53 protein-coding genes and 1 tRNA gene (1 of these 54 only partly in view) are annotated in these 57,671 nt (G+C 36.6%); 26 read left to right on the top strand and 28 right to left on the bottom strand.

Annotation, left to right across the window (positions count from 1 at the left end; genetic code table 11):
* Nucleotides 1-32: 32 nt before the first annotated feature.
* Nucleotides 33-347, top strand: coding sequence for a rhodanese-like domain-containing protein (locus tag HCX49_RS20075; protein ID WP_021189171.1), 315 nt, complete (start codon nt 33-35; stop codon nt 345-347).
* 371 nt (nt 348-718) lie between these two features.
* Nucleotides 719-940 carry a DUF6358 family protein gene (locus tag HCX49_RS20065; protein ID WP_132771725.1) on the top strand — a complete coding sequence of 74 codons (222 nt, stop codon included), beginning with the start codon at nt 719-721 and terminating at the stop codon, nt 938-940.
* A 38-nt stretch (nt 941-978) separates the two neighbouring features.
* Here the strand turns inward: HCX49_RS20065 and gcvT are convergent, their stop codons facing one another.
* The 6 genes from gcvT to HCX49_RS20035 form a co-directional block, all read right to left on the bottom strand.
* Nucleotides 979-2,058 carry a glycine cleavage system aminomethyltransferase GcvT gene (gene gcvT, locus HCX49_RS20060; RefSeq protein ID WP_183918386.1) on the bottom strand — a complete coding sequence of 360 codons (1,080 nt, stop codon included), beginning with the start codon at nt 2,056-2,058 and terminating at the stop codon, nt 979-981.
* An 84-nt stretch (nt 2,059-2,142) separates the two neighbouring features.
* The gene (locus tag HCX49_RS20055) at nt 2,143-2,961 is read right to left on the bottom strand and encodes a DUF6929 family protein (RefSeq protein ID WP_132771723.1); all 819 of its coding nucleotides are present in this window, start codon (nt 2,959-2,961) and stop codon (nt 2,143-2,145) included.
* Complete coding sequence (locus tag HCX49_RS20050; RefSeq protein ID WP_132844920.1) at nt 2,958-3,647, bottom strand: pseudouridine synthase; 690 nt, start codon at nt 3,645-3,647, stop codon at nt 2,958-2,960. Before HCX49_RS20050 ends, HCX49_RS20055 begins: the two co-directional genes overlap by 4 nt.
* Before the next feature lie 6 nt (nt 3,648-3,653).
* Nucleotides 3,654-4,022 carry a DUF4359 domain-containing protein gene (locus HCX49_RS20045; RefSeq protein ID WP_021189168.1) on the bottom strand — a complete coding sequence of 123 codons (369 nt, stop codon included), beginning with the start codon at nt 4,020-4,022 and terminating at the stop codon, nt 3,654-3,656.
* A gap of 77 nt (nt 4,023-4,099) precedes the next feature.
* Nucleotides 4,100-4,585 carry a DUF4112 domain-containing protein gene (locus HCX49_RS20040; RefSeq protein WP_021189167.1) on the bottom strand — a complete coding sequence of 162 codons (486 nt, stop codon included), beginning with the start codon at nt 4,583-4,585 and terminating at the stop codon, nt 4,100-4,102.
* Complete coding sequence (locus tag HCX49_RS20035) at nt 4,585-5,289, bottom strand: SIMPL domain-containing protein (protein WP_021189166.1); 705 nt, start codon at nt 5,287-5,289, stop codon at nt 4,585-4,587. Before HCX49_RS20035 ends, HCX49_RS20040 begins: the two co-directional genes overlap by 1 nt.
* Nucleotides 5,290-5,450: 161 nt before the next feature.
* Between HCX49_RS20035 and HCX49_RS20030 the strand changes: the two genes are divergently transcribed.
* The 3 genes from HCX49_RS20030 to HCX49_RS20020 all read left to right on the top strand — a co-directional run bounded on the left by HCX49_RS20030 (nt 5,451) and on the right by HCX49_RS20020 (nt 6,278).
* Complete coding sequence (locus HCX49_RS20030; RefSeq protein WP_038695072.1) at nt 5,451-5,642, top strand: cold-shock protein; 192 nt, start codon at nt 5,451-5,453, stop codon at nt 5,640-5,642.
* Between the two features lie 76 nt (nt 5,643-5,718).
* The gene (locus HCX49_RS25855; protein WP_132771721.1) at nt 5,719-6,033 is read left to right on the top strand and encodes a DUF2752 domain-containing protein; all 315 of its coding nucleotides are present in this window, start codon (nt 5,719-5,721) and stop codon (nt 6,031-6,033) included.
* Nucleotides 6,030-6,278, top strand: a complete 249-nt coding sequence (locus tag HCX49_RS20020; protein ID WP_132771720.1) for a hypothetical protein — start codon at nt 6,030-6,032, stop codon at nt 6,276-6,278. Before HCX49_RS25855 ends, HCX49_RS20020 begins: the two co-directional genes overlap by 4 nt.
* An 80-nt stretch (nt 6,279-6,358) precedes the next feature.
* Here HCX49_RS20020 and HCX49_RS20015 read toward each other — a convergent pair whose 3' ends face one another.
* Both HCX49_RS20015 and recO read right to left on the bottom strand, forming a co-directional pair.
* The gene (locus tag HCX49_RS20015; protein WP_168127979.1) at nt 6,359-6,808 is read right to left on the bottom strand and encodes a DUF805 domain-containing protein; all 450 of its coding nucleotides are present in this window, start codon (nt 6,806-6,808) and stop codon (nt 6,359-6,361) included.
* 73 nt (nt 6,809-6,881) lie between these two features.
* On the bottom strand, nt 6,882-7,604 hold the full coding sequence (recO, locus tag HCX49_RS20010; protein ID WP_168127978.1) for a DNA repair protein RecO: 723 nt from the start codon (nt 7,602-7,604) through the stop codon (nt 6,882-6,884).
* Nucleotides 7,605-8,047: 443 nt separating this feature from the next.
* On the opposite strand from recO, the gene rpmB reads away from it, so the two are divergent.
* The 9 genes from rpmB (at nt 8,048) to HCX49_RS19965 (ending at nt 20,807) form a co-directional block, all read left to right on the top strand.
* Nucleotides 8,048-8,281: a 50S ribosomal protein L28 gene (gene rpmB / locus HCX49_RS20005; RefSeq protein ID WP_021189160.1), complete on the top strand. Its 234-nt coding sequence runs from the start codon at nt 8,048-8,050 to the stop codon at nt 8,279-8,281.
* An 81-nt stretch (nt 8,282-8,362) separates the two neighbouring features.
* On the top strand, nt 8,363-8,545 hold the full coding sequence (gene rpmG / locus HCX49_RS20000) for a 50S ribosomal protein L33 (RefSeq protein WP_002998409.1): 183 nt from the start codon (nt 8,363-8,365) through the stop codon (nt 8,543-8,545).
* Between the two features lie 47 nt (nt 8,546-8,592).
* A complete protein-coding gene (locus tag HCX49_RS19995) occupies nt 8,593-8,760 on the top strand; it encodes a DUF4295 domain-containing protein (protein ID WP_021189159.1) in 168 nt (55 codons plus the stop codon).
* 170 nt (nt 8,761-8,930) lie between these two features.
* The gene (gene ftsY, locus HCX49_RS19990) at nt 8,931-9,893 is read left to right on the top strand and encodes a signal recognition particle-docking protein FtsY (protein ID WP_021189158.1); all 963 of its coding nucleotides are present in this window, start codon (nt 8,931-8,933) and stop codon (nt 9,891-9,893) included.
* A 14-nt stretch (nt 9,894-9,907) separates the two neighbouring features.
* Nucleotides 9,908-11,242 carry a 30S ribosomal protein S12 methylthiotransferase RimO gene (gene rimO, locus HCX49_RS19985; RefSeq protein ID WP_021189157.1) on the top strand — a complete coding sequence of 445 codons (1,335 nt, stop codon included), beginning with the start codon at nt 9,908-9,910 and terminating at the stop codon, nt 11,240-11,242.
* Between the two features lie 122 nt (nt 11,243-11,364).
* Nucleotides 11,365-12,954, top strand: coding sequence for a bacillithiol biosynthesis cysteine-adding enzyme BshC (bshC, locus tag HCX49_RS19980; RefSeq protein WP_168127977.1), 1,590 nt, complete (start codon nt 11,365-11,367; stop codon nt 12,952-12,954).
* A 110-nt stretch (nt 12,955-13,064) separates the two neighbouring features.
* On the top strand, nt 13,065-16,247 hold the full coding sequence (locus tag HCX49_RS19975) for a TonB-dependent receptor (RefSeq protein WP_168127976.1): 3,183 nt from the start codon (nt 13,065-13,067) through the stop codon (nt 16,245-16,247).
* 365 nt (nt 16,248-16,612) lie between these two features.
* Complete coding sequence (gene gcvP, locus HCX49_RS19970) at nt 16,613-19,486, top strand: aminomethyl-transferring glycine dehydrogenase (RefSeq protein ID WP_168127975.1); 2,874 nt, start codon at nt 16,613-16,615, stop codon at nt 19,484-19,486.
* A gap of 490 nt (nt 19,487-19,976) precedes the next feature.
* Nucleotides 19,977-20,807, top strand: a complete 831-nt coding sequence (locus tag HCX49_RS19965) for an N-acetylmuramoyl-L-alanine amidase (protein ID WP_132844912.1) — start codon at nt 19,977-19,979, stop codon at nt 20,805-20,807.
* Between the two features lie 47 nt (nt 20,808-20,854).
* Here the strand turns inward: HCX49_RS19965 and HCX49_RS19960 are convergent, their stop codons facing one another.
* The 6 genes from HCX49_RS19960 to HCX49_RS19935 all read right to left on the bottom strand — a co-directional run bounded on the left by HCX49_RS19960 (nt 20,855) and on the right by HCX49_RS19935 (nt 28,964).
* Nucleotides 20,855-22,168, bottom strand: coding sequence for a hypothetical protein (locus tag HCX49_RS19960; protein WP_021189151.1), 1,314 nt, complete (start codon nt 22,166-22,168; stop codon nt 20,855-20,857).
* Nucleotides 22,169-22,312: 144 nt separating this feature from the next.
* Nucleotides 22,313-22,855 carry an NUDIX hydrolase gene (locus HCX49_RS19955; RefSeq protein WP_021189368.1) on the bottom strand — a complete coding sequence of 181 codons (543 nt, stop codon included), beginning with the start codon at nt 22,853-22,855 and terminating at the stop codon, nt 22,313-22,315.
* Nucleotides 22,856-22,863: 8 nt separating this feature from the next.
* The gene (locus HCX49_RS19950) at nt 22,864-24,597 is read right to left on the bottom strand and encodes a phospho-sugar mutase (protein ID WP_132771714.1); all 1,734 of its coding nucleotides are present in this window, start codon (nt 24,595-24,597) and stop codon (nt 22,864-22,866) included.
* Between the two features lie 78 nt (nt 24,598-24,675).
* Complete coding sequence (locus HCX49_RS19945; RefSeq protein ID WP_168127974.1) at nt 24,676-25,359, bottom strand: hypothetical protein; 684 nt, start codon at nt 25,357-25,359, stop codon at nt 24,676-24,678.
* A gap of 110 nt (nt 25,360-25,469) precedes the next feature.
* Complete coding sequence (locus HCX49_RS19940) at nt 25,470-26,237, bottom strand: enoyl-CoA hydratase/isomerase family protein (RefSeq protein WP_132771712.1); 768 nt, start codon at nt 26,235-26,237, stop codon at nt 25,470-25,472.
* A 111-nt stretch (nt 26,238-26,348) separates the two neighbouring features.
* Nucleotides 26,349-28,964, bottom strand: coding sequence for a carboxypeptidase-like regulatory domain-containing protein (locus HCX49_RS19935; protein ID WP_168127973.1), 2,616 nt, complete (start codon nt 28,962-28,964; stop codon nt 26,349-26,351).
* Nucleotides 28,965-29,138: 174 nt separating this feature from the next.
* On the opposite strand from HCX49_RS19935, the gene purD reads away from it, so the two are divergent.
* The 6 genes from purD (at nt 29,139) to HCX49_RS19905 (ending at nt 34,583) form a co-directional block, all read left to right on the top strand.
* Nucleotides 29,139-30,413: a phosphoribosylamine--glycine ligase gene (purD, locus tag HCX49_RS19930; RefSeq protein WP_132771710.1), complete on the top strand. Its 1,275-nt coding sequence runs from the start codon at nt 29,139-29,141 to the stop codon at nt 30,411-30,413.
* An 89-nt stretch (nt 30,414-30,502) separates the two neighbouring features.
* Nucleotides 30,503-30,574 (top strand) — tRNA-Glu (locus HCX49_RS19925).
* A gap of 140 nt (nt 30,575-30,714) precedes the next feature.
* The gene (locus HCX49_RS19920) at nt 30,715-31,890 is read left to right on the top strand and encodes a P1 family peptidase (RefSeq protein WP_168127972.1); all 1,176 of its coding nucleotides are present in this window, start codon (nt 30,715-30,717) and stop codon (nt 31,888-31,890) included.
* A complete protein-coding gene (locus HCX49_RS19915; protein ID WP_168127971.1) occupies nt 31,859-32,962 on the top strand; it encodes a serine hydrolase domain-containing protein in 1,104 nt (367 codons plus the stop codon). Before HCX49_RS19920 ends, HCX49_RS19915 begins: the two co-directional genes overlap by 32 nt.
* Nucleotides 32,963-32,975: 13 nt before the next feature.
* Nucleotides 32,976-33,716 (top strand): aspartate/glutamate racemase family protein, encoded by a 741-nt coding sequence (locus tag HCX49_RS19910; RefSeq protein WP_168127970.1) that lies wholly within the window; start codon nt 32,976-32,978, stop codon nt 33,714-33,716.
* Nucleotides 33,717-33,869: 153 nt separating this feature from the next.
* On the top strand, nt 33,870-34,583 hold the full coding sequence (locus HCX49_RS19905; protein ID WP_168127969.1) for a pirin family protein: 714 nt from the start codon (nt 33,870-33,872) through the stop codon (nt 34,581-34,583).
* A 74-nt stretch (nt 34,584-34,657) separates the two neighbouring features.
* Here the strand turns inward: HCX49_RS19905 and HCX49_RS19900 are convergent, their stop codons facing one another.
* Genes HCX49_RS19900 through HCX49_RS19870 form a run of 7 tightly spaced genes read right to left on the bottom strand, consistent with a single transcriptional unit; the run spans nt 34,658 to nt 44,319 of the window.
* Nucleotides 34,658-35,815, bottom strand: a complete 1,158-nt coding sequence (locus HCX49_RS19900) for a sialidase family protein (protein WP_021189375.1) — start codon at nt 35,813-35,815, stop codon at nt 34,658-34,660.
* 18 nt (nt 35,816-35,833) lie between these two features.
* Nucleotides 35,834-37,783 (bottom strand): family 20 glycosylhydrolase, encoded by a 1,950-nt coding sequence (locus HCX49_RS19895; RefSeq protein ID WP_168127968.1) that lies wholly within the window; start codon nt 37,781-37,783, stop codon nt 35,834-35,836.
* Nucleotides 37,773-38,966 (bottom strand): AGE family epimerase/isomerase, encoded by a 1,194-nt coding sequence (locus HCX49_RS19890; protein WP_168127967.1) that lies wholly within the window; start codon nt 38,964-38,966, stop codon nt 37,773-37,775. Before HCX49_RS19890 ends, HCX49_RS19895 begins: the two co-directional genes overlap by 11 nt.
* A 5-nt stretch (nt 38,967-38,971) precedes the next feature.
* Nucleotides 38,972-41,002: a GDSL-type esterase/lipase family protein gene (locus HCX49_RS19885; protein WP_168127966.1), complete on the bottom strand. Its 2,031-nt coding sequence runs from the start codon at nt 41,000-41,002 to the stop codon at nt 38,972-38,974.
* A 25-nt stretch (nt 41,003-41,027) separates the two neighbouring features.
* Nucleotides 41,028-42,257 carry an MFS transporter gene (locus HCX49_RS19880; protein WP_021190829.1) on the bottom strand — a complete coding sequence of 410 codons (1,230 nt, stop codon included), beginning with the start codon at nt 42,255-42,257 and terminating at the stop codon, nt 41,028-41,030.
* Between the two features lie 21 nt (nt 42,258-42,278).
* A complete protein-coding gene (locus HCX49_RS19875) occupies nt 42,279-43,394 on the bottom strand; it encodes a kelch repeat-containing protein (RefSeq protein WP_168127965.1) in 1,116 nt (371 codons plus the stop codon).
* A gap of 1 nt (nt 43,395) precedes the next feature.
* A complete protein-coding gene (locus HCX49_RS19870; protein WP_132771702.1) occupies nt 43,396-44,319 on the bottom strand; it encodes a dihydrodipicolinate synthase family protein in 924 nt (307 codons plus the stop codon).
* A 302-nt stretch (nt 44,320-44,621) separates the two neighbouring features.
* Between HCX49_RS19870 and HCX49_RS19865 the strand changes: the two genes are divergently transcribed.
* Nucleotides 44,622-45,317: a FadR/GntR family transcriptional regulator gene (locus HCX49_RS19865; RefSeq protein ID WP_168127964.1), complete on the top strand. Its 696-nt coding sequence runs from the start codon at nt 44,622-44,624 to the stop codon at nt 45,315-45,317.
* On the opposite strand, the gene xseB is transcribed toward HCX49_RS19865, so the two are convergent.
* Both xseB and xseA read right to left on the bottom strand, forming a co-directional pair.
* Nucleotides 45,318-45,533: an exodeoxyribonuclease VII small subunit gene (gene xseB, locus HCX49_RS19860; protein ID WP_021190832.1), complete on the bottom strand. Its 216-nt coding sequence runs from the start codon at nt 45,531-45,533 to the stop codon at nt 45,318-45,320.
* The gene (xseA, locus tag HCX49_RS19855; RefSeq protein WP_132771699.1) at nt 45,523-46,791 is read right to left on the bottom strand and encodes an exodeoxyribonuclease VII large subunit; all 1,269 of its coding nucleotides are present in this window, start codon (nt 46,789-46,791) and stop codon (nt 45,523-45,525) included. The genes xseB and xseA overlap by 11 nt, the downstream gene beginning before the upstream one ends.
* A gap of 105 nt (nt 46,792-46,896) precedes the next feature.
* On the opposite strand from xseA, the gene HCX49_RS19850 reads away from it, so the two are divergent.
* Entirely contained in the window at nt 46,897-48,666 is a 1,770-nt protein-coding gene (locus HCX49_RS19850) for a serine hydrolase domain-containing protein (RefSeq protein ID WP_237682857.1), read from the top strand.
* Nucleotides 48,667-48,671: 5 nt separating this feature from the next.
* The gene (locus HCX49_RS19845; RefSeq protein ID WP_168127963.1) at nt 48,672-49,829 is read left to right on the top strand and encodes a dipeptidase; all 1,158 of its coding nucleotides are present in this window, start codon (nt 48,672-48,674) and stop codon (nt 49,827-49,829) included.
* Here HCX49_RS19845 and HCX49_RS19840 read toward each other — a convergent pair.
* Genes HCX49_RS19840 through HCX49_RS19830 form a run of 3 tightly spaced genes read right to left on the bottom strand, consistent with a single transcriptional unit; the run spans nt 49,826 to nt 51,251 of the window.
* Nucleotides 49,826-50,104, bottom strand: coding sequence for a DUF1294 domain-containing protein (locus tag HCX49_RS19840; protein ID WP_168127962.1), 279 nt, complete (start codon nt 50,102-50,104; stop codon nt 49,826-49,828). The two genes, HCX49_RS19845 and HCX49_RS19840, sit on opposite strands and share 4 nt — an antisense overlap.
* A gap of 32 nt (nt 50,105-50,136) precedes the next feature.
* Nucleotides 50,137-50,751, bottom strand: coding sequence for a hypothetical protein (locus tag HCX49_RS19835; RefSeq protein WP_168127961.1), 615 nt, complete (start codon nt 50,749-50,751; stop codon nt 50,137-50,139).
* On the bottom strand, nt 50,751-51,251 hold the full coding sequence (locus tag HCX49_RS19830; protein ID WP_132844881.1) for an RNA polymerase sigma factor: 501 nt from the start codon (nt 51,249-51,251) through the stop codon (nt 50,751-50,753). Before HCX49_RS19830 ends, HCX49_RS19835 begins: the two co-directional genes overlap by 1 nt.
* Nucleotides 51,252-51,348: 97 nt before the next feature.
* Between HCX49_RS19830 and radA the strand changes: the two genes are divergently transcribed.
* Nucleotides 51,349-52,734 (top strand): DNA repair protein RadA, encoded by a 1,386-nt coding sequence (radA, locus tag HCX49_RS19825; protein WP_168127960.1) that lies wholly within the window; start codon nt 51,349-51,351, stop codon nt 52,732-52,734.
* A 51-nt stretch (nt 52,735-52,785) separates the two neighbouring features.
* On the opposite strand, the gene HCX49_RS19820 is transcribed toward radA, so the two are convergent.
* A complete protein-coding gene (locus tag HCX49_RS19820) occupies nt 52,786-53,469 on the bottom strand; it encodes a peroxiredoxin family protein (RefSeq protein ID WP_237682856.1) in 684 nt (227 codons plus the stop codon).
* A gap of 136 nt (nt 53,470-53,605) precedes the next feature.
* Here HCX49_RS19820 and HCX49_RS19815 point away from each other — a divergent pair, with 136 nt between their 5' ends.
* Entirely contained in the window at nt 53,606-54,757 is a 1,152-nt protein-coding gene (locus HCX49_RS19815; RefSeq protein WP_168127959.1) for a methionine aminotransferase, read from the top strand.
* A 136-nt stretch (nt 54,758-54,893) separates the two neighbouring features.
* Nucleotides 54,894-56,813, top strand: coding sequence for a glucosamine-6-phosphate deaminase (gene nagB, locus HCX49_RS19810; protein ID WP_168127958.1), 1,920 nt, complete (start codon nt 54,894-54,896; stop codon nt 56,811-56,813).
* 136 nt (nt 56,814-56,949) lie between these two features.
* On the opposite strand, the gene HCX49_RS19805 is transcribed toward nagB, so the two are convergent.
* Nucleotides 56,950-57,671: the 3' portion of a helix-turn-helix domain-containing protein gene (locus tag HCX49_RS19805; protein ID WP_168127957.1), read on the bottom strand. It continues 175 nt past the right edge of the window; the window shows 722 of its 897 coding nt (coding positions 176-897); its start codon lies beyond the right edge, outside the window; it ends in the stop codon at nt 56,950-56,952.

Below are 57,671 nucleotides of genomic sequence, written 5' to 3'. Positions count from 1 at the left end.
TTTATCTAAGTTTGATATAAATAGTAATCATCATGAAAGAAGTAACAGTAGAAGAGCTTAAATCAAAAATTGATAATGGCGAAGATTTTCAATTAATTGATGTTCGTGAATCATTTGAATATGAGGTTTCTAATTTAGGAGGATTGAATATTCCTTTATCTGGAATCTTAATTGAAGTAGATAAAATCGCTAAAGATAAACCTGTCGTGGTACAATGCCGTTCAGGAAAACGTTCTGCGCAAGCAGTAATGATGTTAGAGCAACAAGGTTTTGATAATTTAGCAAATTTAAAAGGCGGAATCCTTGCTTGGAAAGAGGAGATCGATCCTGAGATTGATGTTTATTAATATACATCCATCAAGGTTATACTTTTCATATCGATAATCAATAACCGAATAGGTTTACAATAAACAATCGTATTTAATGAAAAACTTAGAGCATCAGACTAAACAAGCTTTTTTGTTTAGTCTTGCTTTTTATTGCATTTCAATAATATCAAAATTCTTTTATTTTGAAATTTTTCCTATTCTCTTTAGTATATCTTTGTTACTCTCTTTAATCTGGGTCGTATTGGTACTGAGAGAAATCATTTTTTCTGGTCGAATTTCAAATACAGAGCGGATGCTCTTGGCTTTATTTATTATATTTTTCAATATAGTAGCGGGTCTATTTTATTTCTTCAAATTTAGGGAGAAGGTAATTGCTAAAAAGTAATCTTATGACAAAAAATTTTATTTTAAATATTCTAATCAACTTACTGATAGTAGGTGCAGTTTATTATGGCTATAAGTCTTATGAAGCAGGAAACATTTTAGTCTGTGGTATTTCGATCGCGCTATTGGTCGTCTTTATTTTCTTTAAACGTGTACTTATTAAGAAAGTTAGGATTGATTTAAAGAAAGAGGAAGAGCGAAGAAGATTAGAAAAGAACAAGCAATAAAAAGGGGGGCTAATTTTTCAATTGCCCCCTTTTTATTATTACTTAACAAATGGTGGTTTTACCACTTTTGCTTTTATACTTTGGTTACGGATACTGATGAAGATTTCAGTGCCTTCTTTAGCGAAAGCATTATCTACATAGCCTAAACCGATTGATTTTTTCAATGTTGGAGATTGTGTTCCTGAAGTTACACGACCAATTTTGTTTCCTTCAGCATCTACGATTTCGTAATCATGACGTGCAATACCACGGTCAATCATTTCAAATCCTACTAGTTTTTTCTTGATACCAGCTTCTTTTTCCGCTTTTAGATTCGCCGAGTTAACAAATTCCTTCGTGAATTTTGTTACCCATCCTAAACCGCCTTCTAAAGGAGAAGTTGTATCATCAATATCATTGCCATATAAGCAGAAGCCCATTTCTAAACGAAGCGTATCACGCGCGCCTAAACCGATTGGTTTAATACCGTAAGCTGCTCCAGCTTCAAATATAGCATCCCAAACTTTTTGAGCATCTTCGTTAGCAACATAGATTTCAAAACCACCAGCACCAGTATAACCTGTAGCTGATACCAGCACATTTTCTACTCCAGCAAAGGTACCTTTAGCAAAAGAGTAGTATTCCATAGATGCTAGTTCAATATCTGTCAAAGATTGTAAAGCATCAGCTGCTTTAGGCCCTTGTACCGCAAATAGTGAAGTTTCGTCCGAAATATTTTTCATATCAACTCCAAAACTATTGTATTTGGAAATCCAGTTCCAATCCTTCTCTATATTAGAAGCATTGACAACTAAGAAATATGTGTTTTCGTCGATGCGGTAAGTTAAAAAGTCATCTACTATCCCCCCAGTTTCATTTGGAAGATAACCATACTGTATTTTACCATCATATAATTTAGATGCGTCATTTGAAGACACCATCTGAATAAGGTCTAGCGCTTTTTCTCCTTTTAGAATGAATTCGCCCATGTGACTAACGTCAAACACACCTACACCTGTACGAACAGTTTCGTGTTCATCATTGATGCCCGAATATTGAACAGGCATATTGAAACCTGCAAAAGGTACCATTTTCGCTCCTAAAGCGATATGCGTATCCGTAAGGGCAGTATTTTTGATCATAATACGATAAGTTTTATTTATTTACAAATTTACAAAATAAACATGGATTTTAGCCTAAAGATTAGCATTTATGCAATCGATTTACTGATCGATTGTCAAAGAATAAATCGTGGTTTCCATTTTATCATCATCTTTATCTTCGCAAAGAAAAAAAGTGATCTGATCTTCTGATTGCTCTTTTAAGGTAATGCCTTCAAATTTGTGCTTTCCCGGAATACGGATAGTTTCAATACTTTGAGAATTTTTACGATTAAATTTTCCAAGTATTGTGCCCGCAATTTCCCCATCTAAATAAGTTGAGTTTGATGCTTCGGCCGCAGCAATGAAATAAACGAAGTCACCAACCAGAATGGCATCGGTAAAACCTGCTTGTACTTGATCTATGAGCGGTAATTTGATCGCATCAAAACTGGATTTTTCAGTGTTGAACTTGTTGATTTTGAAGATTCCGTTTTGAGCTTTTTGACCATTACCTCTATTGAATAACCAAATCTCATCTTCCGTATGAATAACACCTTCAATATTAAAATTGTCCTGATCGACTAGAAATTTCTGCTGTAAGCGATGATATATTTTGGAAAAATCTTCGGTTAGAACCTCTTTTTGGTAGGTAATGCGAAGGTTACGGTTTGGCGTTGATCCTGAACCATAAATATAATATTTATCCTGATCGAAAGTTATGGATTCAAAATCTGGTTTTCTAGCTTTCGCTATATTCTCTAGATCTGATGTGTTTTTGTCAAGTTGAATTCTTGTTAGAAGTCGGTCATTTAGTCCAAAGTCGTACAAGTATTGACTGTTATCAGCGATTAGAAAAAGGTGATTATTTTGATGTACTAACCCTGACGCGGCACTGATACCGGTGATGGTTAGAAAAAAATCCAGTATGATATTCTTCATATTGAGTTCTCCATGTTTAAGATCTCGAGGACACGTTTAAATTCCGGTTGTAGTCCTGCGTTGATGATGATATTATTTTGTGTTTTGGGATGCTTAAATGTTATTTCAGAGGCATGCAACATCATGGTGTCCATTTCAAAATGCTCTTTCCAAAACTTGTTTTGTTTATTACAACCATGAGGGCGATCACCTATAATCGGGTGGAAGATGTGTGCGAAGTGCTTTCTTAACTGATGCATCCTTCCTGTTGTAGGATTTGCTTCAACTAAGCTATAACGAGATGTTGGAAATTTTCCTGAAGGAAAAGGAAGTTCTGTATGAGCGATTGTTTTGAAATCGGTTTGTGCTTCCTGTATTACCCCGTTATCTTTTTTCAGGGGATAGTCAATGTGCATCTCTTCGGGCGCATGGCCACGTAATATCGCTAGATATTTTTTATCGACCTGTTGGTTCTGAAATAACTGCTGCAATTCCTTATCCATATCCTTATTTAAAGAGAATAAGAGGATTCCAGCTGTTTTTCGATCAAGGCGATGTGCAGGGTATACCGTTTGATTAATTTGATCACGCAAGAGCTGAAGGGCAAATTCGGAAGCATCGCGCGCGATAGATGAACGGTGTACAAGTAAACCATGTGGTTTATTAATCGCAATGATATCTTCGTCTTGATATAATATTTCTAACATGTTGGATTAATTGTTCTTTATAGCATCGATTATTTCGGTCGCTTTTTCGTCAATCTTAGGGCTTAACCATATTTTTCCGAAAGCACCGACACCTATGGGGTTCTCCTTACCTTGCCATTTAATTTTTGTTAATGAAAAAAGATAGAAGTTTTCAACGAGAACGTTTTTCGAAACAAAATCTTCGACTGCATTATTTCCGAATAACTGCATGCCGATATCAAATAAGCTCTGTTCTTTTTTACCTAATTGATTTTTTAATAAATATTCGGCTTTTTCCTTCACAACAAGTTCATGTTGTTCCTTTTTCGGATTTGTCCATATTGCTGCAATAACAATGAAAATGATTACTAAAGCAAAAATTCTTTTTTTATTCATTTTTAAGAAATTGTGTATACAAAAATAGCGTTTATACATCCATATAAACGCTATTTTATGATTTTATATACATTCGGTTAAAAAAGTAATTGCCAAACCCATTCTCCGGCAATCCATAAAAGATAGATGGTGCCGACAAAAAAGAGGACAATGATCGATAGAATACCCAGTAGTAACCAAATCGCAGAACCTTGATGTTTGTTTTCGTAGTAATGCTCTTTCATCAATTTGATATTCTTGGTATTTGCCTTGTTAAAGAAATCAAATACATTTCCAAAAAGTGGAATTGCTCCTAAAATTGCATCAATTGAAATATTAATCAGCATTTTGACGACTAATTTAGAGCTCGCTCCATTTCTCCACATGACCATTACCAAAACGAATGACGTTCCAAAGCTGGCAATTGTTCCTGCAAAAGGAACAAAATTAAGAAGTGGATCAAGACCAAAGCGGAATCCAGCTATCTGGAAATTATTATCCATCAGCCAGGAGAGTCTTTCAACCCAACCGAAATCATGATCTCTTCTTTTTTCTTTGTCAGCTAAAGATAAATCTCTTTTCATTATAATATTTCAAAGGATGCATTTACCTCACTTGTAATTTTGATCGGTTTAATATCCAAGTCCAGATCATCAGCTACATCTGCAGCTTCCATGTTACTTGATTTGAATGAAGCCATGGCACGTGGTGAATTGAAATAAATCATTTGTGGACTTTCAGACAATAGAATTGCTTTTCCAACTTTTTGACCAGCAGCTTCAGCTAAAATTTTCGCATTTTCCATCGCATCTTTAACCGCTTTAACTTTTAATGTTTTTTCAAGTTCTTTCTTTTTTGAATAATCAAGTTCGCTGATTGCTGTATTCTGTATTCCGGCAGCATCAACACCATCGAACAAATCATTTAATTTATTCAATTGCGTTACTTTAATACGGTATTGACGAGAAAGTAAGATTTCAGTTTCTTTTTTCTTCTTTGTAGCATAGTTCGTACTGTAGATGTTTTGAATTGTAAAATCCTTTTTTTCAACCCCTACATTTGTTGCTGCTTGAAATAATTGCTTTTCAAGAGTTTCGATTGAAACCTTTTTCTTTGTGTTTCCGTCTTGATAAAATTCCTTTAAAGTAACGTTTATATAAATAATATCGGGTGTTACTTCTTCTTCCGCTCTTCCGATGGTTGTTACCATATCTTTATTTGTCATTTGTTGTGCTTGTAAAGTGTGTACAGATGCAAATAGCATTATTCCTAACAATAAATTTTTCATACTTTTTCTATTTTAATACTTGTTTTCAAAAATCGAACCATTGTTTGTTTCTATTGATGTAGACGCAGTTTGAGCCAAGTAGTTTAATGGAAAAAAAATTAAAAAGATAAAGGATTTTAATTTTTTTTAAATATCTTTAAGAAATTTAATACAATAAAACAATGCAAGAAGGAGTAGTAAAATTCTTTAATGAAACCAAAGGTTTCGGTTTCATCATTCCAAATTCAGGCGAGAGCGAAATCTTCGTTCACGTTTCTGGTTTAGTAGACAAAATTCGTGAAAATGACAACGTTTCTTACGAAGTAGAACAAGGTCGTAAAGGTCTTAATGCGGTAAATGTAAAAGTTATCTAATCAGATTTTAAGATATATTTATTGTAGAAAAGCCCGATTTCAGAACGAAATCGGGCTTTTTTATACACTTCTAATTATGAAATTTAATGAGTTTCGGGAGCCTTTTTATATTGTATGGAATCTAATTTCCATTTGTATGCTTCTTTTTTTAGTAGTACTGTTTGTTTTAGATAGTTCTTTATTACTTGTAGCTGCGCCGATTTGTCCATCAAAGCTAAAAGGGACGGAATGTATGCTATGTGGTATGACAAGGGCATTTTTAAAAATTAAAGAAGGAGATTTCTCACTGGCTCATCAGTTTAATCGTGGAAGCATAATTTTGTTTTCATTGATTATCGTAAATTCTATTATCTTTATAAGTGAAAAAATTATAAACCATAAGAAACTATGAGAATAGCAGGATTACTATTGGGTATTCTATCCTTAATCGGGATGTTAGTGGCATTTATCCCTTGTTTAGGTTGGTTAAACTGGCTTAATATTCCTTTTGCTGTAGTAGGTTTGATCGTTAGTTTGATTGCTTACAATGATGTCAATGTGCAACCAAATAACCAGCCAAAGACTGGCATTATTTTATGTGTCATTGCAATTGTACTTGGTGGGTTTCGTTTGGCTGTTGGTGGCGGTATTTTTTAAAATACCATAATCAAGATATTAAATACAGCTGATATAGATTGATCTATGTAATTGATTTAATCTATATCAGCTGTATTTATTTACGAATTATGAGGAGCAAAGGGGTCATTATTGCCTCTTTCAGAAGGAGGGGGCGGAGGAATATGTCCGAAAGGATTCTGGTCTGCAAATGGATTATCATTTTCGTCAGCCTTTGGATCTTGACCATATTCGTTAGGACCTTTATCTCCTTCTAAAAAGAAAAGATATATTAAATAAAAGTTGACGAATGGTATTAGACACAATAGGATCATCCATCCTGACTTATTAATATCATGAAGACGTCTAACTGCTACTGCTATACTTGGTATTATTAGTGCAAGAGAAACAATAATACTCAGGTAGTAAAAAACATTAGCTATGTAAGCAAGAATTCCAAGAATACAGGAGATGATAAAGTTAAATAACGCGAACATCCAGTATTCTTTTCTGCGGGCTCGACCATCAAAATTTGCATAGTTGTCGCGAACGACTTTCAGAAACCATTCCATAATGTTAAGTTTTAATTAGGTTTTTTTATTAAAGTATATCTAAAAGTAAGGAAATAAATTTCAATTAGATGATTTAATGAAAGATTTCTTCTAAGATATAGAGCGATTTTATTTCTCTGAAATTCGTGAGATGTAGTCTGTAGTAGTCGATTATTTTTTCTAAAAGTATTTGGCGATCTTTAGTACTCATTTTGATATCTTCGGAGGAGTTGAATTCTGTTGCCATCAATTTTCTAAAGAGTGTGGTATGAGGTTCCTGTAGTACATAGGGATGTTCGGGAAGCTGATTGGAGAAAGTGGCAGATTCCAAATTGAAATAGGGATAGTTTTTCGCAGCTTCAACAGGGTAAAAACCCAGAAAACGACTTAAGTTAATAAGAAATACCAAATGAAAATTTGCCAGATTTGTTTCAGAGTTATCAAGCCAAAGTATCGCTTGATACAAATATTCAAAAAGAAATGGATCTCCAGATTGTTCCCTTAAGATTTTGTAGAGCACTTCATTGAGAAATATGGCTAATGAGCTTTTAACAATATCGTAAGGTATACTTTTTAAAGGAGGTACCTGCCGTGCTTCATTTATGCGATGTAGGGTATTGTTATCTTTAAAGGTTACAACCATATCTAAAGGATGTAAGGCCTGTAAGAACCCCGATCTAATTTTAGCTTTGGGTTTGCGGGCACCATTCACAAGGTATGATTGCAAGCCAAAGTGTTCCGTATAAATTTGAGATACGACGCTGCTTTCAGAATAATTGGTGGTTTTTAGTACAATACCCCTAGTTTTATGAAGCATATTTATTTATCTTTTTTTCCTTTTCGCATTTCTAACAATGCATTTCTATCAATCTTGCGTATCAGGCGATAAATAATACGAAGAAACCCGACTCCAAAAGAAATTACTCCTAAAATCATAATCGGTTTATACCAATTGTTTTGTAATTTCATTAGATAATAACTGACCAGGATGAGTATAACAGCAAGTATAATTTCTAATAGTCCTCTGCGTAAATATTTATTCATGATGTTTACAAGTGTGAATTGTTGAAAACTATTTTCTATGTTTAAGCAAATATAATATAATTAAATACATTATTTTTGCCTTTACCAAGGCCTGGATATTTATTTTTTTAAAAATAAATCCTTAAAATTGTTGCATTTAACAAAATAAATATAGATATTTGCACACTCTTTGCGAAAAGATATATTTAAATTAAGACAACAAAATAACATAATATCATGTCAAGAATTTGTGATTTAACAGGCAAAACAGCAATGAATGGATATAATGTATCTAATTCTAACGCTAAAACAAAACGTAAATTTTACCCAAATTTGCAAACAAAACGTTTCTTCATTCCAGAAGAAGATCGTTGGATTACATTAAAAGTTTCGACTTCGGCGATTAAAACTATCAACAAAATCGGTATCACTAATGCTATCGGTAAGTTCATAAAAAAAGGATCAATTTAATTGATTTTTCGCCTGTTGCATAAAATATCATTCATGAATTTCAATCCTAGCATTTTATAGGATTCAAAATAAAGTAAAACAATGGCTAAAAAAGGAAATAGAGTACAAGTTATCTTAGAATGTACTGAACACAAAGAAAGTGGTCTTCCGGGAATGTCTCGTTACATCACTACTAAGAACAAGAAAAATACAACTGAGCGTTTAGAATTGAAAAAATTCAACCCAGTATTGAGAAAAGTTACTGTTCACAAAGAAATTAAGTAATTCACATCTTAGTTGCTGTGTAAGCACTAAGTTAAAATATTAATACCATGGCAAAGAAATCTGTTGCATCGTTACAAAAAGGTGGCGGTAAAGAATATACAAAGGTTATTATTACTACTAAATCGACTAAAACGGGAGCTTATACTTTCAAAGAGGCGATGATTCACAATGATAAAGTAAAAGATACTTTAGCAGAGGCTGCAAAAAATAACTAGTAATTTTCCTTTTTTAAAGTTTTTCTTTAAAAAGAATTCAAAAAAATAGCCGTTTTGGTATACACCGAAAGGGCTTTTTTTGTTGGTTTCAAATATCTATCTTTGGCAATCGGTATTTTATACTGGTCGGAAGATAAATAATAATGAATTCATAAGCGGAACATATATCAATGGGATTATTCGATTTTTTCAAGAAGAAACAAGAAACTCCTGAAGCCCAAGAAGCTTTAGATAAAAGTTTGGAAAAGACTAAAGAGGGTTTCTTTTCTAAAATTACAAAAGCAGTTGTTGGTAAATCAACTATCGATGATGATGTTTTAGATAATTTGGAAGAAATATTGGTGACCTCGGATGTGGGTGTGACAACAACGCTGAAAATTGTTGACCGTATTCAGGCGCGTGTTGCACGTGATAAATATGTTTCAACCTCAGAGTTAAATACGTTATTGAAGGAAGAGATTCAGGAATTATTAGCGGAAAACAACAGTTCTGATTTTGAAAACTTTGAGTACGGTAATCACAAACCATATGTTATCATGGTGGTCGGTGTAAACGGTGTTGGAAAAACAACAACAATTGGAAAACTGGCACATCAGTTGAAAGCAGCTGGCAATAAAGTTGTTTTGGGTGCTGCCGATACTTTTCGTGCTGCTGCCGTAGAACAAATCAAGCTTTGGGGGGAACGTGTAGGTGTTCGTGTTGTTGCACAGGCAATGGGATCTGACCCTGCTTCTGTTGCTTATGATGCAGTCCAATCGGCCTTATCTAACGGTGATGATGTCTGTATTATTGATACAGCAGGTCGTCTTCATAACAAGGTTGGATTGATGAATGAGTTGGGGAAAATAAAAAATGTCATGCAAAAGGTTATTCCTGGTGCTCCACATGAAATTCTATTGGTTCTTGATGCCTCTACAGGACAAAATGCCATAGAACAATGTACTCAATTTACACAAGCAACTGATGTCAATGCCTTAGCATTGACTAAACTTGATGGTACCGCAAAGGGTGGGGTAGTTATCGGTATATCTGATCAATTTAAAATACCTGTAAAATATATTGGTGTCGGTGAGAAAATCGGCGATTTACAGTTATTCAACAAAAAAGAGTTTGTGGATTCGCTGTTCAAGTAATCCACATCCATTATATGAAAACAAAATATAGTAAGGCTGTAGAGCCAAAGTCAAAACCCCGTGTGAATGTGGTTACATTGGGTTGTTCTAAAAATATTCACGATAGTGAAGTATTGATGGGACAATTAAAAGGTAATCAAATAGAAGTTGTACACGAGGCTACTAATATTCAGGAGAACGATATTGTTGTTATCAATACCTGTGGTTTTATCGATAATGCCAAACAGGAGTCTATTGATACGATCTTACAGTTTTCAGAGTTGAAAGATGAGGGCAAGATCAATAAGGTCATCGTCACAGGCTGTCTTTCTGAGCGCTATAAACCTGAGCTACAATCTGAGATTACAAACGTAGACGGTTATTTTGGTACAAATGACTTACCTGATTTATTAAAATCTATTGGTGCAGATTATCGCCATGAACTTTTGGGTGAGCGTATGCTGACCACACCGTCGCACTATTCTTACTTTAAGATCGCCGAAGGTTGTAACCGTCCATGTTCATTCTGTGCGATTCCGTTAATGCGTGGTAAGCATGTTTCAAAATCAATTGATGATTTAGTGAAAGAAGCAAAATTCTTAGCTTCTAATGGAACGAAAGAATTGATATTGATTGCACAGGATTTAACCTATTACGGATTAGATATTTATGGAAAGCGTAACCTTTCTGACTTGATGCGTCATTTATCTGATGTTGATGGTATCGATTGGATTCGTTTGCAATATGCTTATCCTTCTGGATTCCCAATGGATATTCTTGATGCGATGAATGAACGTTCAAATATCTGTAATTACTTAGATATGCCATTGCAACATATTTCTGATCGTATGTTGACTTCAATGCGTCGCGGTACAAGTAAGCAAAAACAGATTGATTTGGTTAATAAAATCCGTGATAAAGTTCCTAATATTGCCTTGCGTACAACGTTAATCTGTGGTTATCCCGATGAAACTGAGCAAGATTTTCAAGAGATGTTGGAATGGGTTGAGGAAACACGTTTTGACCGCTTAGGATGTTTTACTTATTCGCATGAAGAGAAAACACATGCGCATTCATTGGAAGATAATGTCCCTGAAGAAGTAAAACAGGAGCGTGTAGAAGCGATCATGGAAGTACAACAAGGAATTTCTTTTGAGATCAATCAAGATAAAATAGGAAATACCTATAAAGTATTAATTGACCGTGTGGACGGCGATTACTTTATTGGCAGAACAGAATATGACTCTCCAGAAGTTGATAATGAGGTTATACTTGATGCAAAAACAAACTATGCCCGAATCGGTGATTTTGTAAATGTTAAAGTGGACCGCGCTGAAGACTTTGATTTATATGGATCTATTGTCAAATAATAGCGATCCAATCGTTGCTTTTATTCGTAAACACTACATTTGTGCGCAGAGAAAATATTAATTGCTTATTTTGTATAGCAATTATGTATATTACTCTGTTTTTAGTGCAAATGTAATCACGAATGAAAGCAACTTATATAGACTACAGCGAAACCAACAGCTTTTCTAAGACACTTATTGCTTATTTAAATCAGGATGAGGCTTTAGTTCCCTTTATCGGGAATTGGCCAACTTTCGCTGGTTTTGAAAAGCAAATTAATGAAAAAAAACCTTTTCTTTCGCGTACGCTTTTAGTTGATCGATTAAAAGCACAATATGGGGATTTATTAGAATCCGCACCTCACGTTGCAGCAAACATTGATAAATTACTTGCTGATAACGCATATACCATTACAACGGGACATCAACTCAATATTTTTACTGGTCCATTATATTTTATCTTTAAAATCATAACAGCTATTCGTTTAGCAGATGATCTTAAAGTCAAGTTTCCAGAGAAAGAATTTGTTCCTGTTTATTGGATGGCTACGGAAGATCATGATTTTGCGGAAATAAACCACACGAAATTGTCAGGTAAAAAAATCGTTTGGGATACTCCCGCTGTTTCAGCTACAGGAAGAATGGATACGGATTCTATTGTTCAGGCGGTAAAGCAGTATACCGGTGTTTTAGGGCTTTCTGAGCATTCTTGTAAACTTGCCTGTATTGTTGAGAATGCTTATCTCAAGCATGATAATTTAGCCGATGCTACCCGATATCTTGTACATGAATTGTTTAAGAAATTTGGCCTGCTTATTATTGATGCTGATGACAAAGCGTTAAAAACCGTTTTTAAACCGATCATAGCAGAAGATATTTTAACTGAAAAAAGCTTTAAAGCAATAGTAGAGACGTCTGAGTCTTTGGAAAAAGCCGGTTTTGCCACGCAGGTGCATGCTCGTGAAATCAATTTTTTCTATCTGACAGATGAATTTCGCGAACGTATTGTTTTAAATGCTGATGGCCGTTATGAGGTTTTACATCAGGATATTTACTTTACAAAAGCGGAGCTTGAAAAGGAAATAGATACATACCCAGAAAGATTCAGTCCGAATGTGGTTATGCGTCCTATGTACCAGGAAATCATCTTGCCTAATTTAGCTTATATTGGTGGTGGGGCAGAAATGGTTTATTGGATGCAGCTGAAAGCTAATTTTGATCAATATGGAATTGATTTTCCAATTTTAATACCACGTAATTCTGCCATGATTACTGAAGATAATGTGGTGTCTAAGATTTTTAGACAGGATCTTACTTTTAAAAGTATATTCCGGGATAGTGAAATTCTAAAGAAGGAATTTGTGCGTCGGCAAACGAAACATCGTTTAAATCTAAATGATGAATGGATGGAGCTAAATGCCATATTCGGAAAAATAAAGCTTCGTACGCACAAGATAGATCCTAGTTTATCACCAAGTACGGAAGCGATTAAAGCACGGTTAAAAAAAGCTATTAATAATCTGGAAAAGAAATTAATGCGTGCCGAAAAGCGGAATCATAAAGATGCATTGTCTAATATCGACCATATAAAAGAACGTCTGTTTCCCGGTGGTGGATTGCAGGAACGGTCTGAGAATTTTGGTCTTCTCTATGTTAAATATGGAGATACCTTATTTGATGAACTTTATAAGCATTTTAATCCATTGGATTTTAAGTTTACGATACTCTATTAAAAGTCAGCTCAAAGCTGACTTTTTTCATTTATAATTTGATAACACACAGTTCAGTTCTAGTTAACAGGGGGTGGTTAGATTTGTTGCATAACAATGTAACAAAATACTAGATGAAAGAATTTCTACTCACAACATGTTTAACTGTCATTGGTACTGGTTTGTATGCGCAGACAACTCAGGCTGGTTTTGCTGGAAAGATTACAGACGAGCACGCTAAAGGTGTTCAAGGCGCTTCTGTAGAGGTTCGAAATGAATCGACAGGCTTCACCACAAAAACATCTACCAATGCAAATGGCGATTATAATTTTAAAGAGCTGCCATTGGGCGGTCCTTATATATTGAAAGTTTCCTATGTTGGATATGGTGAACAGGTTCGGACTGGATATAATTTAAATCAGGGAGATCTTATCCGAGTTAATATTCCCATTCAAAATTCTTCAAATGTCCTGGAGACAGTCGAGATTAAAGGCACAAACACATTAAAAAATCAAATTGAAAATTTGGGTGCAGCGACCTCGGTTACAGGAAAAGATATCGCGAAGCTACCGGTTAACGGGCGGAATTTCACGTCATTAATGGATCTTTCCCCCTTAAGTAAAGGTGATAATATTGGTGGTCAACTGGGCTCCTCCACAAACTTTACGATAGATGGTATGAATGCAAAGAATCCGACATCTGCAGGCTCGACAACAAGCAGAAGTGGCGCACCATTTTCGATTTCTATAGAGGCTGTTCGTGAGTTTAAGGTGGTGACCAACCAATATGATGTGACTTATGGTAGAGCTGGCGGCGGTACAGTTAGTGCTGTTACGAAGCAGGGAACCAATAAAACACAGGGTAGCGCCTGGATTTATTCTCGAGCTGACTGGTTGTCCAGCCCCTACACGATTGACGGTAAAAAACGGACCAATGATTTTTCGACTTATCAGTATGGCTTTACATTAGGTGGGCCTATCATAAAAGATAAATTACATTATTTTGTTGCTTGGGATCATCAAAAGGATGCACGACCTTTAATTATTGCAGATATTACTTCTACTCTTGATGAGGAGCGATTTAAAATCACCCAAGATAATTTAAATGCATTTGTTGATATCGGACGTGAAAAATATGGATTGAGTAATGACCGTCAGTTTGGCTCTTTTGATAAGAAAAGAAATTCAGACGCGGTATTTGGTCGGATTGATTGGCAGATTAACAATAGTAATTTGTTAACGATCCGTAATAACTTTACCAGCGATATCAATAAACTGGGTCTACAGGATAATAAACCGATTACGCTATACGAGTCTTATGGTAATGACAAGAATATTGATAATAGTTTTCTGGCTACGCTAAGAACGTCTGTTTCGTCAAATATTACTAATGAACTGAAATTACAACACTTATATACGTATCAGAACAGTAGTCCTGGTGATCAGTTGCCTAGCCAGAATATTCCAAGAGCGATTGTGGAGAATATTGTTTCTAAAGTTGGAAATAATGATCTCAAAACAACCGTTCAGTTAGGGGGACATCGTTTTGCACAGGAATCTTTTAAAAACAATGTCTTCCAGTTAGTCAATAATTTATATTATAACACGGATAAGATCAATTATACATTCGGTGTTGACCTGATGTATACGCATGCTAGTTCTATTTACGGAAGTGAAGTAAATGGCCGTTTTCATTTTGGAGCCAGTGATACTAGAACGGCACTACAAAATTTTCAAGACAAGAAAGCTTATAACTTTTATAGAGAGGTGCCGTTAGTTTCGGATCCTACGGTCGTTGGCAAGATCTTCAATGCTGGATTGTATGGACAGATGCAATCCAAGTTGGCGGCAGGTTTAGATTTGGTTGCAGGTTTACGTTTTGATTACGGTCACTATCCGACATCACCTTTAAATGAAGAACTATTGAAAGAGGTTGGTGTACGTACAGATCATAAACTAAAGTCTCTTGTGATACAACCGCGTTTTCAGATGACATGGGATGTGAATGAAGGGCATAAGGATTTCTTCCGAATCGGAGCGGGTATATTCGCATCGGACATCAACAATTACATGACGATCAATAATCTGACCTTTGACGGTAAGCACTTTGCTACTGTTGATGTCCGGGGAAATGATGTACCTGCCCCAGATTTTGTACAATACCGTAAAGATCCTTCTTCGACTCCCACTTTAGCACAATTTCAAGTCCCAACTATTAATACCTATGGACCTGATGCTAAAATACCAGTAGTTTATAAAGCAAATGCTTCTTACACGCATTTCTTTACTGAAAAACTGAAAGCAGGAATTTCGGCCTACATGAACCTCGGCCGTAATAATTATATGTATGTGGATCGTAATATGGTGAAGGATCCATTCTTTAGATTAGCGAATGAAGATAACCGGGGAGTTTTTGTGCCGATATCGGCTATTGTAAATGGAGAATCGGACTGGAAGCAGGGACGTATATCTAATAAATTTGGTCGTGTTCTGGAGTTAAATTCGGAGGGTAAGGTGAATCAGTTTGCAGTGGTTTTAGACGCAAGTTACCAATACTATAAGGATGGTTCTATCTCGGTAAGCTATACATGGAACGATGCAAAAGATAACACATCATACAATGGTAATGTGGCGAATACTGCAACACTATCTTTGGCCGTGAAAGATGATCCAAGAGATTTGAGCAATATGACGTACTCAAACAATCAATTCCGTAATAAGGTGGTTATTTATGGAACATTGCCTACTTTTTATGGAGTCAGTGTAGGCGTACGTTATTCAGGTATCGGTGGAACACGTTATAGTTTGCTTGCGGGGGGTAATATCAATGGCGATTTTGTTGCAGGTGATAATGATCTAGCGTATATTTTTGATCCTAATAACACGAAGACTCCGACGAATCTGGTTGATGGTTTACAGGCATTATTGAATAACCCGAATGCTAGCCAGAGTTTAAAGGATTACATTAAAAAATATGAAGGAGCAATGGCTCAACGAAACGGTGGAATTAATGGTTTTTATGGTCTAATTGATTTACGTATTGCAAAGAAGTTTAACCTATATAAATCTCATGCCTTGGAAGTATCTGCGGATTTGTTTAACGTTGCCAATTTATTTAAGAAAACTTGGGGAATCAATGAATCTTTAGGGAATCAAGCGTTGTATTCTTTGGGTGTTAAAGCAGCGAACGGAAATCCTGCTTTACCTGCATTTGATGCGGCGAAGCAACAGTTTAATTATAACCTCAACAATACAGGGGTTGTAAACCCTTCTGGAAATCCATATCAATTTCAATTAGGTTTACGTTACTCTTTCTAATATTTCAACTTATAAGAGGGTCTTTTCAAAATGAGAAAAGGCCCTTTTTTTATGATTTTATTTTGGAATGGGTGATAAGCGAACTGACATCGTGCATAACGAGCACTTGTTATTAGGATTTATGTCGGGTAACATAGAATCTTGTTCTAGATGATGAAATTGAGCTTAAATTTTGTGTGCAGATGAGATCGCAAACGATTGTTTTGTATGGGTATTCTAATAATTATTTTTACAGACATAATCTGCTTTTTTTAGGACTTGAAAAAATGTATCTTTGCACATCCAAAAAGCAGCTGTTTTGCTATTATTTTTAATAAAACCAAAAAAGGTAAGAATCTAGCGAAAGGCACTAATTTTTTGCACACATGAGTAACATACATTTTCAAGAAAAATTTGAAGATCGTCACAACGGACCAAGATCGGTTGAAACGAGAGAAATGTTGGAATTTTTAGGCGTTGACTCGCTTGACCAACTTATTGAGCAAACTGTTCCTGCACAGATTCGTGCAAAACAAGCTTTACAATTGCCTGCTGCTTTAAGCGAAGTCGCTTATTTGAAAAGGGTAAAACAAATTGCAGAAAAAAATAAAGTTTTCAAGTCTTATATCGGACAAGGTTATTTTGATGTGATTTTACCAGGTGTTATTCAAAGAAACGTCTTTGAGAATCCAGGATGGTATACACAGTATACACCTTATCAGGCAGAGATTGCACAAGGTCGTCTTCAGGCTTTGTTAAATTTTCAAACGGTTATTTGTGATTTAACAGGATTAGAGATCGCGAATGCGTCTTTATTAGATGAAGCTACTGCTGCCGCTGAAGGTATGTTTATGCTTTATTCGGCTCGTAAAAACAAAGCGGCTAATGTTTTCTTGGTTTCTGAAAATGCTTATCCACAAACGATCGATGTATTAAGAACTCGTGCATTATCTTTTGGAATTGAACTTCGTATTGAAGCTATTTCTGAAGACAGTTTAACGGATGATGTATTCGCTGCATTTGTTCAATATCCTGCTGCAGATGGTTCAATTATAGATTATAAAGCTTTTACTGCTGATGCGCATGCCAAAAACATTACTGTTTGTGCCGCTGCAGACTTAATGAGTTTAACGTTATTAACTCCTCCGGGAGAATGGGGTGCTGATGTTGTTGTTGGTAATTCACAACGTTTCGGTGTACCAATGGGTTTCGGTGGTCCTCACGCTGCTTTTTTCGCAACTAAAGACGCTTTTAAGCGTAATATTCCAGGCCGTATTATCGGTGTTACGACAGATTCTAATGGCAATTACGCATTGCGTATGGCATTACAGACTCGTGAGCAGCATATCCGTCGTGATAAAGCATCATCTAATATCTGTACTGCACAGGCTTTATTAGCAATTATGGCGTCATTCTATGCCGTATATCATGGTCCTCAGGGAATCAAGAATATTGCTAGCCGTATTCACGATTTGGCTCAATTGTTAGACCAAGCTGTTCAACAGTTGGGTTATACGCAATTGAACAAAAACTACTTTGATACTGTTCGTTTTGAATTAGGTGGTGAAGTTGCTGGATTAAAATCTGAGGCTTTAAATAATGAAATGAACTTCAATTATGTAGGTTCTGTTGTAGGTATCTCTATTGATGAGTCAACGACTTATGAAGACATTTTAACGATTGTTAAAGTATTTGCTAAAGTAAAAGCTAAAAATTTGGCTGATGTTGATTTCGAATCTATCGAGGCATCTTTAACATCAGCTCTTCCTGCTGATTTGGTTCGTACTTCTGATTACTTAACACACCCAGTTTTCAATAGCTACCACTCAGAGAGTGAGATGTTACGTTACATCAAATCTTTGGAAGCAAAAGATTTATCATTATGTCATTCTATGATTCCATTGGGATCATGTACAATGAAATTGAATGCTACTGCTGAAATGACTCCAGTTACATGGGCTAACTTCGGCGGTTTACATCCATTCGCTCCTGCAGATCAAACTTCTGGTTATATGCAGTTGATCGGTGAGTTGAATGAGTGGTTATCTGAAATTACAGGTTTTGCTAAGATGAGTTTCCAACCAAACTCTGGTGCTCAAGGAGAGTATGCCGGTTTAATGGTTATTCGTGCTTACCATGAAAGTCGTGGAGACCATAACCGTAACATTTGTTTAATTCCTGCTTCCGCTCACGGTACAAACCCTGCTTCCGCTTCTATGGCTGGATTGAAAGTTGTGGTTGTTAAATGTGATGATCGTGGTAACATTGATGTTGAGGATTTAAAAGTAAAAGCAGCAGAGCATGCCGCGAATTTAAACTCATTTATGGTGACTTACCCATCTACGCATGGGGTATTTGAAGAACCTATTATTGAAATCTGTGAAATTATCCATGCAAATGGTGGACAGGTTTATATGGATGGAGCGAATATGAATGCGCAGGTTGGTTTAACAAGCCCTGGTCGTATCGGTGCTGACGTTTGTCACCTGAACTTACATAAGACATTCTGTATCCCTCACGGTGGTGGTGGTCCTGGTATGGGTCCAATCGGTGTTGCGGCACACTTAGTACCTTTCTTACCTAATCACGAAGTGGTTGAAGTTTCTGGTGAAGAGGGTATCACTGCAGTATCTGCGGCGCCATTTGGTTCTGCTTCTATCTTAATTATCTCGCATGCTTATATCGCAATGATGGGTGGAGATGGATTAACGAACGCTACAAAAACTGCAATTTTAAATGCAAATTATATTAAAGCTCGTTTGGAAAACCACTACCCAGTATTATATTCTGGCGTAAATGGACGTTGTGCACACGAGATGATCTTAGATTGCCGTGCATATAAAAATGTGGGTGTTGAAGTTGCTGATATCGCAAAACGTTTGATGGATTATAGTTTCCATGCTCCAACAGTTTCTTTCCCTGTAGCGGGTACTTTGATGGTTGAGCCTACTGAGTCTGAGTCTAAAGCTGAATTAGATCGTTTCTGTGATGCTTTGATCGCTATTCGCCAAGAAGTTGCTGCGGTTGAAGCGGGTGATGTAGATCAGGCTGATAACGTATTGAAAAATGCGCCTCATACTGCATCTGTTGTAACTGCTGACGAGTGGACTAGATCTTATTCTCGCCAAACAGCTGCGTATCCTTTGGCTTATTTAAAAGATCGTAAGTTCTGGCCTTCTGTTGGTCGTGTAAACGATTCACAAGGAGATAGAACATTAATTTGTTCATGTCCTTCTATTGAAGAGTACGCAGAAGCTTAATCAAAAATATAATAAAATAAAAAGGCCTTCATCTAATACAGATGAAGGCTTTTTTTGTAAAAGATAATATTGAGCATGTCATCTTAAGGATATTGCTCATGATAGATGGTAGACAGCTCAATACCTTAACTTTTTGAGGAAGTAAGATTAAATATAATTCATTTGTAGCAGCAGTAGAGAGAGGATTGTCATAGCTAAATGATGAATCTCAAAAAAGGTAAAAGAAAGAAGATGTCTTATATATGATGCATTTATAATTGTAAATAAAACAAATTTATCTAAGTTTGTTTTGTGTTTTAATGAAAATCCAAGTTTACATGACTTAACTAACGACGCGGATTGTCTTTTTTGTGCAGCATCAATAATGATGATATCATTTTTGTGAATAGCTTGCTGACGGAATATTTACTGGACGGAAAAGCAAGATATTGGAATAAGTATTAATCATGCATAAATGAGATTAAGTGCTCCTGAAGTAATTATATTAATAATGAAAGTAAAATCAACAATAACTTTTTTAGTGATGACAGCGCTATTTGCTTCCTGTTCGACAGGTAGGTATGCCGCAACTGAGAAAGTCTATAAGAAAAAAGCAAAGTTACTTGCCAAAGAATATGCTACAAGTCCTGTTATCAACCAAGCTATCGGTAAATTACCGCTATCGGTTGAAAAAGAATGGATCGCATCGATAAACTTTGGGATTCGCAAACCAAACTATGTTGTGATTCATCATACTGCTCAGGATTCACTGGGACAGACCATACGTACCTTTCATTCTGAAAAGGCGGGTGTAAGTGCTCATTATGTTGTTGGCCGTACCGGTAAAGTGGTGCAGATGGTCAATGATTATTATCGTGCACATCATGCAGGAATTGGTAAATGGGGTAATGATACGGATCTAAATTCTTCTTCTATTGGAATTGAATTAGATAATAATGGAACAACAGATCCTTGGACAGATGCACAGATTAATGCACTGACCGAGTTACTTTCGTATCTTAAAGTGAAATATAACATCCCTCAAGCAAACTTCATTGGTCATATGGACTTAGCTCCAACTCGTAAAAATGATCCATCACGATTTCCCTGGAAGGTATTAGCAGATAAGGGTTTTGGTTACTGGTATGAAGAATATCTGGAAACTCCACCAATTGATTTTAATCCAAAACTGGCTTTGAGAATTATTGGTTACGATGTAAAGAATTTGGATGCAGCTATTAAGGCATTTAAACAGCATTACATCCAGACGAATGCAAATGTCGCTACGCTGAAGGAAAATGATCTGAAGATATTATATTCGATCTATAAAAAGTTCTTATAACAATAAAGAGCTCCAAATTTTGGAGCTCTTTATTGTTATTGTGACATCTATACCGTCTTAACATATTTGATATCGTAATTCTCAATGTCTATGATGTAGCCATTTTTAATTAAGAAATCAAATAATGGTTTGGCTTCTTCAGAAACGGCCATATTTTTTGTGGTGATAATCTTATTTTCTTTTTTCAATAAGTATGGGTATGCATATAGCTTGATATTCTTATTGAACATTCCCGAAATATAGGAAAGAAGTTCATTGGTGTAATGCTCCTTGTTGTAATTATCCGAATTAAAGATATTTCTTAAATTGGAAACGTTTGTCGCAATACCAATATTTTTTGGTTTGAAATTATTGATAAACTCAGCAAGATGATTATTTCTTCTGAAATTGCTGACGATGATATTATTGCCTGTTGAACATAGCTCTTCGGCACGGTGTGCAAATTCTTCGAGATCTTTATCGGTAATGATATGATCCTCTTCAAGTACATTGCCCATTAATACCTCTATCAGGACTACTGTGTTTTCTGATGTTGCGCCTGTGTTTTTCTTAAATTGATCTACAGCAAGATTGAATAGATCAAAGTTAGGTAGAGATTTTTGTCTATATTTCGTTCTTAGAAGAATGATATTCTTTTTGTAAAGGTAATCTTTGATCTGTGCGGCTTTGCCATCTGGTTTAAAGATTGCGGCCTTTGCAAAACCTTTAGCAATGAGGTATAAATTGATCAATCTTTCATTGACATTTTCAAACAACGGGCCAGTTACTTTTACAAGATCAATTTCTACAGAGCCTACAGATAGATTGTCGACTAATGACTCAATCATCGTCTGCACGTTATCGGTATAATAATAGGCTGCGAAAAGGAGGTTGACTCCAATGATACCCAATACTTTTTGTTGTAGCTGGTTGTCGCTATCTAGCAGTCTTACGTGTATAATGATATCGTTGGTAGGGCCGTCGACTTCGTGTTGAAATCTGACACCAATCCAACCATGAGGTTCATTTGTTTTTGTAAAGTTTAGCGTAGTAACGGTGTCGGCAAAAGCGAAGAACTTTTTGTTACAGTATTTTTCACCATGTAAGCGCTTGGTTAATAAATCGAACTCGTGTTTTAGCATTTTCGTTAAACGCGTGCGGCTTACATATCTGCCATCCTCTTCTTCTCCGTAGATGGCATCGCTAAAAGTCATGTCGTAAGCCGACATTGTTTTGGCGATTGTTCCAGATGCCGCCCCTGCATTGAAAAAGTTACGTGCAACTTCTTGACCCGCTCCAATTTCAGCAAAGGTGCCGTAAATCTCCGGATTCAGATTTATTTTCAGTGCTTTTCTTTTGGTTTCAAATATTTCTCTTACCATGGTACAAAGGTACAAAAAATGATAGCCTGCAGAAAAGGAATGGGAGGGAAGATGATATTTGATCAATTTATAACAAAAGGGTTATTTTGATATCAAAATAACCCTTTTGTTACTGGTCTGTATGAAATTTTAATTTAAATATGCTTAAAATATTTTCAATTTGTGAAAGGCATAAAATAAGGCTGAACTTTGAAGTGCCTGACCAAATTTATTTTGCAACAGCAATTCTTTTGCTTCTTCGATAGAAATCAAATAAACATCTATTTGCTCACTTTCATCTAGGTCTTGCTCCTGGATCTTCTTTCCTCCCTGCATGAGGTAAGTATGTGTAATATTTTTACTTGTAGCAGGGTTGGCATAAAGTTCCGCAATTTTTTCAATCTTGGTAAAAGAATAACCTGTCTCTTCAAGCATTTCTCGCTCCGCTGTAAATTGTGGATCTTCTCCTTCTTCCATCGTTCCTGCCGGTATTTCAAGAATAACCTCGCCGGCAGCGTGTCTATATTGTTTGATGACGATCAACTTATTGTCTTCCGTTATACCGACCATATTGACCCAGTTTGGATATTCTAGCACATAGTAATGATCATTAATACTGCCGTTAGGCAACTCACAGGTATCCCTTCGTAAGGTAGCCCAAGGTGCTTTCGAGATATATTCTGATGATAGTAATTTCCACTTTTCCATTCGTACGATTAAATAATATCGGCCATCATTCGGTCCACTTTTGTGGCTAACTCTTTTTGGAGCTGTTCATAGTGCGATTTAGCTGTTAATGGTGCTTTTACTGAACAATAAAATTTTATTTTAGGTTCTGTTCCTGATGGTCTCGCAGAAATAACATCACCATCTACAGTGATAAATTGTAAGACGTCCGATTTCGGGAGATCAATGACTGTTTTAGTACCGGTGGCTATATCTATGGCGACCGAATTTTCATAATCACGAACTTCTACAACAGCTATGCCTCCTAAAGATTTAGGCAAATTGGCACGCAGGTTACTCATCATTGCTTTGATTTCTTCTGCACCAGCTTTACCTTTTTTAGTTAATGAAACTAATTTTTCTTGGTAGCATCCAAATTCTTGATACAGGTCAAGGAGAACTTCATATAAAGATTTGCCTTTCGATTTGTAATAGGCGGTCATCTCTGCTAAGAATGCGCATGCATTTGGGGCATCCTTATCACGTACAAGACTTCCGACTAAGTAACCATAGCTTTCTTCTCCGCCAACTAAATATGTCGCTGAATCGCCTAATTTGGTCATTAGTTCGCCAATATATTTGAATCCAGTTAAGGTCTCATAGTAAGGTACATTAAAATGGTTGGCAATTTCAGCTTGAAGATTTGTTGTGACGATTGTTTTTACAACATAGGGATTGTTATTAAGTTGATTTTGTTCTTTTTTAGAACTTAATACATAATAAACAAGTAGACTACCGATCTGGTTACCGTTCAGTAATTGAAAACTACCTTTATCGTTTTTAACTGCGATTCCAACGCGATCAGCATCGGGATCTGTTGCTAGTACGAGATCAGCATCCAGCTCTTCACCTTTTCTCTTGGCCAATGCCATAGCATCTTCTTCTTCTGGATTAGGATAAATAACTGTTGGAAAATTACCATCTGGAGTGGCTTGTTCTTCTACAATGGAAACATTGTTAAATCCCCACGCTTCCAATAATTTTGGAACAATTGTAATTCCTGTTCCATGAATGGGAGAAAATACGATTTTAAGATCTTTTTGAGCTTCTACAGCCTCCGGGTGGATACTTAATTTTTTATTTTCATTAATGTAAATTTCATCAATTTCATCACCTACAGGTATAATATTTTCTGGAATTGGCTGAAATGATATTTGCGAAACGCTATGGATAGCATTAACTTCTGTAATGACATTTATATCGTGCGGAGCTGTTAATTGGCATCCGTCGTTCCAATAGGCCTTATAGCCATTATATTCTTTTGGATTATGTGAGGCGGTAAGCATGACCCCGCTTTGGCAGGCAAAGTGACGGATTGCAAATGATAGTACAGGTGTTGGACGCAGTTCATTAAATAAATATACTTGGATTCCATTTGCCGCAAATACATCAGCCACCAGCTTTCCTAGGCTTTGCGAGTTGTTGCGGCTGTCGTAAGCTACAGCTACTTTAATGACCTGATTTGGAAATTGCTTTTTTAGATAGTTTGCCAACCCCTGAGTTGCTTTACCGATGGTATACTTATTTATCCTATTGGATCCTACACCCATGATACCACGTAAACCTCCTGTACCAAATTCTAAATCTTTATAGAATGAATCTGTTAGTTCAGTTACTTCGTTGTTATCAATTAAAATTTGTAAAGCAGCTCTTGTTGCTTCATCGTATTCTGAGCTAAGCCATTGGTTGACTTTTGCTTGTAAATCCTGATCTAGACTATTCATTGTTATTGTGAATTTAAACTGTCAAAGTAAATATTTTTTAGGAATGTAATGCTTTTAATGTGAAATAAATCATTATTGTTAGGCATCACATCCACCATAAGCACGATCAAGTACCGTAAACATCCACTTACCATTTTTATTTGTGATGTGGAAGATAAGTGGAGCGTTTTTATCGGTTAGTATGATGCGGTAACTTTTAGCTTCTAAAGCTTTTAGTTTTTGAATTTCAGCATTTGATATTTTAGCATCCGAGATCTCGTTCATGAATTTTGCGGTATGCGATAGTTCTGTTGGATGTTGTTTGTTATTACAAAATAACCCTTTTTTATTCCAGGCCTCTTTTCCGCAGTCATATACTGGCAATTGCCCTATAGTAACCTTTCCTAAGAAATTGGTATGCGGATAAGGGTAATAATCGGGTATTGGATGATTGAAATCAAAAGCCACAGCATGTGTATAGATGGCTTGCACTCCAGGTCTATAGATGGTGTAATAACCGACCGTATTGTCAATATAATTGTTTAACGCCTTGGAATCTTGTTTGTTAAATGCTTGAATAATATTCATTATGGCCGCGTCTAATGATTCGCCCTGTGGTGCTTGTTCTTGGATCGTATCTGTTGAATCTGATGGGATCGGCAGTGTATCTTTTGCTATCGTATCGATAGAATCCAGTTGACTTTCCTTTTTTTCAGCAGTTCTATTGCAACTGCTGAAAAGAAAAACTGCAATGAGCCAGACTCCCAATATTTTTTTCACCATGGTTATTATCATCTACTTGTGCGGATTTTAATTAATCCGAGTTAATTACAAAAATAGAACAACGGTTGCTTTATTCAAATACGTTGTACGTTAATCTTAAATTAATTGAATTATTTAGTTTTGTTCGTTAAATTGTGTATGATTGTTTTTAGAATACTACGAGTTGAGGGCTTCCACCATTGCTCTAATATTTTTTCAATCGTTTCTTCCTCTTTTGCGCCGAGGTTTTCTAGAAGTTCTTTTCTGAAGTTCAATTTGCAGGTTTTCCATGTTTCTTTATCAAACTGGGTTACTGATTTGATCTTGCGTAAAGCGGCGGTGTGAATTGCATTTGCTGGCACGACTTCATCAACAAGACCTACTGTAAGGGCTTCTTGTGGTGACAGTAATTTTCCCTCAAGTAAAAAGCGATAGGCATTCCCTTTCCCTAGCCAAAAGCTATAAAGGTGAAATATACTTTCTGGTACAATTAATCCAACTGGAATTTCGTTTAGGCCGATAATAAAATTTCCTTCTGCCATGATCCTATAATCACAACAGATTGCGATAACACATCCTCCTGCAGGGCTATGACCCGAAATTGCTGATACAATTGGTTTTGGAAACGAAGCTAGATCACGTGTTGTTTTGAAAAAGAGTGACCAGAAGGCTCTGATTTCGGTTTCATTGTATTCATATAATGTGATCAGATCTAAACCGGCGCTGAAAAAACCTTCTTTGCCATGAATGATAACACCTTCAATAGCCACATCTGATTTTAAATCGTGTATACAAGCATTTAGTTCTTCAAGCAGCACCGTATCCATTGCATTAGATTTTCCTCGGTCTAAAAATATGTTCGCGATACGGTCTTCCGTTTTGATTTGTATATGTTTCATATGTAATTATTTTTTTTTAAAAAGGCCATATGGAATATCCAACGTATTTTCATTGGTGTTTGTGCAGTTTGTACTATATGGATATTTCATAAGATTTCTGTTCTTGTAAATTTATTCAACCACATTTATATTAATTTCTTTCCTGCCTATCTTTCCATTGAAGTCTATACCTTCCAAAATTATTGTATATGGACCTTTTTCGTCCGAAGTATAAAAATCGAAGCTTGCTTTTCCAACTTGATCGGTAATGATGTTGGGTTCCCAGTGTATTGTCGTTCTTAAATCTGAAACTATTTTTGATACATCTTTTGCTTCATAGCTCGGTTTATAAAATGTTCGACTCAGGTTAAAGCCTTTCGGTATAATGGTACGAATGCCTGTTGGTTTAAATGCAGTTGTAGCGCCATTGCCTCTTTTTGTTGTGATTACAATTAAACCATTGCCTCCATATGAACCATAGATTGCAGTATGATTAATGTTTCTCAGGACCTCAATACTCCCTACATCCGCGGCATTTAACATCGAGATCTGATCACCTTCGATGTACATGCCGTCGAGGACAACCTGCATAGGTCCGTTGCCTCGGGTATTGTAAGGTACACCGTTCCTCCACATCACACCTGTGAGTCGTCCGACTAGACATTGTTCTAATGTACTGCAGTTTGACAGATCCTCTTCTGTAAGTACTTGATCGGCATTACCTGGTCCATTTAAGTTACTTGAATTGGCAACGGCCTTTTTTATTGCTGTGCGAGTAATTTTAACTTCTTCGAGTTGTATGGAGCGCTGTTTGAGTCCAGCGGCTTCTAGCTGTGCAAAGTAGGCTTGTGCATTTTTTATATTTCCTAAGTATTTGGTGTTAATATTGTTCAGTACTTCAGGTAAATTTTTATTGACACCAGTTGCTGGTTCCTCGATTTCATCAAGCTCAATGTCCAGTCTATTTTTATCTTTATCGGATTTTGCCGTCATAATGAATTTAATACTGTCGGTAAATAACAGGTCATCAAAAGAAAATTTTCCAGCTTCGTTTGTTAGCGTATCAATAGCGGCAGTCATGTTGGTTGTAGGGATCAGAGTAACTGTTGCTTTTGGCACAACCGCTTTTCTACCAAGTTTTTTTATTGTTCCTGATATGGATATATTTTTTTCAAAATTATATTTTGGATCAGATACTTCATCTATTTTTGCCCAGTCTAATTTTCTCCACCCTTGTATCAGCATCAGATTATCCAGATCACTTTTTTTAATGTCTTTACTATCTGAAAAATAATAGTTGGGGTTTTCTATGAATCCATTTATTTCCGAACTTAAGAGCAAGGACGTATATATGCTGGATCTATAGGGAGTATCAATCTGGGTTTTATTGCTATTAACAACTGATGCTGATAATGAACCAACCCGAATGGAGTCTATGGTGTTTCCGCTTAAAACGCTAATGTTTACTTTTTGACGGGTTCCATAAGTGGGTTTATCAGCGGTTGCTTCGATAGGAAGAATCTTATCAGACCGATAGTTGAAAATCATTCGTTCTAGTAAAGGCTTTAGGGTTGCATCCAATATGGATAACTGTATAACTCCTTGAGGCAGATTTTGTCTGGGGATGGAAAAAAGGACTTCGTTTTTATTCAATTTTTGCTTGGAAACATGAAAGGTGTTTCCATTATATTGGGCGATAAGATAGATTTCTTGCTGATTGATTTGATCAGGGCTAGCATTAACCTGTACAAAGACCCTGTCTTCAGTAAGATTGCCCACATTCATGTTTAGTCCTGACATGCTGATTGTCGGAAAAGGTGTTTCTGTTTTAGTGCCGTCGGTAAATGTCGCTATGGCTGTATATTTTAATTTTGCATCCAAAACAAAAGGATAGCTGACCATACCGAGCGGACTGGTTTCCATCTCGACTATCTTCTCCTTGTTGCTGTCCATAATGATAATGGTGCACTTTTCTCCCAGTCCTTTACTATTAAGAGCTTTAAAGCCTATTTTAGTGTGTAGTTGGTTTATAATGTTGCCTGATTCGGGTAGTATTTGCAGGCTGTTACTTGATTTATCTGCTGGAACGGTAAATGTTTTACGAATTATTATTCCGTCTATTGATTTAAAAGACAAATTGATGATTTCACCTGCGGGTATATCTTTAAGATCAATCAATAGCTGACCCTGCTGATCTGTTTTTTCGCGTGATGCTCTTTGTTTTCCATTCTTGAGATGGGTTTTGTAGTTAATATTAATTTCTGGCAGGGGAACTCCTGATAATGTTTTTAGTTTTATTGCATAGTATTTTTTCTCTCCATCGTAGATGATTTCATCACCGGTCATAATATTATCCGAACGACCGTTATAGATGGGCACTGTTTTGTCAAAGAAGTAGGCTGTACTATCATTTCTCATCCATTGTGTATAAGCGCGTATACGATAGGAGCCTTCTATGAGCGTGTCTGATAAGGTCAGATCAGCAATTCCTAAACCAGCGGTTAAGGGAATTTTTAAGGTATTCACTGTTTTGTTATCTGGAGATATTAAATCAATGTAGGCAACTTGGCTTACTCCGGATAAGAGGTTGTCTGGTGTAAGTGTGCAGTAAAGCTTCATCCAAATATTTTCACCAGCGGAATAGCTTTCTTTGTCCATATGAACATGGATTTTTTCTTTTGGATTTCTTGCAGCATAATTTCCTAATTTATCGATGAACTGTCGGATATCCGTTTGTCCTAATGACATAAAAGGAATTATGAATAATAAACTAAACAAGCTTGCCTTAAGATTCATACATTGAGGGTCAATAATTTGGAATAAATTACGAAAAATTATTAAATAATCCGTTGTTTCGAATTTGATATCAATGCAATTCGAAATTTTCTATCAATATTAGCTTAAAACAAATATCTTTGTGCTATGAATATCCTAATCATTGGTTCTGGCGGTCGTGAATCAGCCTTCGCCTACAAACTTTCGCAAAGTAAGCGTCTTCAAAATTTGTTTATTGCTCCTGGAAATGCAGGTACAGGTGCGTATGGTAAAAATGTAGCATTAAAAGTGACTGACTTTGACGGTATCGCAAGTTTTGTTCTTGAAAATGATGTCAACATGGTTTTGGTAGGCCCTGAGGAGCCTCTAGTAAAAGGTATTCATGATTATTTCTTGAACCGTGCCGATTTAAAACATATACCTGTTATCGGTCCACAGCAAGAAGGTGCGCAACTAGAAGGATCGAAAGATTTTTCTAAGCAATTTATGGACCGTCATGGTATTCCTACTGCCGCTTCACGTTCTTTTGATAAAACAAATTTGGAGGAAGGTCTTGCATATCTGGAAACTCAAAAGTTACCAATTGTATTGAAAGCTGATGGTTTAGCTGCTGGAAAAGGGGTGCTGATCTGTGAAACATTGGAAGATGCCAAGTTGGAACTGAAGGCGATGATCGCTGATTCTAAATTTGGTGCAGCGAGTGATGTTGTTGTTGTAGAAGAGTTTTTGAAAGGTATTGAATTGTCTGTTTTTGTTTTAACAGATGGTAACTCGTACAAAGTATTGCCTTCAGCTAAAGATTATAAGCGTATTGGAGAAGGGGATACTGGCTTAAATACAGGGGGAATGGGATCAATATCTCCAGTTCCTTTTGCTGATGAGGCTTTTATAAGTAAGGTTGAGGAGCGTATTATCAAGCCAACTGTTGAAGGATTAAAGAAAGATAATATTCCATATAAAGGATTTATTTTCATTGGCTTGATGAATGTTGACGGCGAACCATTAGTGATCGAATATAATGTGCGTATGGGTGATCCGGAAACAGAATCTGTTTTGCCACGTATTGAGTCCGATTTAATTGACTTATTAGAAGGTGTTGCTCAAGGTAATCTAGAAACACGCTCTTATACTGTTACTCCAAAAACGGCAGTAACTGTTATGCTGGTTGCTGGAGGATATCCTGGAAACTATGAGTCTGGTAAGGTGATTTCAAATATTGAAAATGTAAAAGAGTCGATTGTATTTCACGCAGGTACCAGCATGCAAGACGGTAATGTTGTGACTGCAGGAGGTCGTGTTATCGCAGTAACGACATTGCAGGATACGTTGTTTGATGCTTTGCAACAGGCAACTGCTGATGCTGGAAGAATCTATTTCGATGGTAAATATTTCCGCAGAGACATCGGTTTTGATTTGATTTAAAAAATTTTTCAATTCTTTTTTGGAAGATTAATAAAAATATCTATATTTGCATCTCCAAACAGGGAAATATCCTATTGGAGATGCCAAATGGCCCGTTCGTCTAGGGGTTAGGACGTTAGATTTTCATTCTAGAAACAGGGGTTCGATTCCCCTACGGGCTACGAAAGCGACTTAAGAAATTAAGTCGCTTTTTTTATGGCGCTATTTTTTATCATCGCTAGATGTTTCTTGGTTAAAATTGATGAAATGCAGGTAAAAAAGTACTATTTTAGAACTACATATACCACAGGATCAATATACCATGATATTAAAATGTTCTATTATTGCCATTAGTTTTTTATTTGCATCGGTTGCTGTTTATGCACAAGAAGCAAGGGGACGCGTTCGTGATTTTGGAATCCAGATTGGGATTTTGGAAACAGGTCGATACAATGCAATTACTGATGTACAGGGGGTGAAAGTTGGGCATACAACATTAATTGAAGGAAGTGATATTCGGACAGGGGTAACTGCTATTATTCCACATGGTGGAAATATTTTTCAAAATAAGGTTCCAGCTGCGGTATATGTTGGAAATGGTTTTGGGAAATCAATGGGACTTTCTCAGATCAAGGAGTTAGGCAATATTGAAACCCCAATTTTATTAACCAATACATTGAACGCTCCTTTGGTGGCTAATGCTGTTATCGACTATGTTCTTGCTCAAACGGGAAATGAAAAAGTGAAGTCTGTAAATACCATGGTGGGTGAAACCAATGACGGTGGATTGAATGATATCAGAGGGCGTCATGTAACAGCAGAACATGTTATTGAATCGATCCGAAATGCACATTCTGGCCTGGTTAAGGAAGGTAATGTCGGTGCGGGTACTGGAACGGAATGTTTGGGATTTAAAGGCGGCATTGGGACATCTTCCAGGAGACTGCCAATATCTAAAGGTGGCTATACAGTTGGTGTATTGGTACAAACAAATTTTGGAGGAGTACTGGATATTAACGGGGCGCCAGTAGGACGAGAGTTGAATAATTTTTATATGCGAGATCCTAAAAATAATTATAAGGCGGATGGGTCTTGTATGATTATCATTGCGACAGACGCTCCTTTATCGGCGCGCAATCTAGAACGTTTAGCAAAACGGTCTTATTTAGCGTTCGGAAATGTGGGGTCTTTTTCTTCTAACGGCAGTGGAGATTATTCAGTTGCTTTTTCTACTTATGCGGGCAATCGTATTTCTCATGAAAGTGAAGGGCAGATCCTGAGCTTGACAGAACTGAAAAATGACGCGATGTCTCCTCTCTTTATGGCGGTCTGGGAAGCAACAGAAGAGGCTATTCTAAATTCGATGTTTATGGCAACGGATATGAAAGGTGCTAATAACTCGTTTTTACCGGCCTTACCGATCAAACAAACGCTTGAAATCATGAATAAATATAATGCACTAAATTATGATCGATTACCTAAAGCAATGCGGGATTAAGCAATTTCTTCTTTTTATTATTTTGATGATTGTAAAATCGGGTTTTGCTCAACAAAATGAAATAGCGGTAATTGCTTCCAAAATTGGTGTACCTGGATTATCGGTAGTACATGTAGATAAAGAGGGTAAAGTTAACTCCTATGTATACGGTGTCAAGAAATTTGGAAAAAAATCACTTATTGATGCTGAAACGACATTTCAGGCTGCTTCTTTGACTAAGGTTCTTTCTGCGTATGTATTTTTTAGATTTTACGATCGAGGTTTGATTAATTTGGATACACCTCTTTCTGAATATTTTGATTACGATCGACTTAGAGACACGAAAGATGGAAATAAAATAACGGCAAGAATGGTTTTGACGCACCATAGCGGACTATTGAATTGGGAAGGAGATGTGGGAACTGCGACGTGGTACAAGACGCCACTTCATACACAGTTTACTCCTGGTGAAGATTACCTTTATTCTGGTGAAGGCTTTTTTTATCTTCAACGTGTATTGGAGCATCTTACTGGCAAAGCATTTCAGACTTTGGTTGAGGAAGAGGTATTCATTCCTTTTGCAATGAAACGGTCTCAAATCGTTTGGAAGGAAGAATTAAGGACAAATACAGCATGGGGACATAACGATAGTATAAGTCCACGTAATCGTTTGGCAACGTATTTTCCGGCAAATGCTGCCTATAGTCTTTACAGCACTCCTTTAGATTACACAACCTTTATTCAGGCGGCTTTAGTTAGAGGCAAAGGCTTAAAAAAATCAACACATAAATTAATGCTTAAAGAGTGTGCATTAGCAAATAATGATGTTGATGTTCAAGAGATAGATCGACATGTTCCTTTGGCACTCGGTTTGCGTATTCAAAAGAATGAACGTGGTATTGCATACTGGCATACAGGTTCAAATCCTGGATTTAGAGCTTTTTTTATTGTTTATCCGGAGTCAGGAGAAAGTGTCGTAGCATTTAATAATTCGGATTCGGGAATGGATGCTATGAAATATTTAATGGAATTATTTTTGGAAAACAATCAAACTTTTTGGTCATACGAATGGCGAAAGGGAGAGCTAGATTAGATAAGGAGGAAATATGATCGGTATTATAGGAGGTGTTGGTCCGTTAGGAGGGCTTGACTTGTATAAAAAAATTATTGAGGAAACTATAGCGCTATCAGATCAGGAACATTTACCTGTTATGCTTTATTCATTTCCGAACTTAATTGGTGATCGCTCGGAATATTTAAAGGGAAATTCAACTGTTAATCCAGCTATAGCTTTAGCAGCAATCACACGACAGATGGAAAGTGCGGGTGTTACTATTGTCGGTATTCCGTGTAATACTGCTCATGCAGATCCAATTTATGGGGTCTATGAACAGGAATTAGCTAAAACGAACCAAAAGATTAAAATACTGCATCTCGTTAAAGAGACGATTTCTTACATGAAGGCGTTATATCCAAAAGCAAAAGTTGGTATCCTTTCTACCACTGGTACGCTTAACAGCGGGCTTTATCGGGACCTATTATTGAAAGAAGGATTCGAAATTGTAGAACCAAGTGAAGATTGGCAAGAGCGGATACATGCTGCTATATATGATAAGGAATATGGAATCAAAGCGCAGTCAACTCCTGTGACCAACAAAGTCCGTCTTGAATTGCATGGTGCCATGGACGAGTTAAAGAAAGGAGGAGCAGAAATTATTGTCTTGGGATGTACTGAACTGCCACTTGCTCTTCCAGAAAATGATCATAATGGCATGACCTTAATTGATCCAAACCGGATATTAGCAAGAGCACTTATTTATGCTTTTTCACCGGGTAAATTGAAATAATGCTTCATTATTTTGAGTATGGAAGTTTTCCCTGCGTCTTTTAAAGAAATTCTAGGAGCAGATTTGTCAATCTGTCATGTTAAATAGTCCATTATTTTATTGATTTCTAGCTTGGTATGTTATTTGTGTGTTTGAACATATAATTATAATCAAATGCAAAAGATAATACATAAATCAGAAAAACGTGGTCATGTTGACTTTGGATGGTTGAAAAGTGCCCACTCTTTTAGTTTCGGAAATTATTTCGATCAGGATAAGGTTAATTTCGGAGCATTACGTGTTTTGAATGATGATTTTGTTGAAGCAGGAAATGGTTTTGGACGTCATCCCCATGATAATATGGAGATCGTCAGTATCCCGTTAGCGGGTGTTTTGGCTCATCAAGACAGCATGGGAACCAGTCGTGATATCCAAACCGGTGATGTACAAATTATGTCCGCAGGAACTGGCGTTACGCATTCTGAATTTAATGGTAGTAAAGTAGATCCTGTTAAATTTCTTCAAATTTGGGTTATCCCGAATGAAAGACAGTTGACCCCAAGTTATGATCAGAAGTCATATTTGGATTTAGATCGAAAAAATAAGTTTGCGACGATCGTTTCTCCCAATACAGCAGATGCCCAAGCGGTCTTTATTAATCAAGATGCTTATTTCAATTTAGCAGATATTGAGGTGGATACTACCGTTAATTATCAATTGCATAGTGAAGCAAATGGTGTTTACGTATTTGTTTTAGAGGGGGCCATCGAAATAGCAGGAGAGAAGTTAAATCGCAGAGATGCGGTTGGAATTTGGGAAATAAACGAAATCGATATGCTTTCTACATCGGATGCTCAAGTTTTATTGATTGAAGTACCCATGTTTTAAATTTTGAGATACATAGTAAAAAAGTGTCTGTATCTAAAGATTCAGACACTTTTTTAGTTCGATGCAACAGGTTGCTATTTGATTGACACCGTGTCAAAAACAATCGTTTCGTAATTATCCTTTTCATAAAGCACGCCGATCTTCTTATTGTTGATCAGAATAATATCTGAATAGGCGGCATAAGAATCTTTATAGCCCACAGGTGCTTTTGCCACTACATGGTTAAAATACCAGGTCTTTCCTTGATCTTTACTGATTCGTAATGTTAAATTATCTCTATCTTTTTGAGAGGCAGCATTGCAAACAGCTAGAATATAATTTTTACCTTTTTTCCAAGATAGGGTAGAACCTTGGTTAACAGGATCTGGTAGATTTTTATCATAGAAAGTGGTATCCCATGTTGCTCCGCCATCATTCGAATAAGAAATAATACGGTTTCGTACATTTCCCTGTTGGTTTCTAGTATTCATATACAATCCTGTTTCGGAGATCTGTGCGGCCATCGTTTCATTTCCACCTTCAAAGCTTATTGTATTTCCGATTTTGAAAGTTTTACCATGGTCGTCGGAATAATAACTATGTGCAAAATAATCTTTTCCTGCAGGTTTTGGGTCTCCTTCTGAATGATTTGCAGGAATGTATATACGGCCTTTATATTTTCCGGAATCAAATTGTAAAGCATGACCAGGTGTATTCGCGTAGGTTCTCCAATCCTCTTTAAAAGTATAATTAGGATTGAACGCGGGTTGATTTGGACGATGCACTGCAGTTGTAATGTTTGTCGGTGCAGCCCATGTTTTTCCTCCATCTGTAGAAGTGATATACCAGCATTCGCGAATTCCATTTCCTTTTCTGACATCTCCTTCGTGATTATTTCCTGTATTGTAGAATAAGAAAATTCGTCCTTTTGGATATTGTGGATCTAATAGATCAACGATAGGTGCGGGGTTGCCCGCCTGTAATTTATCTTGGTCTACAGCTATCTGCAGAGGTCCCCATGTTTTTCCATTGTCAGAACTGATTTTGTAAACGATATCGACATTTCCGTAGTCTCCGGCATGTTCAACACGGCCTTCGGAGAATGCAATCAGATTGTTACTTTTATCTTTGACAATCGCTGGAATACGGTAACTTTTGTAACCGTCATCTCCCGATTTAAAAACAGTCGTTTCTTGTGCTTGGATCATCGTCGATGATAGCAGGATAGAAAACGTTAAAAATAATTTTTGCATGATATAATGTTTTGGTTATTAATTACTCTGTATAAATGTAAACATCCATTTTACTGGATTTTGCCAATCGGTTCCTTTAAAATCGCTGATCGGTAATTTGATTAAAATTTCATTCCAACCTTTTTTCAATAAAATCTTTGTTGGCGCTCTGTAGGAATAGCCTTCGTCTACTAGAGGAGTTTCTAAATCTCCTTTTGCACCGGCATGCTTCCAAATAGGCGGTTCGATCGTTTTATTATTGACCCAGACTTGGCTTCCAAGATCATCCCAAGTGTGTAATTGGGGTGTATTGCTTGCATATGACCGAGATAGATTGTTGAATCCGATCCAGAATAATTTGTGCTCGCTTTTTTCACTCCATATCTTGGTACGTGCGTACCAAGTTGTGTTCTCTTGTGGATTTTTAAGTGCACCAGGTATGATATCTGCCCACCAATGTCTCAGTATCACGGTACCTCCCGCTATTGTTTTTGTAACTGTTATATCAGGTGCAAATGGTTTCGTTTCTATTGGAAATGTTTTTGCAAGATTGCCCTCATTTTGAAAGGGGCCGATCAGTTCCCATTTTGATCCTATTTGTTTGACATAGGGAAATGGTTTATCAGAAAAATAGCTGTTTTTATGATGGAGCAGTCTAGTTTCAAATGCTTTAAATTCCTGATAAGCAGGAAGACTTTCTTGCACAATATTACATGTCCAGCCAGCTATACCACCACCTCGCCAACTGCGTTCTGCAAATGTGACAAGAGCGGGATATATGGCGTTTTGGACAAACATATCCTGAGGTTCGGCTACTGCACGATCTGGCCATGAACACAAGGTTGCTCCGATCAGATTTTTATGCTCCTTATCTTGTTCGCCAATTTTTCTATGAAATAAGGTCGTTACAGTTTCCAAAGGATCCATATGATTTATATAGAGATGTTTGGAATCGATAAATACATGGTCCCCTTGTTCTAGTATTTTTTTGGGACCACCCATCCACAGTTGTCGAATGGTCTGTGGCATAAGGTTACTGCCCGGATCCCATCCAATTGTTTTATAACCTAATTCTTCAACGTATTGTGTGATTTCAGGCATGAAGTTTTTATTGCTGATTTTTACTTCATCACCTCCAATGTGCAAATAGGGGAGATCGGTATAGGTTTGTGAGAATTCTTTTAAAAGTTCCTTAATATATACCATACCAGAGTCCGTTTGCATGCCTACTCCAAAATATCTTTTGAAAGCATCACTGTGTCCTGGCATATCAATTTCAGGTAAAAGCAAGATATGGCGTAGTTTGCAATAATTTATTAGTTCTTTGAACTCTTGTTCTGTATAATGTTCACCTTTACCTCTGGTAATGTAAGATGGATCGGTAAGATCCGGGTATTTTTTGCTGGCTAAACGCCAAGCGATATCTTCTGTAAAATGAAAGTGTAAAACATTTAATTTATAACGTGCCATGATATCAACATGTTCTTTTAGGATAGCAAGAGGTTGATAATTACGTCCGACATCAACGAGGAAAGACCGCCATGAGAATGCCGGTTTGTCATTGATCTCACAAAATGAAAGCTTTTTCTGTTGAATTGAAAATTGTCTTAATGTTTGTAATCCGTAATAAATGCCTGCACTATTTTGTGCTTTTATGTGGATTCCTTTCTCATCAATTTTCAAATGATAAGCTTCCTTATTTTCGGATAAACCACTTAATAGCTCAAGTGTTAAGAGCGGCAGACTGTTGTTATGACCAGCTTTTTTAGTTCCTATTTTCCAATCAGCAAGAATGGTGTTGGCCAGTTTATATTCATTCGTTAGTGCTGTATTATTTTCATTTACAACAATCCCCTTCTTCAGATCAAGCATACCTTCCCCCAATTCCATGTTGATCGGTAATGGAATTAAGTTTTCTTGTGCAGACGAAATTGAAAAAAAACTGATGCTAAGAAGTAAAATGCTAAGGTATTTGAGCTTAAGATTCATTTTTATCTTTTAAGAAGTTTTTAAGAATTGTCCAACAATACCATTCCTGACGAGGAAGGTGGAATGGTCCTTTGAATAGATTTCCTTTCGCAGTCTGTGCAATTGAACCATCCCGATGGAGATATCCAAACCATTCGCCATGCTTCTGATCGTGAAATTTTTCATAGCCATACTGATGTATTTTTTGATGCATGTCGGCATACTTTTCGTTTCCTGTCAATAAATACGCGAGCAGTGTCGCAATGATAGTTTCGTTTTGAGGCCACCAGAATTTCATGTCCTGCCAATATTCTTGTACAGGTTTATTATATAAATCTCTAAAATATAAAATACCACCAAATTCTTTATCCCAACCCCTTTCCCACATATAGTCGAGCATCTTACAGCCTAACTCGATGAGCTTTGGATCGTTGTTGCGGTATTGCGCTTCATGCAGAATAAACCAAGCTCCTTCTATGGCATGGCCGGGATTTAAGGTTCTGCCATCTATATGATCGATGATTTCTCCTTTCGGTGACACTTGCTCCATGACTACCTTGAGGTCGTGCTTAACGAAATTGGTTTCAATTTCTTTGATCCAAGTGGAAATGGCTTCATCACAGCGAGGGTCACCGATTGTGTCACGTAGTTGCTGTGCCGTATTGATCATGATCATCGGCGTTCCGATACCTTTTGAAGGCCTTGTGTCTGTAAACTTAGGAGCTAATTTGATTTCTCCGGAAGCATATTGGATGCATTTCCCAAAAATAGCACGAGCTTGTTCCGCAGCTTCTTGACTGCCTGAGGCCTTTGCATAGGCAGCAAAGGCAATAACGGCAAAAGTCTCTGAAAAATAATATCTTCTTTTACGGATCGATTGACCATTTTTAGTAACATGGAAAAACATTTGTCCGTCAGTATCAAAGCAATGTTTTTGGATAAAATCATAGCCTAACTTAGCCCCATCTAACCATTCTTGTTTGGGTTCTACTGTGTTGTAGAGTGTTGCCAGTAACCAGGTTGCTCGTCCCTGAATCCAAACTGCTTTGTCATCATCAATTAAACTTCCGTCCTGATCGCGCATGAGTAAAAATCCACCGTCTTCATGGTCAAATGATTTTGGGAACCAAAATGGTACAGTATCTTCTAGAAGCTGTGTTTTATAAAATTTTTCGAGTTCTTCGAGTTGTGTTAAAGTATACATCGTTTTTAGTCAATTTTAAAACTGCATGTTGAAGCTGGTACTTCTGCCTCATTTTGCAAATTTGCGGTGCTATAGGGTGAATATGCGTATCGGATTTCAGTTATGATTTTATCGCTTGGCAAATCAATCGATACACAATTTTTTTGAATTGATATTTTTCCAGGCTGCAAGGTATATCCTTTTTCATCGATCAGGGTAAATCCCTGTAAAGGTTGATTATTGTTTGTTTTAAGTGATTTACAGTTTTTAAAGTAGACCTTGATCATATTGTTTTTTATGGTATAGTGGTCGAATGTTGGATAATCTGCATTGATTTTGAATTTGTATTCGTGAGCAAGGGCTAGATTCGCCAATCGGTTTCCGATAATGATCTTATTTTTAGGATGGACATCCGAAAGATCACCGACATCTGATGAAACAGCCATGTAGGTGTTTTCAAGTTTTGTATTCAATTTGCGCTGACTGTCTCTGAATCTCGGCCATGAAGGACGTTCAATACTTGACAGTTGCACATAATAGAAAGGTAGGTCTTGCTTAAAATTTTGGCGCCATGAACTGACAAGTGTTTTAAATAATAGCTCGTGTAGTTCAATATTATGGGCATTGCTTTCTCCTTGATACCACAAAACAGCTGTGAATTGCGTATGTAACCAATGCAATATACCGGCTTCAAAATTGTAGGCGGGTTCATAAGGGTGACGTTGATATTTTGCGGAGGACAGTGCCAGATTTTGATCAGATCTATTGCGGCAAAAATCCTGTATAAAATCGGATTTCCTCCAACTATGGATGTAGCTTGCTAGTAGATTATTTTGTTCTAATGTTGTACGGTCTATCCATGATTCGGTATTGGATCCAGGAACATCCAGTTCGACTATACCAATTGGAATATTGGTCCTAGAAGATACTTGGAGTGCAAAAGCATAAGCTATTGCAGAGAAATTTGCCTTATTTTCTTGTGTTGGTAAAGTCCAGTTTCCACTGAAAAAGTCTAATTTATTAATCTTTTCAAGTGTATTTAAGTCCCAGGATGTCGGATTGGTCTGAACGAGATTGTTATTTTTAAACAACCTTACTTTTGGTGCATTCATTTGAATTAAACTGTCTCCTCCGCGTGCATTTTTTAGCTCAAATGCCATATTGGATTGTCCAGATGCTAGATATACATCGCCAAAAAGTATATCTTTAATTTTCAACTCTTCGTGTTCCGTTTGGATATGAATATCATATGGACCTCCGGCACTTCTTTTGGGAAGAAGAATTGACCAATCACCATTTTCATCGGACTGAGTTTGATAGGTTTTGTGATCGAATCTTAACGCTATTTTTGTATTGCATGATGCTTTTCCTAAAATAGGGTTTTCTCGGTTTCGTTGTAAGACCATATGATCTCCAAAGTTAGCCTTAACGGAGAGAGGTTGCACGATTCCCTGTATCGCTTGGTTTACCTGTTTGGCGATTATGGTCGCGCCTTCAACATTTGGATGTATGTTATCTTCGAATAAATCGATTCTACTCTTTAATTGTTCATTGATGTTGATCAGTTTAACTTGATTATTTTTGGTAATTTTTGGTATCAACGCAGTGATGGCTTGATGCCAATCCCTTGTACCGGATAAGAAACGAGTATGACCGCTGAAAATAGGGGTAAGGGTACAAATATATATGGAGACATCGGGGTTTGATTTTCTCAGATTACTGATAAGTGTACTGTAATCCTGTTCAAATTCATCGCTATAGTTGGGCCAATTTCGAGGATCAGTGTCATTTACGCCCAATGCTATAATCGCAATGTCAGGATGAAATGCCAGTGCTTGTTTATATTCCTGGGTTTCGACATAGGGCTTATGTCCCTTGCTCAATAGTGTGGCACCACTAAACCCGAAATTTTGGACGTTAAAATTTGATCCTAATAACTCTTGAAGTTGTTGGGGATATGTTTTATTCTCCTTTTTTAATCCTAATCCTTTGGTGATTGAATCGCCAATGCATGCCACTCTTTTCTGAGCATACAATGCGATGGAGGAATACACCATAATAGATGTGATTAAAATTATTTTTTTAGTCCAGCGAAGCATTTGATTTTGGCTTTAATACAACAAGTTGAATGATGACAACAACAAATACAATGACAGCCAAAAGCGCAAAATCTTTTCCTAGTTTACCTTCATCAGCAGACGCCCCCAATACTTTAGTAATAAATGCACCGGCCATAACACCAAGCATATTCATGATCCCATATGCTGTTGCACGGAATTTACTCGGAACAAATTGGCAAAGAATAGGCATATTATTAGCGTCGAACATGCCGAAGCCAAAACCGAACATTAATCCTGCGCCTACAACATGGTAGATATGTTGCCCATATCCGATTAAGAACATAGCCGGAATTGTTAATAATAAACCAATTGCAGATGTATAAATACGGCCTTTTACATTCTTTTGTATCCAACGGTCAGATAATATACCTCCAAAAATAACCCCTAAGAAAGAGGATATCGCGATTGTGATTGTTGATAGTGGACCTGCTTGCGACATCGATATATTGAGGTTCTCTGAAAATAAAGTCGGTAACCAGTTTTTTGTCGCCCAGCCTGGTAAGCTTGGTATCGCAAAATAAAACAAGATGACCCAAAACGATATATTGCTCAGGAGTATACCTATAGCTTTGAAACTATTGATGGGTTTTTCTGTTTGTTCTGATTTTTTCGTTCTTACCGGAGCTTCTGCTAGAAAGAACATGAGGACAATAGCATATAATACTCCTATTAAACCAAATATTTTGAATGTACTGTGCCAAGAATAAGAACTTGCTAATGTTGCCCCGAATCCGCCTAGTGCCTGGCCTGTATATAAACCAGTCATGTGAATACCAATTGCTAATGAACGCGATTTATCAGAATGAAAATCCGAGATGAGTGATAGTCCTGCTGGAATATAGATGGCTTCGGAAACGCCCATAATACCGCGAAGTATCATTAATTCCGGATAGGTTGTAGCGTATCCCATTAATGAGGTGACTAATGACCAAACAAATAAAGAGCCTACGATAAGCCACTTGCGATTGAGTCTATCAGCCAGTATTCCTGAAACAGGACTCATCAGTCCATAGATCCATAAGAATATGGCCATTAATTGTCCAAAGACAGTTGCTGACTGTAGTTCAGTGATATCGACCTGCATCGTCGGACGCATGGTCGATAGAATCTGCCTGTCCATGTAATTGAGTAATGCAACCACCCATAGTAGGCCAACAACAATCCAAGGATAATATTTTTTATTTTGTATCATGATTTGGTTTATATTTAGATGTTATCTAATGGTACCTGTTAATATTCCTGCAGATCGAATGCCTGCTTTAATTTCCCCCGATGGAATATAAACTTGTTGGTCATGAAAGACAGCAGTTGTGGTAACAGGTGATCCTGTCGGTAAAGTGCTGGCGACATGCCATTTGTTTAGTTGGTCATCATATTGCAAAACATTTTTGGTAAAACCTGGATGATTGGATTGCACGATTGCTTTATCTTGTATTAATTTTTCTTTGCGATCTGGAGCCGTTTCTTGTGCTATATCTAGAATTAACCGTTCAACTTTGTGAAAAGTTGAACCATTATCACCGCCTATTAAGAATAGGTTACCTTTATTATCTGCGAATCCTGTTCCTGCAGAAAGAGCTTTTGGCAAATCGGCGATCTGGATAATCTCTTTTGTTTTTAAGTCAATTTTATAACAGGTTTTATATAATGTACTGATCGCATTAAGCTGTCTGGTACGCCCTCCAAATAGATAAAGAAAGTGATCTTTAACAAGTGCTACAGTATGTGTTAATGGATATGGAAGACGCATATACTCCTGCCATTTTTGATCGTATAGGTATATTTTATCTGAAACAAGCGCCGCATTTTCTCCACCTATTAAGTAGAGCTTGTTATCGTCTGCCACCAGGCTTGCATTGCTTAAAGGAATTGGAAGTTCGGGAAGCTTTTTTACTTGGAAGTTGTTTTGTTCTCCGTTCCAGCTATAGATCTGAAATTGTGAAGAAACTCCCATTTCATTTTCTCCACCTGCGGTATAAATTCCCTCTTCTTGACTGCAATTTGCGGCATATGCAGTAGAAGTGTTTAGCGAGATTGTATTTTTTAATTGTAAATTGTGATCTTTTATAGCATAAATATATGCTGTATGCTGGTATTTTTTTATTCCTCCTTCCCAAGGCATCTTTTCTGGAAAATTTGCGCCACCAGCGATCAGTAAATGATTGCTGTGGATTCCTACAACAGGTCCTGCAACACCAAGTTGCACTTGACCGGTAATCGTTTTGGGTAGAGAGTCCGAAACAGACCAAGTGATCTCTTCTACATTTTTTGTTGTGCTACATTGCATAAATAAGAGTGTGCTTAAGATAAGAGGAATAGTTTTCATCATGTTATAAAGTTGATTTGAAACTTGAAAAATTTAGCGATGCAACATCGGCTTTAAATCTTTCAAAATCTTTTTCTGTCATATTGCGAACAGGTAATCTAAACGCTCCACAATCTAAACCTATGAGTTTCATGTAAGATTTTCCGACAGCAATACCACCATACTTTCCTAATAAAGTGATCATATCAATTGACTGTTGCTGTAAAGCATTTGCTTTTTCAAAATCTCCCTGATCAAATGCATCAATTAATGCTCGATAAAGAGGAGCAGCATAATTATAGGTGCTTCCCACAGCTCCTTTGGCACCAAGGACTAGTGCTGATAACATGTTTTCATCTCTGCCCCATAGCATATCATATTTGCGATTGGCAAAATTTAGACATGAGAGATAATCCATAAAGTCCTCATGTGTATATTTTATTCCTACAAAATTGGGAATTTTACCATCAATTGCTTTCAATAAATCGATCATTGCAAAATTTCCACCTGTTAATACTGGAATATGATAATAATAGAATGCTGTTTTAGGTGCAGCTGCTGCAATTTCCTCACAGCATTTCGCTAACTGTTCTACATTGGCAGGTTTAAAATAGAAAGGTGAAGTAAATGAAATGCCAAACAAACCGATCTGTTCAGCTTTTGTGGCAAGTAAACAACATTCTCTAATATTTGTTCCACCTACTAGTGTAATTACTTTAAACTCTTTATCACTGGCAGTTGCTTTTGCCCAAGCTTGCATAATAGCTACCCTTTCATCAAAGGTTAATGAAACACCTTCGCCCGTTGACCCACAGATAAATGCACCAGCTACCTGATTTTGTTTCAGTAACTGATAATAAGCAGGGATAGATTCAAGATTTAAATCACCATTTGCCAGCATTGGTGTGAAAGGCGCCGCAATTAAGCCCTGTAATTTGTGATTATTCATGAGTGTAAATATTTTTTTATAATTGGTCTTTAAATTATTTCCTTTTATCATTTGTGTGACATATTCGATAGGCTCAATTAATAACGTATTTTAATTTATTATGAGTTTACCCACGATATTGTTACTCTTGACGTCGTTAGCAACATATTCTATTTTGATTAAAAATACAATAAAGCATTATGTCATACATTTGAATGATTAAAATTATTCTTTTATCTCTACTATAGCAAGTAAATGATAAAAAAAAGTGTAACATTTGTACAGACTAAGATAGATGGTGAGAAATTATAATAAAAAGTCCGATGTTAGAGAAATTTGAGAGCATTGATACTTCAAGTTTAGTAGACAAAGTAGAAAATCATATTATTGATTTAATTAGAGCTCGTAATATTCAGATTGGAGAGTCATTGCCAAAGGAATTGGAGCTTTCTGAAAGTTTTGGTGTATCTAGAACTGTTATTAGAGAGGCTCTTTTACGGTTACGTATGATGGGGTTAATTGAGTCACGAAAAAATAAGGGAGCAGTTTTGACGAATCCTAACTTATTGACTCCTTTAAAAAAAGTTTTTCATCCGGCTATGCTGGATGATGATACGTTGAAAGATATTTTTGAAATGCGGCTCGCTTTGGAGGTCGGAATGGCGGAATTAATTTTTGACAGAGTAACGGCAACTGATATTGCTGAGCTGGAAGAAATTGTTGAAATGGAGATGAGAAATAGTGACGGACGATCATTCCTTATACAGGAAGAAGTCGCTTTTCATGGAAAGCTGTATAAGATTTCAGGCAATAAGATGCTCATGGAATTCCAGGAGATGTTACTGCCAATTTTTCAATATGTGCACGATGGTGGTTTATTGAATCAACAATTTTTTTCCAATGATTTTATTTCGCATAAGCAATTGATTGTATTGCTGAAAGAAGGAGATGTTTCCTCCTTTAGAGATGGGATGCGAAAACATCTCGATAATCATTATCATCGCTTATTGAAACACTAGTTATTCTTCTTCATTTTCGATAGGGGTCAGGTTCTTTAATAAAAGATTGACTTCTTCTTCAGTGGATGTTAACTGTGCTCTACAAATTTGAATCAATATTGATGCTCTTTTAATTTTTTCGGAAAGCGCATCAATATTTGTATTACCTGTTTCAATTTCCTGGACGATTTTTTCTAATTCTGTAAATGCGTCGGTATATGTATATTTATTTTCCATTTTTGTTAATTTTTTGAGTTACACTGATAATCTCACCATCCCAAACTTGCGTTGTCAATATATCGTTATTTTTAATCTGATCGACTGATACAAGAAGTTCTCCATTCACCTGTGTAATGGAATATCCTTTTTTTAGAAGTCTGACTGGATCTGCCAATTGGATCATTTTTTCAAGATGATCCAAGGTGGTAAATTTTTGACGGAAGATGTAGGCAATATTTATTTTTAAATCCTTTTCAAATGAGTTTAAATCGACTTTCGATTGCTGAATTGATCGCTGTGAAGACCATTTAATATCTGATGCAAGCGATTTTAATTTTTCATTTTCACCTTTAAAAATCGTTGTGGTGTTTTGCAGTATCCGCGTTGTCAGTTGATCTAAAGGAATGGCGAAATTATGAAATTTCTGAATTAGAAAATCTGCTAATTCACTTGGTGTGATGGCGTTTTTATAAGCAACCATCTCGCTCACAGTTAGATTGGTAGAATGTCCGATGCCAGTTAAAACGGGAAGTGGAAAGATTGCAATCGCTTTAGCCAATAAATAGTTATTGTAGCTGGAAAGGCCAACTTCCCCTCCGCCACCACGAATAATGGCAACCGCATCGTAAGCATCGGAGCGCTCTGCAATGACTGATAATTGTTTGATGATTGACGGAACGGACTTGTCCCCCTGTAATAAGGCGGGATAAAGGGTTTGTTCTATTTTATATCCCCAAGGGTTTTGATTGATAATTTTATAGAAATCGGATAAACCCTTACTAGTTTCGACAGAAATAATTGCTAGCCGCTTGGGTAAAGTGGGAAAAGGTAGATTTCTATTTAAATCAAAAATCCCATCTTCTTTTAGTTTATTGATACTATTTATTCTTTCTTTTTCTAGTTCTCCTAAAGTGAAAGTGGGATCGATATCGACAATTCGTAAACTTAAACCATACATCGGATCATAAGAAATACTAGCTTGAAATAACATAGTAATTCCTTCTCGCAAAGGTTCCTGCGCAATTTTGAGAAACTGCGTGTTGATTCTTTGGTAGTCTGCTTTCCATAAAATGGATCGGATCTCGGCCACAATCTTTCCTTCTGTCTTTTCGACAAGCTCCGGGTAGCAGTGTCCAGAATGAGAGTAATGGTTGAGTTTATTCATTTCTGCTTTGATCCAATACAAACTCTTATAACGCTCAGCAATAGTTTTTTGGATGCTACGCGTTACTTCTAACAATGAAAAAATGGTTCTGTTTTCTACTACCTCCGGCATATATCAAAGATAAGATTATTAAATGTAAATATTTTGATCATGCGTTTTTGTGCATGATTGTATTTCTTTTATTTGTACATTTACATATAAACCCTTTTTAAACAGATGATGATAAGTAGAATAAAACTTCTAATTTCAGGGATTTTTGCAGTAGGATTTCTCCAAATGAATCGTGTAAATGCGCAATATAAATCGACTATTAAAAATGAAACCGTTCTTTTTAATAATATCGACGCTGTACTTCCTTTAGGTAAATTGGACAAGTACACGATTACAGTTTGTACACAGGATTCTAGCTTATTCCGTGATTTTAATGATCAGATATCCCGTTATGCTGCTGTAACTTATGCAGGTTTGGGGAGTTTTGATGAACAAATTAAATATAGCAACCTTGTTATTGTGGCTGTTAAGGCTGAAGCATTAACATTTCCATTTATAGAACAGCTTGTTCAAGCAAAAATGAATAATAAGAAGATTATTCTTGCTGTGTTTGGAAAGGGGGATGTATTGTCTTTGCTGAATAATGTGAAAGTCCCAATTTTGTGGAATGATCATTTTTCTCGCGAAACGCAGAATAATGCAGCTATGACAATTTTCGGGGGGCTATCTGCTTTTAATAAACTACAGAAAACTTATTCCAGCAGTTTTATGAAAGGTATGGGTGAAGCGACTAGTCAGACTCGTATCCAATATGCAGTGCCCGCGAATGATGAGATCAACATCGATCGATTAAGTAAAAAAATTGATGAAATAGCAGCGGAAGCAATCGCTGAAAAGGCAACACCTGGTGCTGTGGTCATGGTCATTAAGAATGGTCAGGTCATATTTGAAAAAGGCTACGGATATCATACTTATAGTAAAAAAGAACCAACAACTATTCATAATATCTTTGACTTGGCTTCAGTAAGTAAAATTGCAGGTACTACTCCTGTAATTATGCGTTTGACCGAACAGGGGATTGTTGACTTAGATAAGCCTATCGGGGACTACCTTTGGCAGGCTAAGGCTACAAATAAAAGGGATATCCGATTAAAGAGTGTGATGTTACATGAAGCCGGATTTACGCCTTTTATTCCTTTTTATAGAAATTTGAAACCTGGCGATTTACAATCTTATGATTCACCGACTCATCATGTGAAAGTGGCTGATAGCTGTTATCTGGTCAATAATTATTACCGGGATGTCATGTGGCCTGAGATGTTATATTCAGAGGTGAAACCTGAAGGAAATTATGTATATAGTGATATCAGTATGTACGTGATGAAAGAGGTTGCGGAGCATCAAACTGCTATACCGATGCAAAAGTATGTGCAGGATAATTTCTATCGCCCATTAGGTATGAAGACCGCTGGTTATAACCCAAGGGATCGTTTTGCAAAACAGGATATTATTCCAACGGAGCAGGATACTTCCTTTAGAAAAGTGCTTTTGGAGGGATATGTTCATGATCAAGGAGCGGCAATGGCCGGCGGAGTGGCGGGGCATGCTGGTCTATTTGCTACTGCAAATGATTTGGCAATTTACGGACAGCTGCTATTAAATAGAGGTGAATATGGCGGAGAACGTTATTTTGAGACAAAGACAGTGGATCTGTTCACATCAAAACAATCCTTAACAAGTCGGAGAGGTTTAGGTTTTGACCGTTGGGATCCGAATCTGAAAAATGAGTATCCTTCAAAACTTTCAAATGCAACTGTTTATGGACATACGGGCTATACAGGTACTTGTATTTGGATTGATCCTGCTAATCAGCTGGTTTATATATTTCTGTCAAATCGTGTTCACCCTCAGGTTTCGACTAAATTATTTAACCTCAATATCAGAAGCAGGATTCAAGACGCTATTTATGAAGCCATAGCAGCAGGTAAAAAATAGTTCTTATGAAAAATTACATTTTACCATTGGCAATCGTGTTATCAGGGATTGAAATTGTGAAGGCACAGGATTATGAAACTATTCATCGAAAGATGATCGTTGTTGACGGCCATAATGATGTGATTATTACATCGGTCTTACCCGGTCTTGATATCAGTCAGCGGTTAAGGGTAAACCATACTGATATTCCAAGATTGATTGAAGGTGGTATCGATGTACAGGTTTTTGCGGTATGGTCGGATGATAAAAAATGGAAATCGGGAGCATTTAAACATGCTAATGATCAAATTGATGCTCTTGAAAAAGTGCTGAACAGAAACCCCGATAAGATTGAGCTTGCTAAAAATAGTGATGACATTGAGCGTATTACAAAAAATGAAAAAGTAGCAGCGCTTATCGGTATAGAAGGCGGAAATATGATAGAGGCTAATATTGATTATTTAGAAGCTCTTTATCATCGAGGGGCCCGGTACATGACGCTCACTTGGAATTATAATTTATCTTGGGCTACTGCGGCCGCTCAAGAGTTCAAAACGACATCACAGGATGGTAAGGGTTTATCATCCTTAGGTAAGGATATTGTTAGAAAAATGAATAAACTGGGCATGATGGTAGATCTATCACATGTTGGTGAAAAGACTTTTTATGATGTATTGGATGTCGCGACCAAACCGGTACTGGTGTCGCACAGTAATGCTTATAAATTAACTCCTCATTTCCGAAATTTAAAAGATGCCCAGTTGGAAGCTCTGAAGAAAAATGGGGGAGTGGTAGGTGTTAATTTTTACTCTGGTTTTCTGGATAAAAATTATGAAAAGCGTGTCAAAAAATTGTACAAGAAGCAATTTGGTCTTCAAGGCGATTATACCCTCTCTGCTTCTGATCAATATGGGATATTGTCTGTGGAAAATAAACATATTGCAGATGTGCCTTTGTCTTTACTCTTGGATCATATTGATTATCTGGTGCAAAAAATTGGTATTGATCATGTTGCCATCGGATCTGACTATGACGGTATAGAGTCAGCCCCTCGAGGATTAGAAGATGTAAGTAAATTACCGAATTTGACAAAGGCTTTACTGAAAAGGGGCTATAATCAGTCGGACCTTGAAAAGCTTATGGGATTAAACTTTTTAAGAATACTAAAAGAAAATGAAAACTAGATCAAATGATGATAATTCGCATATCCATAGACACCCCCTACCTGTAGAATAACAATAATAAAAAAGGGAAGCAGAAAGCTTCTCTTTTTTGTTTTATGGCGAAATAACTGCATGCCGAGAAATCCTCCTAAACTACCCCCAATGGCACAAAAACTTAGCAGTGTTTTCTCCGAGATTCTATTGGTTTTATTTATCGCTTTTCGTTTATCAAGATAAAAAAGCAAAAAAGTAAGAAGATTAACGAATACAAGATAGAAAATAATAGTCTGCTGCATAGTTTGTAAAGGTAATAATAGATTTCTTTTTTCTAAGATTCCTCTTCTAAGCGTGTTAACTCTTCGTAGTTATGATTCAATTTTTTGAGCAATTTGCCATAGATGAGATGATAATAGCCTTTTGCTAATTTTATGAAGACATAACCAAATGTAAAAGATAGAATTGATCCCAATATTAGAATAAATAATACCATGGACCAACTATGACTTTCATAAAATTCAGCTACTATATTATGTAGTAGAGAAATTATGATAACATAATTTATACACCATAAATTAAACTTAATGTAGTGATCTGCATTTTTTCGAACGGCCAATATTGCTTCCATTAAGGATTTTGTATTATTGGTATTTTTGATTTTTTTTAAAAGTTTGAAAAAGATATATATAAAGTAGAAGATGGCGATATAGGATATAATCTCATATGTCCAGTTCAATAATTCGAAAGCAAGAAACTCTTCCTTTTCAGATGGAAGTATAAATGAAAGTGTGATTCCCAGTAAGAGTTCGAGACAACAGATAATAAATATCCATTTAACAATGGATGTAGAACTCTTATGTAGAATAGCTTTGATTTCAGATTGATTGAGTTTCATGAAATTTTCGTTTTCCTTCCACTGTTTTTTAAATTGATCTAACTCATCCATTACAAAGCCCCTTTCTTTTTTAAAATCTCTTTCAATTTTGTTTTTGTTCTGTTCATTTTAACGCGAGCATTGACTTCGCTGATGCCAAGTGTCTCAGCGATTTCTGTATAATCCCTATCTTCTAGATAAAGGTATATGAGTGCTTTTTCAATATCATTCAAATGGTGGATCGCTTCATATAAATATTGGAGCTGATCATCTTTTTCTGGATCGTATTCCTCGTATGATATTTTTTCTAAATTTTGGTCCCAGGGAATAATTGGTAAAGTCCTTTTTTTGTTTCTAAATAGGGATATCGCTGTATTTAGCCCAATTCGATATGCCCAGGTGCTAAATTTTGCCTCGCCTCGGAATTTAGGATAAGAATGCCAAAGCTGAATCGTTATTTCTTGAAAAAGATCTTTATGCATATCCTCTTGATCCGTATATATTTTACAGATTTTATGTACGATATTTTGATTTTTTTCTAAAAGGATGATAAACTCCTGTTCCAAATTCATATTCGATAAGTCGATAACTTCTGATTCTTGTTACAAAATATTGTAAGATTTTTTAATAACCTAAATGTTGCCGTTTAAAAAGTGGTAAATTCGTACAATGGCAAAGACAAAATCAGCATATTTCTGTCAAAGTTGTGGATTTGAATCCGCAAAATGGCTTGGGCAATGTCCTTCATGTAAGCAATGGAATTCTCTAGTAGAAGAAGTGGTAGAGAAATCAGGATCTAAAGTCCCTGAATGGCGCAGTACATCGGTCACATCGTCACCCAAGCGCGCAAATAAAGCAGCTGTTATTCATGAAATTGTGTATCAGGATGAATCACGTATCCTGACACCCGATCAGGAGTTTAACCGTGTTTTGGGGGGAGGGATTGTTCCAGGCTCTTTGGTTTTAATCGGTGGAGAACCGGGTATTGGAAAGTCTACGCTTATGTTGCAGTTGGCATTATCCATTCCGCTGGTAAAGACCCTTTATATTTCAGGAGAAGAGAGTGAGCAACAGATTAAAATGCGAGCGGAACGGTTGTCGCAATCATCTAATGCGAATTGTTATATCTTAACAGAAACGTCTACACAAAATATTTTTAAACAGATAGAAGTTGTGCAACCCAATGTAATCGTGATCGATTCCATTCAGACCCTGCATTCGTCGCAGATAGAATCTGCGCCGGGTTCTGTGTCTCAGGTTCGGGAATGTACAGCAGAGTTGTTGCGGTTTGCCAAAGAAACGAGTACTCCAGTTTTAATTGTTGGTCATATTACTAAAGATGGATCTATTGCAGGACCTAAAGTTTTGGAGCATATGGTCGATACTGTTTTACAGTTTGAGGGCGATCGGCATCACGTTTATCGTATCTTGAGAGCTGTGAAGAATCGGTTTGGTTCGGCTTCAGAGCTGGGTATCTATGAAATGCAGGGTTCAGGTCTGAGAGAGGTTTCAAATCCCTCTGAAATTATGATTTCGCAACGCGATGCTCCGGTTAGTGGGGTGTCTATCGCAGCAATGCTGGAGGGAGCACGTCCTATGATGATTGAGGTGCAGGCCTTAGTTAGTAATTCTGCTTTTGGAAATCCACAACGTACATCCACTGGATTTGATACTAAAAGATTAAGTATGTTACTTGCTGTATTGGAGAAACGTTTTGGTTTTAGATTGAGTGCGCAAGATGTCTTCTTAAATATTGCAGGAGGACTAAGAGTGGAAGATCCTGCTATAGATTTAGCAGTCATCGTCGCTATTATTTCTTCACAACAGGATATTGCTGTAAAAACAAACATCACTTTTGCTGGTGAGGTCGGGCTATCTGGAGAAATTCGTGCTGTAAATCGAATTGAGCAACGCATCGCTGAAGCTGAGAAATTAGGTTTTGAAGGAATCTTTATTTCTAAGTTTAATACAAAGGGATTAGATCCTAAAAAGTATAATATCGCTATTCGTCCGGTTGCAACTCTAGAGGATGTATTCCGAGCTCTGTTTGGTTAACATGAGCTATAAATAGAAAAGGGAACGACTATTAATCGTTCCCTTTTCTATTTATTTTAATACTTCTTTGAGTTTCTTATTCAAGTCCTCGCCATGTATATTTCTGGCTATGATTTTTCCAGAAGGATCAATCAGCACATTTTGTGGGATAGCTTTGACGCCGTATAATGTTCCCACATCATTTTGCCAACGCTTTAGGTCCGAAACATGTTTCCAATGTAACTTATCGGTATGAATGGCCTTTATCCAAGAGTTTTTGTCTCTATCAAAAGAAATTCCTAATATTTCGAAGTTTTTATCTTTAAAGGTCGCATAGGTTTTGACTAAGTCAGGACTTTGCACCCGACAATCTGGACACCAAGAAGCCCAAAAATCCAAGAGCACAAACTTCCCTCTGAAATCGGTTAATTTAATAGGATTTCCCGTGGTATCATTTTGCGTAAACTCGGGAGCTTGTTTTCCGATTTCGACTCTCGAAAGTGCTTCAAGATAAGTTTTAAATTCCTGACCTTCTTGTGAATTTTTAACGTTTGTGCCTAAGGTGTTGTATAAGATTTGTAATTCTTGATATTCTGGCGTATAGCCACCAACTCTTCGTAAATCTACCAATGTAGAAATAGAATCTGGATTGGCTTTTACACGAGCGATATAATCCTCTTTAGTTAACTCTTTCTTCTGTGCTGCTGCTATAAGGGGTAAGCAAAATAAGAAGTATATAAAAAATTTTTTCATCATTATTTGAGCATTTTTATTACAAATATAATATAATCTATCGCTTAGGTAGATTATATTTGTTTTTTATACATTCTTTTTACAATTGATTGCGAACTTTTCCAAAATATTATCTTAGCATTTCTTTATTCAGACTATTATGAATTCAACCTTTCAATCTAAGCTTCCACGTGTGGGAACAACAATTTTCAGTAAAATGTCTGCGCTCGCGCAACAGTATGGTGCACTAAACCTGGCACAGGGTTTTCCTGATTATGATACTGATCCACATTTAATCAATCTTGTAAAGGATTATATGAACGATGGGTTTAATCAATACGCATTAATGCCGGGAGCCTTATCCTTACGTGAAAAAATAGCCTTGAAAGTTATGAATACCCATCAGATAGAGGTCGACGTTCAGGATGAAATTACTGTAACAGCGGGAGGGACTCAAGCTATTTTCACTGCTATAGCTACAGTTGTTCATAAAGATGATGAGGTCATTATATTTGAACCAGCATATGATTGTTATGCCCCAACTGTTGAATTATTTGGAGGAAAGGTTATACCTGTTGTTCTTTTGGCACCTGATTTTACTATTGACTGGGATTATGTCAAAAGTCTAGTGAATGCCAGAACGAAACTGATTATTATTAACAACCCTAATAATCCAACTGGTCGACAACTGGAACAGGTTGATATCGAAGCATTAGCTCAGATTGTAGCGTCGTCGCAAGTATTTGTATTGAGCGACGAAGTGTATGAACACCTCGTATATGATGGCAGAAAGCCCTATTCTTTATTAGCGCATACCTTGCTAAGGCAAAGAAGCTTTGTCATTGCATCTTTTGGAAAACTACTCCATGTAACTGGCTGGAAGGTGGGATACTGTATAGCACCCCTTGAATTAACGAGAGAATTTCGAAAGATCCATCAATACAATGTCTTTAGTGTCAATGGAGCAGTTCAAATGGCTATTGCCGAGTATCTGGAAGATTCACAAAGTTATTTAGGTTTAGGAGATTTCTTTGAACAGAAGAGAAACTTCCTGATTGCTGGAATATCATCTTCCAAATTTACCGTATTACCGAGCAACGGAACTTATTTTTTGAATGTTGATTACAGTTCAATTTCGGAGGAACAAGACCTCTTATTTGCTGAACGTATGATCGTCGAAAATAAGATCGGATTAATTCCGATTTCAGCGTTTTATACGGCAGATCCAAATCAGTATATTTTGCGAATTTGTTTTGCTAAAAGATCTGCAACGCTCATTGAAGCCATTGATTTACTTAATAATATTAGATAATACTTCAAATAAACGTTTTAGCAATCGTGTGCATTTGCATTTTTGCTATAAACGATTTAAAATCTTATAAAATATGGTGAATAAGCTACAATATTTTATAAATTTGTAATTCACCCTATCAATACTAATTCTAATAATGGCTAGATTAAATTTATTGGAAGAAACACGCTTTGAAAAAGTTCCTGTAAGTGTGTATCCTGATCCAAGCACAGCTTCCAAAGTTGTTGCAAAGCGTATTGCGGACATCATTCGCAAAAAGCAAGAGAATGGCGAAAATGCAATTTTAGGTCTTGCTACTGGTGCAACACCCATTAAAGTTTACGCTGAATTAATCCGTTTACATAAAGAAGAAGGTTTAAGTTTCAAAAATGTCATCACGTTTAACTTGGATGAATATTATCCGATGCAGCCAGATGCCGCACAGAGTTATGTGACATTCATGAATAAAAATCTATTTGATCATGTCGATATTGAAAGAACAAATGTTAATATTCCTGACGGAACATTAGCAGTAGATGCGATCAATGCCGCTTGTGAAGCTTATGAGCAAAAAATTACTGACTTAGGTGGTTTAGATATTCAAATTTTAGGAATTGGTCGTACAGGTCATATCGGTTTCAATGAGCCGGGATCTGCTCCTAATTCGGGTACACGTGTTGTCACATTAGATGATTTGACACGTCGTGATGCTTCTCGTGATTTTGGTGGTAAAGAAAATGTACCTCGTAAAGCAATTACGATGGGTGTCGGTACTATTTTTAAAGCTCGAGAGATCATTTTGATGGCCTGGAGTGGTAATAAAGCTGAAATCATTAAGAAAGCTGTAGAAGGTGAAATCTCATCAGAGATTCCAGCGACTTATTTGCAACTGTCTGATAATGTAGAATTCATTTTAGATACAGAATCAGCTTCATTATTAACGAGATTTGATTTGCCTTGGTTGGCTGAAGATATTGAATGGACACCTGTTTTAATTAAAAAAGCAGTTGTTTGGTTGTCTTTAGAAATTAAGAAGCCTATTCTGAAACTGACAGAAGAAGATTATAATAATCATGGTATGGCTAAGTTGGTAACCCAATCAGGTCCTGCTTACAATATCAATATCCGTATTTTTAATGAATTGCAACATACCATTACTGGCTGGCCAGGTGGTAAACCAAATGTTGATGATTCACAAAGACCTGAGCGTGCTAATCCAGCTAAGAAAACTTCAATTGTATTCTCTCCGCACCCTGATGATGATGTAATCTCTATGGGTGGTACATTTATTCGTTTAGCAGATCAAGGACATGATGTACATGTTGCTTATCAAACGTGTGGTAATACAGCTGTTTGGGATGATGATGTTATCCGCTATTTAGAATTTGCAGAAGATTTTGCAAAAGAGATGGGAATTGATGCATCAAAAATTTCAACGTTATATAAAGAAAGCCGTGAGATTTTTGAAACTAAAAAACCAAACCAGATCGATACAGAGATTGTTCGTAAGATCAAAGCATTAATCCGTAAAGGAGAAGCTATCGCTGGCGCTCGTTTTGTTGGTTTACCAGATGCAAATATCCATTTCCAAGACTTACCTTTTTACGACAGACAGAAATTCTCAAAAGATGTTTCTTTCGAAGATGATATCCAACAAACAATGGAATTATTACGTCAGGTAAAGCCACATCAGGTATTTGCTGCAGGTGATTTTGCAGATCCACATGGAACACACAAAGTATGTTTTAATATTTTGTTTGAAGCATTAAGACGTTTAAAAGCGACTGATGAGTGGACTAAAGATTGTTGGTTATGGTTGTACCGTGGAGCGTGGCATGAATACCCAATTCATGAAATTGAAATGGCTGTTCCATTATCGCCACAAGAGGTATACCGCAAGCGTTTGGCTATCTTTAAGCACCAATCACAGAAAGATCTTCCAGTTTTCCCTGGGGATGATCCTCGTGAATTCTGGGTACGTGCAGAAGATCGTACCAGCGAAACTGCAGAATTATATGATCAATTGGGATTAGCTAATTACGAGGCAATCGAAGCTTTCGTAAGATGGGAATTCTAATTATATTAAATAACTAATAAAAGGCTCTCCGTTTTAGGAGAGCCTTTTTTGTTCTATTACTGACCATTTGAATTATCGCATTTTTAAGGAAATAATGATATGTTATTGTATTCTATATGGTTTAAACAATTTTGCATTAAATATAAATCATCGCAATATCTTTAATTGCGAGATAATTGTCTATGAAAACTGCAAATAAATATCTTAATGCGTTTGGTGTATATCCAAAAAATTTCTTAAAAGCTGTAGTAAAATGAGTCGCATGTCTATAACCCAACTGCTGACTAATTGAGCTTACCTTGACATCTTTTTCTTTAAGCATCAGTTTCGCCTTATTCATTTTACAATCAACTATAAAATTGAATACTGTCATTCCATAAAATTGCTTAAAATGTTTTTTAAGGTATTGTTCATTAGTTCCGACAATTCTGGCCAATTGAGAGATCGTGAAATTCTGACTCAAATTGGACTCGATCAATCCTTTAGCGGTCTTTATCTTTTCCATATCAATATCTCTCAATCTTGTACTTTCTGTTTTTGTAGATAATTCTAAGTAGGCGACCAATTTGCAGAATATGTTTAGAGATGTCCCTTTATAGAATGTAGATAGGAGAGACTCTGGAAGTTGCGTATGAATAAGACCTAGAGCATTGCTATGAATGGATGGGACACGAAAACATCTCAATGTTGATGAAGATTGAAAGAGTTTTTCTATCTTTTCTTGATTACCAAGTTCAATTTCACTGTGCTTTAGAAACCCAGCCTTAAATGTCAGTATACAAATTTTTGCTTTCTCATTTTTTGCGATCAGAAAGAGATCCAAACCTTGTGAATAATAAAAGCAAGAATGTTTTTCTT

Origin of the sequence: Sphingobacterium sp. B16(2022), assembly GCF_012030425.1 — a bacterium.
In the GTDB taxonomy this organism is placed as follows: domain Bacteria; phylum Bacteroidota; class Bacteroidia; order Sphingobacteriales; family Sphingobacteriaceae; genus Sphingobacterium; species Sphingobacterium anhuiense.
This window is presented reverse-complemented; position numbering and strand designations above follow the sequence as displayed.

Excerpts from the sequence above, each read along its gene's own strand:
- HCX49_RS20075 (WP_021189171.1), top strand. The coding sequence starts at position 33 with ATGAAAGAAGTAACAGTAGAAGAGCTTAAATCAAAAATTGATAATGGC.
- HCX49_RS20065 (WP_132771725.1), top strand. The coding sequence starts at position 719 with ATGACAAAAAATTTTATTTTAAATATTCTAATCAACTTACTGATAGTA.
- HCX49_RS20055 (WP_132771723.1), bottom strand. The coding sequence starts at position 2,961 with ATGAAGAATATCATACTGGATTTTTTTCTAACCATCACCGGTATCAGT.
- HCX49_RS20050 (WP_132844920.1), bottom strand. The coding sequence starts at position 3,647 with ATGTTAGAAATATTATATCAAGACGAAGATATCATTGCGATTAATAAA.
- HCX49_RS20045 (WP_021189168.1), bottom strand. The coding sequence starts at position 4,022 with ATGAATAAAAAAAGAATTTTTGCTTTAGTAATCATTTTCATTGTTATT.
- HCX49_RS20040 (WP_021189167.1), bottom strand. The coding sequence starts at position 4,585 with ATGAAAAGAGATTTATCTTTAGCTGACAAAGAAAAAAGAAGAGATCAT.
- HCX49_RS20035 (WP_021189166.1), bottom strand. The coding sequence starts at position 5,289 with ATGAAAAATTTATTGTTAGGAATAATGCTATTTGCATCTGTACACACT.
- HCX49_RS20030 (WP_038695072.1), top strand. The coding sequence starts at position 5,451 with ATGCAAGAAGGAGTAGTAAAATTCTTTAATGAAACCAAAGGTTTCGGT.
- HCX49_RS25855 (WP_132771721.1), top strand. The coding sequence starts at position 5,719 with ATGAAATTTAATGAGTTTCGGGAGCCTTTTTATATTGTATGGAATCTA.
- HCX49_RS20020 (WP_132771720.1), top strand. The coding sequence starts at position 6,030 with ATGAGAATAGCAGGATTACTATTGGGTATTCTATCCTTAATCGGGATG.
- HCX49_RS20015 (WP_168127979.1), bottom strand. The coding sequence starts at position 6,808 with ATGGAATGGTTTCTGAAAGTCGTTCGCGACAACTATGCAAATTTTGAT.
- recO (WP_168127978.1), bottom strand. The coding sequence starts at position 7,604 with ATGCTTCATAAAACTAGGGGTATTGTACTAAAAACCACCAATTATTCT.
- rpmB (WP_021189160.1), top strand. The coding sequence starts at position 8,048 with ATGTCAAGAATTTGTGATTTAACAGGCAAAACAGCAATGAATGGATAT.
- rpmG (WP_002998409.1), top strand. The coding sequence starts at position 8,363 with ATGGCTAAAAAAGGAAATAGAGTACAAGTTATCTTAGAATGTACTGAA.
- HCX49_RS19995 (WP_021189159.1), top strand. The coding sequence starts at position 8,593 with ATGGCAAAGAAATCTGTTGCATCGTTACAAAAAGGTGGCGGTAAAGAA.
- ftsY (WP_021189158.1), top strand. The coding sequence starts at position 8,931 with ATGGGATTATTCGATTTTTTCAAGAAGAAACAAGAAACTCCTGAAGCC.
- rimO (WP_021189157.1), top strand. The coding sequence starts at position 9,908 with ATGAAAACAAAATATAGTAAGGCTGTAGAGCCAAAGTCAAAACCCCGT.
- bshC (WP_168127977.1), top strand. The coding sequence starts at position 11,365 with ATGAAAGCAACTTATATAGACTACAGCGAAACCAACAGCTTTTCTAAG.
- HCX49_RS19975 (WP_168127976.1), top strand. The coding sequence starts at position 13,065 with ATGAAAGAATTTCTACTCACAACATGTTTAACTGTCATTGGTACTGGT.
- gcvP (WP_168127975.1), top strand. The coding sequence starts at position 16,613 with ATGAGTAACATACATTTTCAAGAAAAATTTGAAGATCGTCACAACGGA.
- HCX49_RS19965 (WP_132844912.1), top strand. The coding sequence starts at position 19,977 with ATGAAAGTAAAATCAACAATAACTTTTTTAGTGATGACAGCGCTATTT.
- HCX49_RS19960 (WP_021189151.1), bottom strand. The coding sequence starts at position 22,168 with ATGGTAAGAGAAATATTTGAAACCAAAAGAAAAGCACTGAAAATAAAT.
- HCX49_RS19955 (WP_021189368.1), bottom strand. The coding sequence starts at position 22,855 with ATGGAAAAGTGGAAATTACTATCATCAGAATATATCTCGAAAGCACCT.
- HCX49_RS19950 (WP_132771714.1), bottom strand. The coding sequence starts at position 24,597 with ATGAATAGTCTAGATCAGGATTTACAAGCAAAAGTCAACCAATGGCTT.
- HCX49_RS19945 (WP_168127974.1), bottom strand. The coding sequence starts at position 25,359 with ATGGTGAAAAAAATATTGGGAGTCTGGCTCATTGCAGTTTTTCTTTTC.
- HCX49_RS19940 (WP_132771712.1), bottom strand. The coding sequence starts at position 26,237 with ATGAAACATATACAAATCAAAACGGAAGACCGTATCGCGAACATATTT.
- HCX49_RS19935 (WP_168127973.1), bottom strand. The coding sequence starts at position 28,964 with ATGTCATTAGGACAAACGGATATCCGACAGTTCATCGATAAATTAGGA.
- purD (WP_132771710.1), top strand. The coding sequence starts at position 29,139 with ATGAATATCCTAATCATTGGTTCTGGCGGTCGTGAATCAGCCTTCGCC.
- HCX49_RS19920 (WP_168127972.1), top strand. The coding sequence starts at position 30,715 with ATGATATTAAAATGTTCTATTATTGCCATTAGTTTTTTATTTGCATCG.
- HCX49_RS19915 (WP_168127971.1), top strand. The coding sequence starts at position 31,859 with ATGATCGATTACCTAAAGCAATGCGGGATTAAGCAATTTCTTCTTTTT.
- HCX49_RS19910 (WP_168127970.1), top strand. The coding sequence starts at position 32,976 with ATGATCGGTATTATAGGAGGTGTTGGTCCGTTAGGAGGGCTTGACTTG.
- HCX49_RS19905 (WP_168127969.1), top strand. The coding sequence starts at position 33,870 with ATGCAAAAGATAATACATAAATCAGAAAAACGTGGTCATGTTGACTTT.
- HCX49_RS19900 (WP_021189375.1), bottom strand. The coding sequence starts at position 35,815 with ATGCAAAAATTATTTTTAACGTTTTCTATCCTGCTATCATCGACGATG.
- HCX49_RS19895 (WP_168127968.1), bottom strand. The coding sequence starts at position 37,783 with ATGAATCTTAAGCTCAAATACCTTAGCATTTTACTTCTTAGCATCAGT.
- HCX49_RS19890 (WP_168127967.1), bottom strand. The coding sequence starts at position 38,966 with ATGTATACTTTAACACAACTCGAAGAACTCGAAAAATTTTATAAAACA.
- HCX49_RS19885 (WP_168127966.1), bottom strand. The coding sequence starts at position 41,002 with ATGGTGTATTCCTCCATCGCATTGTATGCTCAGAAAAGAGTGGCATGC.
- HCX49_RS19880 (WP_021190829.1), bottom strand. The coding sequence starts at position 42,257 with ATGATACAAAATAAAAAATATTATCCTTGGATTGTTGTTGGCCTACTA.
- HCX49_RS19875 (WP_168127965.1), bottom strand. The coding sequence starts at position 43,394 with ATGATGAAAACTATTCCTCTTATCTTAAGCACACTCTTATTTATGCAA.
- HCX49_RS19870 (WP_132771702.1), bottom strand. The coding sequence starts at position 44,319 with ATGAATAATCACAAATTACAGGGCTTAATTGCGGCGCCTTTCACACCA.
- HCX49_RS19865 (WP_168127964.1), top strand. The coding sequence starts at position 44,622 with ATGTTAGAGAAATTTGAGAGCATTGATACTTCAAGTTTAGTAGACAAA.
- xseB (WP_021190832.1), bottom strand. The coding sequence starts at position 45,533 with ATGGAAAATAAATATACATATACCGACGCATTTACAGAATTAGAAAAA.
- xseA (WP_132771699.1), bottom strand. The coding sequence starts at position 46,791 with ATGCCGGAGGTAGTAGAAAACAGAACCATTTTTTCATTGTTAGAAGTA.
- HCX49_RS19850 (WP_237682857.1), top strand. The coding sequence starts at position 46,897 with ATGATGATAAGTAGAATAAAACTTCTAATTTCAGGGATTTTTGCAGTA.
- HCX49_RS19845 (WP_168127963.1), top strand. The coding sequence starts at position 48,672 with ATGAAAAATTACATTTTACCATTGGCAATCGTGTTATCAGGGATTGAA.
- HCX49_RS19840 (WP_168127962.1), bottom strand. The coding sequence starts at position 50,104 with ATGCAGCAGACTATTATTTTCTATCTTGTATTCGTTAATCTTCTTACT.
- HCX49_RS19835 (WP_168127961.1), bottom strand. The coding sequence starts at position 50,751 with ATGGATGAGTTAGATCAATTTAAAAAACAGTGGAAGGAAAACGAAAAT.
- HCX49_RS19830 (WP_132844881.1), bottom strand. The coding sequence starts at position 51,251 with ATGAATTTGGAACAGGAGTTTATCATCCTTTTAGAAAAAAATCAAAAT.
- radA (WP_168127960.1), top strand. The coding sequence starts at position 51,349 with ATGGCAAAGACAAAATCAGCATATTTCTGTCAAAGTTGTGGATTTGAA.
- HCX49_RS19820 (WP_237682856.1), bottom strand. The coding sequence starts at position 53,469 with ATGATGAAAAAATTTTTTATATACTTCTTATTTTGCTTACCCCTTATA.
- HCX49_RS19815 (WP_168127959.1), top strand. The coding sequence starts at position 53,606 with ATGAATTCAACCTTTCAATCTAAGCTTCCACGTGTGGGAACAACAATT.
- nagB (WP_168127958.1), top strand. The coding sequence starts at position 54,894 with ATGGCTAGATTAAATTTATTGGAAGAAACACGCTTTGAAAAAGTTCCT.